This window comes from Acinetobacter sp. SwsAc5 (assembly GCF_013391485.1).
GTDB classification, from domain to species: Bacteria; Pseudomonadota; Gammaproteobacteria; order Pseudomonadales; family Moraxellaceae; genus Acinetobacter; species Acinetobacter towneri.
In genome coordinates this window covers 1-46490 of sequence record NZ_JACAXD010000026.1, presented here as the reverse complement: position 1 = coordinate 46490, position 46490 = coordinate 1, and the positions used below count along the sequence as shown (strand labels likewise).

General features: G+C 40.8%; 51 protein-coding genes and 1 pseudogene. 25 read left to right on the top strand and 27 right to left on the bottom strand.

What is annotated here, in order from left to right; all coding sequences use genetic code 11:
• Positions 1 to 171 precede the first annotated feature (171 nt).
• From HYG89_RS13065 to HYG89_RS13045, 5 genes are all read left to right on the top strand, one after another.
• A complete protein-coding gene (locus tag HYG89_RS13065) occupies positions 172 to 951 on the top strand; it encodes an APH(3')-VI family aminoglycoside O-phosphotransferase (RefSeq protein ID WP_014386410.1) in 780 nt (259 codons plus the stop codon).
• A gap of 208 nt (positions 952 to 1159) precedes the next feature.
• Complete coding sequence (locus HYG89_RS13060) at positions 1160 to 2128, top strand: IS30 family transposase (protein ID WP_012308653.1); 969 nt, start codon at positions 1160 to 1162, stop codon at positions 2126 to 2128.
• A gap of 100 nt (positions 2129 to 2228) precedes the next feature.
• The gene (locus HYG89_RS13055; protein WP_004201164.1) at positions 2229 to 3041 is read left to right on the top strand and encodes a subclass B1 metallo-beta-lactamase NDM-1; all 813 of its coding nucleotides are present in this window, start codon (positions 2229 to 2231) and stop codon (positions 3039 to 3041) included.
• A gap of 3 nt (positions 3042 to 3044) precedes the next feature.
• Positions 3045 to 3410 carry a bleomycin binding protein Ble-MBL gene (gene ble / locus HYG89_RS13050; protein ID WP_004201167.1) on the top strand — a complete coding sequence of 122 codons (366 nt, stop codon included), beginning with the start codon at positions 3045 to 3047 and terminating at the stop codon, positions 3408 to 3410.
• Between the two features lie 4 nt (positions 3411 to 3414).
• Positions 3415 to 4053, top strand: coding sequence for a phosphoribosylanthranilate isomerase (locus tag HYG89_RS13045; RefSeq protein ID WP_004201168.1), 639 nt, complete (start codon positions 3415 to 3417; stop codon positions 4051 to 4053).
• Between the two features lie 10 nt (positions 4054 to 4063).
• Here the strand turns inward: HYG89_RS13045 and HYG89_RS13040 are convergent, their stop codons facing one another.
• Together HYG89_RS13040 and cutA are read right to left on the bottom strand one after the other, a co-directional pair.
• The gene (locus tag HYG89_RS13040) at positions 4064 to 5095 is read right to left on the bottom strand and encodes a protein-disulfide reductase DsbD domain-containing protein (protein WP_004201169.1); all 1032 of its coding nucleotides are present in this window, start codon (positions 5093 to 5095) and stop codon (positions 4064 to 4066) included.
• Between the two features lie 4 nt (positions 5096 to 5099).
• Positions 5100 to 5429, bottom strand: coding sequence for a divalent-cation tolerance protein CutA (cutA, locus tag HYG89_RS13035; RefSeq protein WP_004201171.1), 330 nt, complete (start codon positions 5427 to 5429; stop codon positions 5100 to 5102).
• Between the two features lie 193 nt (positions 5430 to 5622).
• Here cutA and groES point away from each other — a divergent pair, with 193 nt between their 5' ends.
• The 3 genes from groES (at position 5623) to HYG89_RS13020 (ending at position 9327) form a co-directional block, all read left to right on the top strand.
• Entirely contained in the window at positions 5623 to 5913 is a 291-nt protein-coding gene (groES, locus tag HYG89_RS13030; RefSeq protein ID WP_004201172.1) for a co-chaperone GroES, read from the top strand.
• Positions 5914 to 5968: 55 nt separating this feature from the next.
• On the top strand, positions 5969 to 7609 hold the full coding sequence (gene groL / locus HYG89_RS13025; protein ID WP_004201176.1) for a chaperonin GroEL: 1641 nt from the start codon (positions 5969 to 5971) through the stop codon (positions 7607 to 7609).
• A 224-nt stretch (positions 7610 to 7833) separates the two neighbouring features.
• Entirely contained in the window at positions 7834 to 9327 is a 1494-nt protein-coding gene (locus HYG89_RS13020; RefSeq protein WP_043907034.1) for an IS91 family transposase, read from the top strand.
• A gap of 249 nt (positions 9328 to 9576) precedes the next feature.
• Here the strand turns inward: HYG89_RS13020 and HYG89_RS13015 are convergent.
• Positions 9577 to 9822: pseudogene (locus HYG89_RS13015) on the bottom strand (hypothetical protein); the annotation flags it as partial.
• 349 nt (positions 9823 to 10171) lie between these two features.
• On the opposite strand from HYG89_RS13015, the gene HYG89_RS13010 reads away from it, so the two are divergent.
• A complete protein-coding gene (locus tag HYG89_RS13010; RefSeq protein WP_012308653.1) occupies positions 10172 to 11140 on the top strand; it encodes an IS30 family transposase in 969 nt (322 codons plus the stop codon).
• A gap of 614 nt (positions 11141 to 11754) precedes the next feature.
• On the opposite strand, the gene HYG89_RS13005 is transcribed toward HYG89_RS13010, so the two are convergent.
• Positions 11755 to 12402, bottom strand: a complete 648-nt coding sequence (locus HYG89_RS13005; RefSeq protein WP_004993315.1) for a recombinase family protein — start codon at positions 12400 to 12402, stop codon at positions 11755 to 11757.
• A 151-nt stretch (positions 12403 to 12553) separates the two neighbouring features.
• Here HYG89_RS13005 and HYG89_RS13000 point away from each other — a divergent pair, with 151 nt between their 5' ends.
• Positions 12554 to 12778, top strand: a complete 225-nt coding sequence (locus tag HYG89_RS13000; RefSeq protein WP_015056389.1) for a hypothetical protein — start codon at positions 12554 to 12556, stop codon at positions 12776 to 12778.
• 183 nt (positions 12779 to 12961) lie between these two features.
• Positions 12962 to 14674 carry a zeta toxin family protein gene (locus HYG89_RS12995; RefSeq protein ID WP_015060705.1) on the top strand — a complete coding sequence of 571 codons (1713 nt, stop codon included), beginning with the start codon at positions 12962 to 12964 and terminating at the stop codon, positions 14672 to 14674.
• On the opposite strand, the gene HYG89_RS12990 is transcribed toward HYG89_RS12995, so the two are convergent.
• From HYG89_RS12990 to HYG89_RS12900, 19 genes are all read right to left on the bottom strand, one after another.
• A complete protein-coding gene (locus tag HYG89_RS12990; RefSeq protein ID WP_015060706.1) occupies positions 14671 to 15153 on the bottom strand; it encodes a thermonuclease family protein in 483 nt (160 codons plus the stop codon). The genes HYG89_RS12995 and HYG89_RS12990 overlap by 4 nt on opposite strands.
• Before the next feature lie 199 nt (positions 15154 to 15352).
• Positions 15353 to 15526, bottom strand: a complete 174-nt coding sequence (locus tag HYG89_RS12985) for a hypothetical protein (protein ID WP_256734013.1) — start codon at positions 15524 to 15526, stop codon at positions 15353 to 15355.
• 170 nt (positions 15527 to 15696) lie between these two features.
• Positions 15697 to 15936, bottom strand: coding sequence for a hypothetical protein (locus HYG89_RS12980; protein ID WP_256734012.1), 240 nt, complete (start codon positions 15934 to 15936; stop codon positions 15697 to 15699).
• Positions 15937 to 15998: 62 nt separating this feature from the next.
• Positions 15999 to 16640: a type IV secretion system protein gene (locus tag HYG89_RS12975; protein ID WP_004999358.1), complete on the bottom strand. Its 642-nt coding sequence runs from the start codon at positions 16638 to 16640 to the stop codon at positions 15999 to 16001.
• Positions 16637 to 19348, bottom strand: a complete 2712-nt coding sequence (locus HYG89_RS12970) for a VirB4 (protein ID WP_015060708.1) — start codon at positions 19346 to 19348, stop codon at positions 16637 to 16639. The genes HYG89_RS12975 and HYG89_RS12970 overlap by 4 nt, the downstream gene beginning before the upstream one ends.
• 11 nt (positions 19349 to 19359) lie before the next feature.
• Entirely contained in the window at positions 19360 to 19653 is a 294-nt protein-coding gene (locus tag HYG89_RS12965) for a TrbC/VirB2 family protein (protein WP_017480461.1), read from the bottom strand.
• Positions 19654 to 19663: 10 nt separating this feature from the next.
• On the bottom strand, positions 19664 to 20374 hold the full coding sequence (locus HYG89_RS12960) for a lytic transglycosylase domain-containing protein (RefSeq protein ID WP_017480462.1): 711 nt from the start codon (positions 20372 to 20374) through the stop codon (positions 19664 to 19666).
• 44 nt (positions 20375 to 20418) lie between these two features.
• The gene (locus tag HYG89_RS12955; RefSeq protein WP_004999346.1) at positions 20419 to 20619 is read right to left on the bottom strand and encodes a hypothetical protein; all 201 of its coding nucleotides are present in this window, start codon (positions 20617 to 20619) and stop codon (positions 20419 to 20421) included.
• Positions 20620 to 20637: 18 nt separating this feature from the next.
• Positions 20638 to 22155 carry a type IV secretion system DNA-binding domain-containing protein gene (locus tag HYG89_RS12950; protein WP_015060710.1) on the bottom strand — a complete coding sequence of 506 codons (1518 nt, stop codon included), beginning with the start codon at positions 22153 to 22155 and terminating at the stop codon, positions 20638 to 20640.
• The gene (locus HYG89_RS12945) at positions 22152 to 23399 is read right to left on the bottom strand and encodes a lytic transglycosylase domain-containing protein (RefSeq protein WP_017480463.1); all 1248 of its coding nucleotides are present in this window, start codon (positions 23397 to 23399) and stop codon (positions 22152 to 22154) included. The genes HYG89_RS12950 and HYG89_RS12945 overlap by 4 nt, the downstream gene beginning before the upstream one ends.
• A gap of 81 nt (positions 23400 to 23480) precedes the next feature.
• Positions 23481 to 23933, bottom strand: coding sequence for a hypothetical protein (locus HYG89_RS12940; RefSeq protein WP_004999340.1), 453 nt, complete (start codon positions 23931 to 23933; stop codon positions 23481 to 23483).
• A gap of 3 nt (positions 23934 to 23936) precedes the next feature.
• On the bottom strand, positions 23937 to 24266 hold the full coding sequence (locus tag HYG89_RS12935; protein WP_004999338.1) for a hypothetical protein: 330 nt from the start codon (positions 24264 to 24266) through the stop codon (positions 23937 to 23939).
• Positions 24235 to 25272, bottom strand: a complete 1038-nt coding sequence (virB11, locus tag HYG89_RS12930) for a P-type DNA transfer ATPase VirB11 (RefSeq protein ID WP_015060713.1) — start codon at positions 25270 to 25272, stop codon at positions 24235 to 24237. The genes HYG89_RS12935 and virB11 overlap by 32 nt, the downstream gene beginning before the upstream one ends.
• Before the next feature lie 15 nt (positions 25273 to 25287).
• On the bottom strand, positions 25288 to 26667 hold the full coding sequence (locus HYG89_RS12925; protein WP_005000433.1) for a TrbI/VirB10 family protein: 1380 nt from the start codon (positions 26665 to 26667) through the stop codon (positions 25288 to 25290).
• A gap of 1 nt (position 26668) precedes the next feature.
• Entirely contained in the window at positions 26669 to 27406 is a 738-nt protein-coding gene (locus tag HYG89_RS12920; RefSeq protein ID WP_005000435.1) for a TrbG/VirB9 family P-type conjugative transfer protein, read from the bottom strand.
• Positions 27407 to 27420: 14 nt separating this feature from the next.
• Complete coding sequence (locus HYG89_RS12915) at positions 27421 to 28209, bottom strand: VirB8/TrbF family protein (RefSeq protein WP_005000436.1); 789 nt, start codon at positions 28207 to 28209, stop codon at positions 27421 to 27423.
• Positions 28209 to 29294 carry a type IV secretion system protein gene (locus HYG89_RS12910; RefSeq protein WP_005000437.1) on the bottom strand — a complete coding sequence of 362 codons (1086 nt, stop codon included), beginning with the start codon at positions 29292 to 29294 and terminating at the stop codon, positions 28209 to 28211. Before HYG89_RS12910 ends, HYG89_RS12915 begins: the two co-directional genes overlap by 1 nt.
• Before the next feature lie 7 nt (positions 29295 to 29301).
• Positions 29302 to 29721, bottom strand: coding sequence for a hypothetical protein (locus tag HYG89_RS12905; protein ID WP_005000439.1), 420 nt, complete (start codon positions 29719 to 29721; stop codon positions 29302 to 29304).
• Positions 29708 to 30079, bottom strand: coding sequence for a hypothetical protein (locus HYG89_RS12900; protein WP_005000442.1), 372 nt, complete (start codon positions 30077 to 30079; stop codon positions 29708 to 29710). Before HYG89_RS12900 ends, HYG89_RS12905 begins: the two co-directional genes overlap by 14 nt.
• A 1621-nt stretch (positions 30080 to 31700) precedes the next feature.
• Between HYG89_RS12900 and HYG89_RS12895 the strand changes: the two genes are divergently transcribed.
• From HYG89_RS12895 to HYG89_RS12885, 3 genes are read left to right on the top strand one after another with little or no spacing between them, the layout of a single operon-like run.
• Complete coding sequence (locus HYG89_RS12895; protein WP_005000443.1) at positions 31701 to 31940, top strand: hypothetical protein; 240 nt, start codon at positions 31701 to 31703, stop codon at positions 31938 to 31940.
• A gap of 16 nt (positions 31941 to 31956) precedes the next feature.
• Entirely contained in the window at positions 31957 to 32646 is a 690-nt protein-coding gene (gene parA / locus HYG89_RS12890; RefSeq protein ID WP_005000446.1) for a ParA family partition ATPase, read from the top strand.
• Positions 32643 to 33047: a hypothetical protein gene (locus HYG89_RS12885; protein WP_005000449.1), complete on the top strand. Its 405-nt coding sequence runs from the start codon at positions 32643 to 32645 to the stop codon at positions 33045 to 33047. The genes parA and HYG89_RS12885 overlap by 4 nt, the downstream gene beginning before the upstream one ends.
• 640 nt (positions 33048 to 33687) lie before the next feature.
• Here HYG89_RS12885 and HYG89_RS12880 read toward each other — a convergent pair.
• Together HYG89_RS12880 and HYG89_RS12875 are read right to left on the bottom strand one after the other, a co-directional pair.
• A complete protein-coding gene (locus HYG89_RS12880) occupies positions 33688 to 34635 on the bottom strand; it encodes a hypothetical protein (RefSeq protein ID WP_256734011.1) in 948 nt (315 codons plus the stop codon).
• Between the two features lie 26 nt (positions 34636 to 34661).
• Positions 34662 to 34838 (bottom strand): hypothetical protein, encoded by a 177-nt coding sequence (locus HYG89_RS12875; protein WP_178867824.1) that lies wholly within the window; start codon positions 34836 to 34838, stop codon positions 34662 to 34664.
• 387 nt (positions 34839 to 35225) lie between these two features.
• Here HYG89_RS12875 and HYG89_RS12870 point away from each other — a divergent pair, with 387 nt between their 5' ends.
• The 8 genes from HYG89_RS12870 to HYG89_RS12835 all read left to right on the top strand — a co-directional run bounded on the left by HYG89_RS12870 (position 35226) and on the right by HYG89_RS12835 (position 39919).
• On the top strand, positions 35226 to 35531 hold the full coding sequence (locus HYG89_RS12870) for a hypothetical protein (RefSeq protein WP_005000193.1): 306 nt from the start codon (positions 35226 to 35228) through the stop codon (positions 35529 to 35531).
• Positions 35532 to 35756: 225 nt separating this feature from the next.
• Positions 35757 to 36152: a hypothetical protein gene (locus HYG89_RS12865; RefSeq protein WP_005000189.1), complete on the top strand. Its 396-nt coding sequence runs from the start codon at positions 35757 to 35759 to the stop codon at positions 36150 to 36152.
• 310 nt (positions 36153 to 36462) lie between these two features.
• Complete coding sequence (locus HYG89_RS12860; RefSeq protein WP_017480466.1) at positions 36463 to 37056, top strand: hypothetical protein; 594 nt, start codon at positions 36463 to 36465, stop codon at positions 37054 to 37056.
• 230 nt (positions 37057 to 37286) lie between these two features.
• Positions 37287 to 37760, top strand: coding sequence for a hypothetical protein (locus HYG89_RS12855; RefSeq protein ID WP_015060716.1), 474 nt, complete (start codon positions 37287 to 37289; stop codon positions 37758 to 37760).
• A 233-nt stretch (positions 37761 to 37993) separates the two neighbouring features.
• On the top strand, positions 37994 to 38821 hold the full coding sequence (locus HYG89_RS12850) for a DUF3560 domain-containing protein (RefSeq protein WP_015060717.1): 828 nt from the start codon (positions 37994 to 37996) through the stop codon (positions 38819 to 38821).
• Positions 38822 to 38882: 61 nt separating this feature from the next.
• The gene (locus HYG89_RS12845) at positions 38883 to 39119 is read left to right on the top strand and encodes a hypothetical protein (RefSeq protein ID WP_015060718.1); all 237 of its coding nucleotides are present in this window, start codon (positions 38883 to 38885) and stop codon (positions 39117 to 39119) included.
• Positions 39120 to 39279: 160 nt separating this feature from the next.
• Positions 39280 to 39702: a hypothetical protein gene (locus tag HYG89_RS12840; RefSeq protein ID WP_015060719.1), complete on the top strand. Its 423-nt coding sequence runs from the start codon at positions 39280 to 39282 to the stop codon at positions 39700 to 39702.
• Positions 39689 to 39919: a hypothetical protein gene (locus tag HYG89_RS12835; RefSeq protein WP_017480467.1), complete on the top strand. Its 231-nt coding sequence runs from the start codon at positions 39689 to 39691 to the stop codon at positions 39917 to 39919. Before HYG89_RS12840 ends, HYG89_RS12835 begins: the two co-directional genes overlap by 14 nt.
• 223 nt (positions 39920 to 40142) lie before the next feature.
• Here HYG89_RS12835 and HYG89_RS12830 read toward each other — a convergent pair whose 3' ends face one another.
• Entirely contained in the window at positions 40143 to 40679 is a 537-nt protein-coding gene (locus tag HYG89_RS12830) for a conjugal transfer protein TraD (RefSeq protein WP_015060720.1), read from the bottom strand.
• Between the two features lie 531 nt (positions 40680 to 41210).
• Between HYG89_RS12830 and HYG89_RS12825 the strand changes: the two genes are divergently transcribed.
• Genes HYG89_RS12825 through HYG89_RS12815 form a run of 3 tightly spaced genes read left to right on the top strand, consistent with a single transcriptional unit; the run spans position 41211 to position 45845 of the window.
• Positions 41211 to 44123 carry an AAA family ATPase gene (locus HYG89_RS12825; RefSeq protein WP_017480453.1) on the top strand — a complete coding sequence of 971 codons (2913 nt, stop codon included), beginning with the start codon at positions 41211 to 41213 and terminating at the stop codon, positions 44121 to 44123.
• Between the two features lie 14 nt (positions 44124 to 44137).
• Entirely contained in the window at positions 44138 to 45382 is a 1245-nt protein-coding gene (locus HYG89_RS12820) for a DUF1173 family protein (RefSeq protein ID WP_015060702.1), read from the top strand.
• Positions 45383 to 45392: 10 nt separating this feature from the next.
• Positions 45393 to 45845 carry a hypothetical protein gene (locus HYG89_RS12815; protein WP_004993232.1) on the top strand — a complete coding sequence of 151 codons (453 nt, stop codon included), beginning with the start codon at positions 45393 to 45395 and terminating at the stop codon, positions 45843 to 45845.
• Between the two features lie 61 nt (positions 45846 to 45906).
• On the opposite strand, the gene HYG89_RS12810 is transcribed toward HYG89_RS12815, so the two are convergent.
• Entirely contained in the window at positions 45907 to 46344 is a 438-nt protein-coding gene (locus tag HYG89_RS12810; RefSeq protein WP_017480454.1) for a hypothetical protein, read from the bottom strand.
• Positions 46345 to 46490 lie beyond the last annotated feature (146 nt).

Genomic DNA, 46490 nt, shown 5'->3' with positions numbered 1-46490 from the left:
CTAGACAAAATGACACCAAATGAGTTTTACTATGATCAGCTACCCCAACAAAACAAGGTGGCTTAACTAGAGCGGAATATCACTTATAAATACGCTTTTAGTTGTTCAAACAAGTGGGACCACCTCTCTCGCATTTGCGGGGTTTTTAATGCTGAATAAAAGGAAAACTTGATGGAATTGCCCAATATTATTCAACAATTTATTGGAAACAGCGTTTTAGAGCCAAATAAAATTGGTCAGTCGCCATCGGATGTTTATTCTTTTAATCGAAATAATGAAACTTTTTTTCTTAAGCGATCTAGCACTTTATATACAGAGACCACATACAGTGTCTCTCGCGAAGCGAAAATGTTGAGTTGGCTCTCTGAGAAATTAAAGGTGCCTGAACTCATCATGACTTTTCAGGATGAGCAGTTTGAATTAATGATCACTAAAGCGATCAATGCAAAACCAATTTCAGCGCTTTTTTTAACAGACCAAGAATTGCTTGCTATCTATAAGGAGGCACTCAATCTGTTAAATTCAGTTGCTATTATTGATTGTCCATTTATTTCAAACATTGATCATCGGTTAAAAGAGTCAAAATTTTTTATTGATAACCAACTCCTTGACGATATAGATCAAGATGATTTTGACGCTGAATTATGGGGAGACCATAGAACTTACCTAAGTCTATGGAATGAGTTAACTGAGACTCGTGTTGAAGAAAGATTGGTTTTTTCTCATGGCGATATCACGGATAGTAATATTTTTATAGATAAATTCAATGAAATTTACTTTTTAGATCTTGGCCGTGCTGGGTTAGCTGATGAATTTGTAGATATATCCTTTGTTGAACGTTGCCTAAGAGAGGATGCCTCGGAGGAAACTGCTAAAATATTTTTAAAGCATTTAAAAAATGATAGACCTGACAAAAGGAATTATTTTTTAAAACTTGATGAATTGAATTGATTCTAAGCATTATCTAAAAATACTTAATTGTCTTTTAACGTCGCTAAATTTTAAATAAATAAGTGAAGAGTGTTAGTGGAGCCACTGATTTAAAGTTGGCAGAGTAAAACTTGAAGTGCGACATAAACCACCTAATTAATTTAAAGGGTTTATGGAGTATATAAAATTGTCATACCATCATCTTAACTTTGAAGATCGTACTGCATTAATGCTTGAGTCAAGAAAAGAAGGCTTTTCAGCCAGAAAATTTGCTGAACTCATTAAAAGACATCCTAGTACGATCTATCGTGAGCTTAAAAGAAATAGCATCAATGACGTTTATCAAGCTCAATATGCTTCTGATAACACTTTTGCTAGACGTAGACGTGGTCACAGAAAACTCAAAATCGATTCAATCCTCTGGAAATTTATTGTTGAAGCGATCCGTTGTTTATGGTCTCCTCAGCAAATAGCAAAGCGTTTAAAGACATTTCCTGATTTGGATCAAACAATGAATGTAAGCCATACAACGATTTATTCAACGATACGAGCATTACCCAAGGGTGAGTTGAAAAAAGACTTATTATCCTGTCTACGTCATGAAAATAAAAAGCGAAAAGCTAACGGTGAACCTAAAAAAGATTCTATATTACAGGATATTAAAACTATTCATGAGCGCCCAGCCGAAGTTCAAGAAAGAAAAATACCGGGTCATTGGGAAGCTGATTTAATTAAAGGTAAAGACAATAAAAGTTCGATAGCAACACTTATTGAACGAAATACACGGCTCTGTATCTTGGCAACATTACCTGATGCAAAGGCAGAATCAGTGCGCAAGGCTTTAACTGAAGCTCTGAAATATTTACCTGCAGAACTGCGTAAAACGTTGACCTATGACCGTGGACGTGAGATGTCAGAACATAAAATACTCGAAGAAGATTTAGGCATAGATGTATATTTCTGTGACCCACATTCACCCTGGCAAAAAGGCACATGCGAAAATATGAATGGTTTAATTAGGCAATATTTACCTAAAGGGATTGATTTAAATCAGGCAGATCAGCATTATTTAAATCAAGTTGCCATGTCACTGAATACTCGTCCTAGAAAGGCGTTAGATTGGCTTACACCATTAGAGAAATTTGCTCAGCTTGTTGATTATCATATGGCTTTTGAAACTGTCGCACCTCATGTTTGAATTCGCCCCATATTTTTGCTACAGTGAACCAAATTAAGATCATCTATTTACTAGGCCTCGCATTTGCGGGGTTTTTAATGCTGAATAAAAGGAAAACTTGATGGAATTGCCCAATATTATGCACCCGGTCGCGAAGCTGAGCACCGCATTAGCCGCTGCATTGATGCTGAGCGGGTGCATGCCCGGTGAAATCCGCCCGACGATTGGCCAGCAAATGGAAACTGGCGACCAACGGTTTGGCGATCTGGTTTTCCGCCAGCTCGCACCGAATGTCTGGCAGCACACTTCCTATCTCGACATGCCGGGTTTCGGGGCAGTCGCTTCCAACGGTTTGATCGTCAGGGATGGCGGCCGCGTGCTGGTGGTCGATACCGCCTGGACCGATGACCAGACCGCCCAGATCCTCAACTGGATCAAGCAGGAGATCAACCTGCCGGTCGCGCTGGCGGTGGTGACTCACGCGCATCAGGACAAGATGGGCGGTATGGACGCGCTGCATGCGGCGGGGATTGCGACTTATGCCAATGCGTTGTCGAACCAGCTTGCCCCGCAAGAGGGGATGGTTGCGGCGCAACACAGCCTGACTTTCGCCGCCAATGGCTGGGTCGAACCAGCAACCGCGCCCAACTTTGGCCCGCTCAAGGTATTTTACCCCGGCCCCGGCCACACCAGTGACAATATCACCGTTGGGATCGACGGCACCGACATCGCTTTTGGTGGCTGCCTGATCAAGGACAGCAAGGCCAAGTCGCTCGGCAATCTCGGTGATGCCGACACTGAGCACTACGCCGCGTCAGCGCGCGCGTTTGGTGCGGCGTTCCCCAAGGCCAGCATGATCGTGATGAGCCATTCCGCCCCCGATAGCCGCGCCGCAATCACTCATACGGCCCGCATGGCCGACAAGCTGCGCTGAGCCATGGCTGACCACGTCACCCCCAATCTGCCATCGCGCGATTTCGATGTGACAGAGGCGTTTTATGCGAAGCTGGGCTTTGCGACGAGTTGGAAGGATCGCGGCTGGATGATCCTGCAGCGCGGCGGTTTGCAGCTCGAATTCTTCCCCTATCCTGACCTCGACCCAGCTACGAGCTCGTTCGGCTGTTGCCTGCGGTTGGATGATCTCGATGCCATGGTGGCATTGGTGAACGCGGCGGGAGCCGAGGAAAAAAGCACCGGCTGGCCGCGCTTCAAAGCTCCGCAACTGGAGGCGAGCGGCCTGAGGATCGGCTACCTGATCGATCCCGACTGCACGCTGGTGCGGCTGATCCAGAACCCCGACTGACCGCATGCCCGCGAAAATCAAGATTTGCGGGATCAGCACACCCGAGGCGCTCGATGCGACCATCGCGGCGCGGGCGGACTATGCCGGGTTGGTGTTCTATCCAGCGTCGCCCCGTGCGGTTACGTCGAATGTCGCGGGCGCTTTGACATCGCGCGCAGCTGGCCAGATCGCCATGGTCGGTTTGTTCGTCGATGCGGATGATGCTGTCATCGCCGACGCACTGGTGGCAGCCAAGCTGAACGCGCTGCAGCTGCACGGTTCGGAATCGCCCGAACGCGTGGCCCAGTTGCGCGCGCGGTTTGGCAAGCCGGTGTGGAAGGCGCTGCCCGTCGCCAGCGCCAGCGATGTCGCACGCGCCGCAGCCTATGCCGGGGCGGCGGACTTGATCTTGTTCGACGCCAAGACCCCCAAAGGCGCGCTGCCCGGCGGCATGGGGTTGGCGTTCGACTGGTCGCTGCTGGCCGGATATCGCGGTGCCTTGCCGTGGGGGCTGGCAGGCGGGCTAAATCCGACGAATGTTGCCGAGGCGATTGCGCGCACCGGAGCGCCGCTGGTCGATACCTCCAGCGGCGTCGAAAGCGCGCCGGGCGTCAAGGATACCGACAAGATTACCAATTTCGCCTTTGCGGTGCGCTTGGCCTAAATCGCGTCGATCAATAGGCGTCGTTCAGCGCAAAGATCGGCTTGCGGGTGCGCCACTGCCCTCGGGTGAAGTCGGGAAAATCTAACGTGCGATTGCCCTCAGCAATCGATTGTTCCGACAGAGGCGTGATCGCGCTCCAGGCCAGCGCGTCGTAAATGTCGATTGGCATCGGGGCCTTGGCCTTCAGCGCCTCGACAAAAGCGTGGATCACGAACCAGTCCATCCCGCCATGCCCGGCCCCTGCCGCCAGATCGGCGTAGCGTTTCCATAGCGGGTGATCGTATTTCGCAAACCAGCCCTCGGCAGGCTCCCAGCGGTGCGGCTGTGGGCTCTTGCCCTCCAGATAGATCGACTTGTTGACGTCCATCCACAGCCCCTCGGTGCCTTGCACCCGAAAGCCGAGAGAATAGGGGCGCGGCAGCGAGGTGTCGTGGCACAGCATGATCGTTTCACCATTAGTGCAGCCGATCATGGTGTTGACCACATCACCCAGTGCGAATTTCACCTCGGCGTTGGGATGATCGGCAGAGCCGTTCTTGACGACATAATCATGCAGCCCGCGCGCCTTACAGCCGAAGCCGCCAGCGCCCGCTTCGCCCGGCAACGCGACCTTCAGGGTGCGGGTCTGCGGCGGGTAGCACACGCCGGCATCGGCGCAGCCCTGGTACTTCACGGTCAGGGTGGTCGCGCTCGCGCCGGCCGCGGGCGTGCCGGTGAGGGTGCCGAGCAATTCCTTGCGGTAGGTTTCGACGTCGCCGAAGAATTCGTCGCGGTAGGCCTTGCCCTTCGGCAGCGCCATGGTCGCGCCGGTGAAGGCGGCATCGGCCTTGACCGAGGTGCGGTGCCGGTACAGGTAATAGCCGTCGGCGATCCGCCAGCGCACCTCGATGCGGTCCGGCGCGGTGGCCTGCGCGGACAGGACGAAGACCTCGTCGACCGGCGGCAGTTCGAAGTCCTGGGCGACGGCCGAGGTCGCGGGCAGCGCAAGCAGCAGGGCGAGCCCGGCCAGCCAGCGGCGCAGGCGGATCGTGGATGCGGTCATTGGCTCAGTTTACCGGTCGGCTCTCGGCGGCCAGCCATTGCAGGTATTCGGGCAGGCCGGACGCGGCTTCGACCGCGAGCAGCTCCGGGAGTTCGTAGGGATGCAGTTGGCGCAGGCGTTCCTGCAGGGCGGGGTAGGCCTCGGCACTGGTCTTGACCAGCAGCAGGACCTCGGCCGCGGCCTCGACCTTGCGTTGCCAGCGATAGACCGAACGCAGGCCGGGCAGGAGGTTGACGCAGGCGGCCAGGCGCTCGGCCACCAGCGCGGTGGCGATGCGCTCGGCGCTGTCGGCGTCGGGACAGGTGCAGAAGCAGATCAGGGCGCTCACCGGCATAGGGTAGCGGCTGCCCCGATCCGGCGGGCCTGGCGGACATCCGCGTGCGGCCCTTGAAAGTCGGCGGGCCCGCCCCATCTCGGTGGCATGCCGGGTTCGCCCGGTTCTGTTGTCCGCGGTTTGGCACTCGCTTCGCGCGACTGCTAAAATCGCCGGGTTTTTCCACGTCAATCAACCATTTACCGAGGTTGCCATGTCCAATATCAAGCCGCTGCACGACCGCGTGGTCATCAAGCGCATGGAAGAAGAGAAGCTGTCCGCCGGCGGGATCGTGATCCCGGATTCGGCCACCGAGAAGCCGATCAAGGGCGAAGTCGTCGCCGTCGGCACCGGCAAGGTGCTGGACAACGGCCAGGTCCGCGCGCCGCAGGTCAAGGTCGGCGACAAGGTGCTGTTCGGCAAGTACAGCGGCACCGAAGTGAAGCTGGACGGCGTCGAGCTGCTGGTGGTGAAGGAAGACGACCTGTTCGCGATCCTCGGCTGATCGCGCGTCGCTCCCACACATTTCTCATCCGAATAATTTTTCGAGGTAATTCGCAATGGCTGCCAAGGACATTCGTTTCGGCGAAGACGCGCGCTCCAAGATGGTGCGCGGCGTCAACGTGCTCGCCAACGCCGTGAAGGCGACCCTCGGCCCGAAGGGCCGCAACGTCGTGCTGCAGAAGAGCTACGGCGCGCCGACCATCACCAAGGACGGCGTCTCCGTCGCCAAGGAAATCGAACTGGCTGACGCGTTCGAGAACATGGGCGCGCAGATGGTGAAGGAAGTCGCTTCCAAGACCTCCGACAACGCCGGCGACGGCACCACCACCGCCACCGTGCTGGCGCAGGCGTTCATCCGCGAGGGCATGAAGGCGGTCGCCGCCGGCATGAACCCGATGGACCTGAAGCGCGGCATCGACCAGGCGGTGAAGGCCGCGGTCGGCGAACTGAAGTCGCTGTCCAAGCCGTCGTCGACCAGCAAGGAAATCGCCCAGGTCGGCGCGATCTCCGCGAACTCGGATGCCAACATCGGCGACCTGATCGCGCAGGCGATGGACAAGGTCGGCAAGGAAGGCGTGATCACGGTCGAGGAAGGCAGCGGCCTGGACAACGAACTCGACGTGGTCGAGGGCATGCAGTTCGACCGCGGCTACCTGAGCCCGTACTTCGTCAACAACCAGCAGTCGATGTCGGCCGACCTGGATGATCCCTTCATCCTGCTGTACGACAAGAAGATCTCCAACGTGCGCGACCTGCTGCCCGTCCTCGAGGGCGTGGCCAAGGCCGGCAAGCCGCTGCTGATCGTGGCGGAGGAAGTCGAAGGCGAAGCGCTGGCGACCCTGGTGGTCAACACCATCCGCGGCATCGTCAAGGTCTGCGCGGTGAAGGCCCCGGGCTTCGGCGACCGTCGCAAGGCGATGCTGGAAGACATGGCGATCCTGACCGGCGGCGTGGTGATTTCCGAGGAAGTCGGCCTGTCGCTGGAGAAGGCCACCATCAAGGACCTCGGCCGCGCCAAGAAGATCCAGGTGTCGAAGGAAAACACCACCATCATCGATGGCGCCGGCGAAGGCGCGGGCATCGAGGCGCGCATCAAGCAGATCAAGGCGCAGATCGAGGAGACCTCCTCCGACTACGACCGCGAGAAGCTGCAGGAGCGCGTGGCCAAGCTGGCCGGCGGCGTTGCGGTGATCAAGGTCGGTGCCGCCACCGAAGTCGAGATGAAGGAAAAGAAGGCGCGCGTCGAAGACGCCCTGCACGCGACCCGTGCGGCCGTCGAGGAAGGCATCGTCCCGGGCGGCGGCGTCGCCCTGATCCGTGCCAAGGCGGCGATCGCCGGCATCAAGGGCGTGAACGAAGACCAGAACCACGGCATCCAGATCGCCCTGCGCGCGATGGAAGCCCCGCTGCGCGAGATCGTGACCAATGCCGGCGATGAGCCGTCGGTCATCCTCAACCGCGTGGTCGAAGGTTCGGGTGCGTTCGGCTACAACGCCGCCAACGGCGAGTTCGGCGACATGATCGAGTTCGGCATCCTGGACCCGACCAAGGTCACCCGCACCGCGCTGCAGAACGCCGCGTCGATCGCGGGCCTGATGATCACCACCGAAGCGATGGTGGCCGAGGCCCCGAAGAAGGACGAGCCGGCGATGCCGGCCGGCGGCGGCATGGGCGGCATGGGCGGCATGGATTTCTAAGCCCCGCGATCCATCAAGCAAGACCACAAAGCCCGGCCTCGTGCCGGGCTTTGTGCGTTCTGGCGTCCGAGGCGGGAGACTTCCTACCCGCCCCGCGGCAATGTCTGACGCGAAGATCAGAAAACGCCGATATGAACGCGTGCTCGCGGGCGCAACCCTGAGCAGCCGTCCCTGCAACGGAGCGCTGCGTGCCGCGCCTGACCGCACCCCGGCGGCAGGCCGAGGTGTGCGCGCCACTGCCGGCCGCCCACGCCGCTGCGCGTTACGCGCGCCACCTGCCCGAGCGCACGCTGCTGTACGCGCTAGTGCAGGCGCACTACCCGGACTTCATCGCGCGTCTTGAGGCCGAAGACCGCCCGCTGCCCGAGTATGTGCGCGAGGAGTTCGAGACCTACCTGCGCTGCGGCGTGCTCGAGCACGGCTTCCTGCGCGTGGTCTGCGAGCACTGTCGTGCCGAGAGGCTGGTGGCGTATTCCTGCAAGAAGCGCGGGCTGTGCCCGAGCTGCGGCGCACGGCGCATGGCCGAGTCGGCGCGGCATCTGGTGGACGAGGTGTTCGGCCCGCGGCCGGTGCGGCAATGGGTGCTGAGTTTCCCGTACCCGTTGCGCTTCCTGTTCGCCAGCAAGCCTGAGGCGATCGGCCCGGTGCTGGGCATCGTGCATCGTGTGATCGCCGGTTGGCTTGCCGATCAGGCCGGCGTGCCGCGGGATACGGCGCAATGCGGCGTGGTGACCCTGATCCAGCGCTTCGGCAGCGCGCTGAATCTCAACATCCACTTCCACATGCTGTGGCTCGACGGCGTGTACGAGGACACCACCGAGCGTCCGCAGCGCAAGCCGCGCCTGCACCGCACCCGTGCGCCCACATCGGCGCAACTGACGGAACTGGCCAACACCATCGCGCATCGCGTGTGCCGGCACCTGTCGCGCCGCGGCTGGCTCGAAGGCGAAGACGAATCCGTGTTCCTGTCCGACAGCGCGGGTAGCGACGACGGCATGGATGGGCTGCGGATGAGTTCGATGACCTACCGCATCGCCACCGGTCGCGACGCTGGCCGCAAGGTCGTCACGCTGCAAACGCTGCCTGGCGACGCCGGTCCGCTGGAGGGCGACGCCGGCAAGGTCGGCGGCTTCTCGCTGCATGCCGGCGTGGCCGCGGAAGCACACGAAAGCCACAAGCTCGAAAAGCTGTGCCGCTACATCACGCGCCCGGCGATCAGCGAGCAGCGGCTATCGATCTCGCCACAGGGCAGGGTGCGTTACCAGCTCAAGACGCCGTGGCGCAATGGCACCACGCATGTCGAATGGGATGCGGTGGACTTCATCGCCAAGCTGGCGGCACTGGTCCCGCCGCCACGCGCGCATCTCACCCGCTTCCACGGCGTATTCGCCCCGAATGCAAACCTGCGCGCGCAGCTGACGCCCTCGGGGCGCGGCAGGCGGCCTGCGGGCGATGCGGCGCCAGTGGACGTCAGCGCCCACGACGAGCCGCGCAGCCCCGAGCAGAAGCGCCGTGCGATGAGCTGGGCGCAACGGCTCAAGCGGGTCTTTTCCATCGACATCACCACCTGCGCCCACTGCGGCGGCGCGGTGCGGATCGTCGCCAGCATCGAAGACCCCAAGGCCATTCGCGCCATCCTCGCCCACTTCGAGAAACACGGCGCGCTGGAGCAAGCGCACTACCGGCCCGCAGCGCGCGCCCCGCCGCCCGCCGCGTGATGAGGCGCCGGCCACACAGCCGGCAGCCAAGCCAGAGTCCGATCCGATGCGGCCACGACCCCGCAGGGCTGCGCTCGGCCCTGTGCCGGGATTCGGTGAGAAATGGCTACGCACTGAGCCGCTGCGTGGCCCCGCGATGTCGAAAACCCACGCATGAACCCCCGATCTGTGCCCGATCTGTGCCCAAAGCGGCGCTTGCGCGGCCGCTTCCTACCCGCCAGACTCGCCAAAAAGGGCGGTTGAACTTCCTATACCCATATCCCACTTTAGGTTTGGCAGCACCTTTTCAATCAGGTGGTTGTTTACACCAATCCAGCTATTGGCCAATTGAATATTGGTTTCGTCTACTTTTTTTGATTTTTTAAACAGCTTGGTAAAACCGAGTGCCAAAACAGGGGGACCATGTAAAAACGTGCTTCCTGTAATGACTGAACCAACTGTGAGTCCTTTACTGACTTTTTGCAATAAGGATGCTTTTTTATGAGCAGTAGACATAAATCTAACCTTGAGTGTAGAGATTTAAAAAAATGTTCCAACTATAAACAACGGAAATTGAAATACAATTGTATATTTGAAGATGTTGACATTTTTTATGGATTTACCCATTTTCTGCAATTTTAATCCACTTTATCATAAGTGAAGCATTGGTATTTGGTGTATAAAGTTCTTAAAAACTTTTATTGAAACATATATCTCATGTTTTTAGAAATCCGATAAATTGAAAACAATGGAGGGCAGAGTAAAACTTGAAGTGCGACATAAACCACCTAATTAATTTAAAGGGTTTATGGAGTATATAAAATTGTCATACCATCATCTTAACTTTGAAGATCGTACTGCATTAATGCTTGAGTCAAGAAAAGAAGGCTTTTCAGCCAGAAAATTTGCTGAACTCATTAAAAGACATCCTAGTACGATCTATCGTGAGCTTAAAAGAAATAGCATCAATGACGTTTATCAAGCTCAATATGCTTCTGATAACACTTTTGCTAGACGTAGACGTGGTCACAGAAAACTCAAAATCGATTCAATCCTCTGGAAATTTATTGTTGAAGCGATCCGTTGTTTATGGTCTCCTCAGCAAATAGCAAAGCGTTTAAAGACATTTCCTGATTTGGATCAAACAATGAATGTAAGCCATACAACGATTTATTCAACGATACGAGCATTACCCAAGGGTGAGTTGAAAAAAGACTTATTATCCTGTCTACGTCATGAAAATAAAAAGCGAAAAGCTAACGGTGAACCTAAAAAAGATTCTATATTACAGGATATTAAAACTATTCATGAGCGCCCAGCCGAAGTTCAAGAAAGAAAAATACCGGGTCATTGGGAAGCTGATTTAATTAAAGGTAAAGACAATAAAAGTTCGATAGCAACACTTATTGAACGAAATACACGGCTCTGTATCTTGGCAACATTACCTGATGCAAAGGCAGAATCAGTGCGCAAGGCTTTAACTGAAGCTCTGAAATATTTACCTGCAGAACTGCGTAAAACGTTGACCTATGACCGTGGACGTGAGATGTCAGAACATAAAATACTCGAAGAAGATTTAGGCATAGATGTATATTTCTGTGACCCACATTCACCCTGGCAAAAAGGCACATGCGAAAATATGAATGGTTTAATTAGGCAATATTTACCTAAAGGGATTGATTTAAATCAGGCAGATCAGCATTATTTAAATCAAGTTGCCATGTCACTGAATACTCGTCCTAGAAAGGCGTTAGATTGGCTTACACCATTAGAGAAATTTGCTCAGCTTGTTGATTATCATATGGCTTTTGAAACTGTCGCACCTCATGTTTGAATTCGCCGTTTTATATCACCAATAAATCTAAATTTTGGTTTTTAAAATGAACTTATTTAAAATATCTAAAACTGTTTATTAGCTTAACTTGTGATTTAAGTTTTTATGAATATAAAATTGTTAATTTATTAGCTTTACAAGTTTATTTAAATTTCATCGTGCAACATTTTTAACCGATTTTATTATCGATGGTATTTTTTTGTCTGCTTTTCTTTTCCTAGTCTTTTATCTATCTGTCAGCCATATAGTATTTTATTAAATTCTTATGGGAAATGACGAATGTTAAATTATCTTAAGAGCTTTAATAATATCAATACTTATTTGATTTTATCGATAATTCTGCTGTTAATCATAATATCTCTAGATTATTTCTAAACTGAATGAATGTTTATAATGAGTGATTCATATTGCTATTGAAATCGCCTTCTCACTTTGAAAGAAGGCGAGGATGAGGGACTTTTATGTTGAATTATCATTTTAAAAATGCCTTATAAAAGAAGCTTAATGTGTTTTCTTATATAGGTTTAAACATAATTGTTGTATATCTTAAATCCAATTGATCTTAAAATTTTCCTTTATTTTTTGTTATGAGTGCGAGAAAATTGTCAAAAAGGTCAATCAGACTGGGCGTTAATTTGTTTTGCATACTTTTTCCTATATCGAATTAAAGTCATATAACTAACACCATAATCTTTAGCTATTTGAGTGAAAGGGTATGAATCGTCCTTATTTTTAAGGGTATGAATTAACTCTTTTAGTTTTTCTTCTGTAATCGCAGGCGATCTTCCCTTGTATTTACCTTTCTTTTTTTTAGCTAATTTAATTCCCTCTGCTTGATTCTCACTAATAATACCCCTTTCAAGTTCAGCTACAGCGCCTAATACATGGAGTTGAAACTTATCGAACTTGTCATCTGAATTGGGGGTAAAGTTCAGGTTATTTTTGACAATATGAACAGACACTCCTTTTTTATTTAGCTTTTGAACAATGGTTACAAGGTCAATCAAGCTACGTGCCAATCTAAAAACATCATGAGCGTACACAATGTCCCCACTACGGACATAATCGAACATTTCCTGAAGTGCAGGGCGTTTGGCAGTCTTTCCGCTAAAATGATCAATAAAAGTTTTATCTAGCTCAAAGGGTAGATCATGGAGCTGTCTTTCAGGGTTTTGGTCTTTAGTGGATACACGGATATACCCCACTCTTTGAAAGGGTGTGTTTTTAATTTGATCTTCAATATCTAAATTTTCTTTTTCCATAACCAGTATAACAAAATTAGATAACCTCAATGTTATATCACATTAGATTAACAAAACAACCCTATTGTTATAGGGTTTTTAGGGTGTATTATTATATAACAATAGGGTATACCCTATTGTTATATATCTTCAGGTATAAGGAAAAATAACGATGATTAATTTTAATGATCTAAGCGAATCTGAATTATTAAGGATTGCACAGACTGGCATATCAAACCGTATAGGATTGCGTACTTCAGGACATTTGCCTGAAGATGATAGACAGGCTCTTTCAATGGAGCTTCAGGGCTTGTACGAGCAAGATAGAGAACAGTTGATACAATCAATCAAGAAACATAGTGAAGCCTATAAAAGCGAGCAGAGTAATCAGGAATGAAAATTTTTTGCTGAAGCTAATTATAAGTCTAGTCGTGATTTATGGTTGCTTGGGCGTAGTGTTTGTTTCAGAGAACTTATCAGATAACACTGTAGGCATTATTGGATTTTGTGGACTGATATTACTACCTACAGTTTATAAGTTTGTTGGAACATTCTTTAAGGCACAATGAAAGGGTGATCAATGGACAACCAATACAAACTAAGTGACGAAGAACATAGCCTTGTATTTGAGAAAATTAAAGCTGATTTTCTGAATAACTCACTGTCTATAGTCAGCCCTAAAGTCGTCATTACTGGCGGTCAGCCTGCATCGGGTAAAGGCAAGTTGGCAAGAGATTCTATAGATCAGTTCAAAGATAAAGGCGGGAGTGTAATTATTGACCCCGATCAATTAAGAGCCTATCACCCCAAGTATAATGAACTGCAAAAATTGGATGATAAAACATCTTCAGGATTCACCCACCATGATGCTAAAAAGTGGAGTTTAGAATTAATTGAAGAAGCTATAAGCCATAAGAAAAATATTGTTCTTGACCAAACAAGTGCAGATTTTCAAACCTTAAAAAATACAGTTCAAAATTTCAGAGATAAAGGCTACAAAGACGTTGAATTAAAAATAATGGCTGTGCCTGAAATTACATCACGACAAGGTATATACCATCGTTATGAAATGGAAAAGGCGCTGTATGAAACTGGGCGTTTCGTCAATATTGATATTCATAGTGAAATTTATCACAAGCTAGAAAACACAATAGAACAGTTAAAAGATGAACCCATAGTAGACAAGCTAACCGTTTATGACCGTCACTATAACGCTATTGAACAAAAGGACTTTAAAGCTGAAAGGGAAAGACCATTTTCAGATCAGGAGCGCCAACAGCATGAATATAAATGGTTCAAAGTAATAGAAGCAATGCAAACACGCTTTGCCCCATATACAGAGGTTGAGATTGTAAAGGGGCTTCAGGAAAGTGACAGACTTAAATTGAATAATCAAAAACTGGTTAGTGAAGTGACCCAAGTTGATGAAAGTACAGGTGAGAAAATGGACGTAAAAATAGTCAGTAACTTAACTAGCAACTTACTTGTTGCCAAAGATGATTTTGAAAAACAAGATGGTTATTTATCTAAAAATATCAAAGTTGATGGCGAGGACAATTTAGTTATGTTCCGTCAAAATCGAGATCATCTTGAGTTAATCAATGTTACTAAAAATGAAATGATGCTCGATAAGCCGATCGGTAATCATGATTCAAAACAACCTGAATCTACGGCATTACAGGTTTATATGGAGGTTAAAGAAAAGTTAAATAACCTTGAAAATAAAATTTTAATGAAAGTAGATGAACAGCTATCAAATAAACCTAAAGCGCCTGAAGTGAAAGGAGATAGTAAGGCTGAAGTATCTCAATTTCAAAGCAAAGCCCCAGAGCTAGATAAACACCAAATCATTAAAGAAGTCCGAATACAGCTAAAGCAAGAGGGGAAATTGGGTGCTGATTTTGCTAAGTCAGCTAATGGGCTATCCGTTGCTCATGGTGACTATATCAAGCTCAATGAAGCATACAGTCAAAAAGATGGTTTATTTAAAACCACTAATTTACCTAAAGACGCTGAAATTAAAATCACAGGTCACACAACTAAAAAAGGTGAAACCTATGCAACAGGCGTTCATAACAATTCAAATGTAGAGTTAAAAATCAGAAGTGTTGAAGCCCGCTATGGTGATCAATATGTGAAACGCTATGAAACCAATCCTGAAGTAAAACAGGCTGTAGATCAGAGAGTGATAGCACAGCAAACAACATTTAAATCTTTATCTGCTTCAAGGGTACAGGAGTTAAGCCAGTCAAGCCCAAAGCAGGATAAGCCCACTTCAGGCATGAAATTTTAATATTTCTTTCGCCAGTCATAGGGGTTAATCGGGTTAGGACTTTTCCATAACCCGATTTTTTTTGATCGAGCATTATTCTCTAAATCTATGTATGTTCTATCAGGAAGATTGTAGCGATAAGCCCAAGCGTAGCCACTGGCGACCATTGCTTTATTCACATTTAATTTATTCAAGTACAGCTCACCAAGAAACCTACCATTGTTATCAGTTCCATGCTCTTTAACGAGTACCGTTTTGTTTAAGACCATAGACATTAAATATTGTTTCGATTGTTGACCATAAGGCTGTGTAGGCGAATTTTTAGCATTATTGGCAACTTCAGGGGCATCTATGAATGACAGTCTAACCCGCCATTTAGTGTTGTTTGGTTTTGTGATACTCACAGTATCACCGTCTAAAACGTAAGTGACTTTGCCGTAATAATCAGCGTGACAGTATGCTGAAAACAAAAAAAGGGTAATACAAAAAAGCTTATTCATTTTGGTTCACCATAAAACCGTTTTAGCACGTATGGACTTGCAACTTCATTGCTTGGTCCATACGTGCTAAAACTCTTACTGTGAAAAATCATATCCCGATGCTTGGTCAAAACTGCAAGTATGCAGTCTTAACCAGGCATCTACTTTATTGAATGATTTAAGTGGGTTATGAGTGCGAGGAAATTGTCAAAAAGGTCAATCAGTAGTTTGGATTCTTTTGGCGTAAAATCTTCAATTCTTCTTTGCTAATCGCTTCGTTATTAACGATCTTGCTTTCAATTGAGTTGATTTTATCGTTTGAATTTACAGCCTTGATATAGTCAAGATCGGCTTGACTAAGCTCAGGCATAATTTCACTGGCTTGATAAATCACTACAGGTTCTTTGACTGATTCAGATTGGATCTCTTTTACTACTTTTTTAGCTTCAGGCGCTTTTGAAGTTGTTTGTGTAGTTGTGACTGGCTTTGTTGCACAAAGATTTCATAACTATATGATTTTAAAAGTTTTGATTATTTTTTGATCCAAAATTAAATTTATTTAAATCAGATGCTTACATATTTATGCAACAAAGCCGTTGTGACTGTATTAATTAAAGGGCTTTCAGGTACTTTAGAAACAGATACAGTTTTTCCGTCTTTTTTAACCTCTATTTCGCCTTTTTTAGTGGTCAGTGATGTATGACTAGCCTCTATAGCAACTGGCGTTTCTGTGCCATTCTGTGCTGTTTCAGCGTATGTATTGAAAGCGATTAAGGCTAATACAGGGATTATGATTTTTTTCATAGATAATCCTAAAATTTAGACAAAAAAAAGCTAACAACCTGAATTGTTAGCTTGTGATGAAATTAGTTACCAAACCACGATTTAAAGCTTTGCGTACTGGTCACACCGCTTGAAGCATTGTTAGATGCAAGGTTAGTTTGAACAGCCGACAATTTAGCACCAATCGAGTTGATATAACCTTGTTCAATAGCAATGGCATTTGCTAAGTCTTGGGCTTCTTTAATATTGCGGGTCGAGTTAATTTTGTTCTTCAGTGTGGTTAAGTTTGCTACATGCTCATTTAAAGCATTATAGGAAGCATCACTGAAAGCAAAGCCAGTCTTAACCGTGTTGTAATTTCGCTTGTATTGATCATTGCCTAGCAATTGATTCATACCATCTGAACCAATGGTAGTAAGCACTTTGTCATAAGCCTTTTGAGCATTACCAAATGAGCCAGTCTTTTGATTGGCTACTACGTCTTGCCAAGAGCCTGAAACAACGTCTTGCACATTCTTAACGCCTGAAGTTCCGATACCAGTATTACCAGTCGTACTTTCATATTGTTTCTTCATGATCTCGTATTGCTGTTGCATTTGAACCAATTGCTTGACCATATTTGCAACGGCTGTCGGGTCGAATACAACGTCCCAAGCGTTTGCTGTGTTGGCAGTAAAGGCTAAAGCAAAAGCTACAGCCGACATTTTTATTTTATTCATTTTCATGATTTCACCCTTTCGTTAAATTCGTGTACCCACTGGGAGTAGGTCAAGTTTTCATCTTTACTCAATATTTCCTCAAGAATATTGTGTCTTAACTCATTGCCTGAAAGTATTGGGATAATTTCAGACATATTGCTTAAATCTAATTTGCTAATAACTGAATCATGCGAGTTTTTAATCATAAATTGGCGTAAATAAGGCGGTGTATTCACAACCCAATCAAATTCTGCTTGAGTACAGCCTAAGCCATTATTTTTCTCATTACCCATATATGTAGCGACATTCGCTTTATCATTCGGCAATAGAATTGATGTTTTAAACTGCCCGATCAGATCGTCATCTCTTGTAATGACTTCAGGCGTTGGCGTAACAAAGATCATCATACCGTTACGTCTACGGTACGTGGTTAGCATGATTTTAAGCCATGCTAAGTTAATCGGATTGCTGATATATCTTTGACCTTCTTCGACAACAACAATAAAGGGCTTGCCCTCAGACATGGATATATCAATTTGATGGAAGATATACATAGACATAGCGCCTAACACCACATCATTATCAATGACATTTTTCATTTCATAGCCGAAAATTCGAGCGCCATCAATTGAGAAATTGTCACTTTCATTGTCAAAAATATTGGCATAAACCCCATCATTAACCCATTTTGACATGCGTTCAGCCATGTTGTTATCTTCAGCCATACCAAACAAGCCAATAAAGTTTCTAAGCCGTCTAAGGTGCTTTTCATAGCTATAAACAGCATCTACAACGTCTTTGATCTTGTTTTCTTCAGCAGTGCTTAAAGGCTTTGGATTACCATTATCGTTGTAGTCTTGAGCCATAAAAGAAAATAGATTTCTTAGAAACAAACGGTTTTGTTCCGTGTCATCTAACTGCAATGGATTCCAACCAGTTTTAACCATTTCACTTAAAACAGTATGTCGCCCGCCCATGCTTTTAATCCAAACTGAAGCTGAATATTCAAAATCAAAATGAAAAATATAAGGCTTAAACTTATCTGAAGCAGTCAAAAGCGTATTAATTACAGTAGTCTTACCGCCACCAGTACCAGTCGTGATACGAGTATGACCTACATCATGTTCATGGAAATTGAAGTAGTAAGGCGTATTACTTGTCGTTTTAAGCTGAATGACATTCTCACCCCAATGGTTGCCATCTTTTTTGCCAGTAGAACTATTGTGCATACTGGCAAAGCCCGCAAAGTTAGTCGTGTTAATAGTTGCGGGTCTTTGGAGTAAGTGATAGTTGCCAATCAACATAGAGTAAAAAGTAGGTTCAGAAATTAAATCTTCTTTTTTAGGTATCATGTGATTGCGCTGAAATGCCCCGCTAGTTTTCTGCATTGCTTCTTTAAATTCAGATGGGGTCTTAGAGGTAACTAAAACATTTAATGAATAAATGCCGTTTAAGATACGCCCTGAAGCTAAGTCATCAATGGCAACATTAATCGCTTCAATTTGAGATTCTGACTTGTCTTGAGCATTTTTTAATTGGTTCTGACGAGTTGTACTCATGCTGATAGATTTACGTCTGTCCATCATCATGAAAGTTTGAGAAATAATTAAAGGATGATCAACTTTTAGAAATTCATCTAACATGGTGTGATCGCTACCCTCTGGATAGCTAGGAGTAGGCAAACTATAGATTGCCCCTGCCGTTAATTCACCGCTTGGGTGATAGAATTTAATAGTTCCATCAGGCGCAAAAACTCTACGTGTATAGCCTAAGTAGTTTCTGATTTCAGTTGGATGAAGTGGAATTTCTGCTTTTTCTAAGTTTAATAAATAACCGAGAAAATTCACTGTTTCAGAATACAAAACGCTATCTTTTGAATAAGTGCCTAGCTGTCTTGGGTTCGCATCTTGCAGATACTCTTTAAACATACTTACTGCATTATTTAATTCGGCAATCATTTGTTCTTCATTATCACTTCTGAAAAACAGATTTTTAAGACGAGTTAAAGGCGGGTCACTTGGGTTAGATTTTCGGACAAGCAACGACACATAAATATCATTTTGAAACATGCGTTCATTAGATAGTTTTTCATAATATTTTTGGTTAAAACTATCTGAAAATTCATTGCCATTTGCAGGCGGTATTTCGGTTTTAACTTCGTGACGATCATAATAAACGCTAACAACAAAACGAGAGCCAAGTTGTTTAAACATATCTGCACGATATTTTTTTAAAGTCTTTAATTGAGCATAGCTTTTAGTTTCATACGGAAAGCCAGTAATTTTTAAAACCGTAAAAATATCACCATTAACTAGCTTAATATCATGTTCATTGATTGGGCTTAGATAAGGTAAATTATTGATTTCCATTTGTTCAGCACCCGCTAATTTCTTTTGACTATATTCAATATTTTTATCGTCAGCTTTTGCGTGAGAATCAAAACTATAGCCACCAAAAACTTTAGTTCGCTGAAGTCTACGTTTGATCGAAAACCATAAATATTGAATCCCTCTATCTTCTTGGTAGGTCACTACAACCAACAATAAATAGATTATTCCCGATATTATTAATCCTAATTTTAGGTTGCCAATTAGTGCTAAAAAGCACGTAGCAAAACCACAAATTAGGAAAAAGTAAGTGAAAATATCTACAGGTATATTTGCCACCCTTGCAGTTCGGGCAAGACCCGCAAACAGCAAGTCTTTTTCTTCGTTTTTTTCAGTGGTTTTGCTCATGGCTCACCTATTTAGTTAAAGAAGAAATTACCAAGATCAGGGGCAACGAAAACAAGGATACCTGCAACGATTAAGCCGATACCCCAACGCTTAACTTTCTCACTACCACCGCCAAGCATTGTGATTGCCAAACAAATAACACCAGTCACGAAAGCGACTGCTGCGATAATGACTAATTCATCATTAAATTGGTTAAGCTTTTGAGCAAATTTTTGACCAAACGCAGCATTTGCCAATTGAGCATAAAAAACAGCAAATAAGACAATTGCGTATTGCTTAGGATTGAGTTTATTTAAAAGATTCATGATCTATTCCTTAAAATACTTGGACGTATTGCCCTTTGTTAAGAGTTTGAACAAACGATGCTTGTTGCACGTTTGGTTGATTGCTTGGTTGATTATTTACACGCAGGCGCACAGGTTCAGATTGTGCTGAATAGCTATTGTTTTCTGTACTTTGATTTTGACTTGCGGAGTATTGCGGGTACTGATTTTGTTGCCATGAAGCGAGAACTAGAATGTCACTTTTTCGACTGGCTTCAGTAGGGTTATTATTTGCAGTGTAAGTTTTAAATGAACCACCCCCATTTAGTGTTTGGTATTTACTGGATACAAGGCGTACATAGTTTTGTGTTTCACGGTAAGGGGGAATACCTCCAAACTTTTCAACTGCCCCATGCCCTGCATTGTATCCAGCAATCATTTTTGTAAGATCACCATTAAATCTTTTATTCAGGAAAGCGAGATAACGAGTACCCGCAATAATAGACTGTTCAGGTTCATATAATCGGCTAGGGTCTACACCCATTAAACGAGCTGTAGAGGGAATGACTTGCATCAAACCCCTAGCATCTTTATGTGATCGAGCATTTGGCTTAAAGGCGCTTTCTCTTGCCATAATTGCCGTTACTAAATTAGGGTCTAAACCATTGGCTACAGAATGTTTGTGAATAAGATCATCATAAGGTGACGCATATACAAACAGTGGCGTACTGCAAGCTAAACCGATTATAAGTTTTTTAAACATTGTCATTATTCCTTATAGAGTTATAACAGTATAACTCTACTAGCTTAATCAATAAATGGTCTATTTGAAAATTTATGTTTCTCTTTAAAGAACTGGTCTAAAGCGATAAGATAAATTAAGTTTTTGGTAAGTCTGCGGTTCTTAAATTCTTCAGGAACTTTTAATTCACCACGCTTATATCTCAAAAAGTGTTCGTCCATTTCTGCGAAAAATTCATCACTTACATAAAGTTGTTCACGTTTCATAACTTGTCCCTAAAATTTCTATACAGCCAAAAAAGAATCCGAAACTTTAGCATAGGTGCGGTATTTCATCGTTACTAAAGTTGGCGGGTAATGTCCTGAAAACTTCATATAAAAGTGCAGAGGTTTAAGACTGCTTATTTCTTCAGCTTTAACTACATTTTCTTTTTCTTTTACAAGTTCAGGTCTTGAATCTTTATTTGCAGATTTCATTTTCCTTAATACTTCAATTGCACCGAAAGCTTTTTCATATTCTTGGGGTGTATAAGTGTCTTGAGAGTTGACAGCACAGACACCAAAAGAAGAAAAACAACCACGTAGCGTAATAGAGAATTTTTCTCCATAGATCGTGATTAATTGAGCCAGACTTTGAATGCCTGCTAAAGCAATAAGTCTATGTTTACGTCCTTTAGTTAATACTGCTTCGAGATACGATAAACGGTTCAAAGAGCCGAGTTCATCTAGGCAGAATATAAAATCAGAATAGTTATCAAAGTCAGATAATAAAGAACTACAAATAACGTCAGTCGCACAGCTAACTAATGGTTGCAATGCAGTTAATTGATCTTCACGCCAAGTAATAAAAATATTGCCAGTACCATGCTTTAAATAATCCCTAAACGAAAAATCACCAATTTTAGAATGAGTGTGAGGGCTTAAATATGTAGTAACAATACTGCGTAAAGTACCGACTAATTCAGAGTTGCCAAGTAAGCTGTAAGCTTGAGTACCTACTAAAAACTCTTTGAGTTTATCGTCACTTGAAATTAATAAAATTTCTAAAAATTGTTGTGTCTGCTGTTCTCTAGTAAGTTCATCCATTTCTAAAACTTTGGTCATGGCAGACTTAACAATAGTACGAGCCATCGTATTAAAATTTTCGTGATTTGCGTCTGAAGATTTAGGAATGATTGTCATTGAATATGTTTCAATGTCATAAGAATTTTGTACTTCATTAATCACTGACCAATGGACTGATCGAGCATCGAAAGGGTTGAAAATAACATCACCTTTCTTAGCAAATAAACTTGCGTAAGTTCCGTTAGGGTCAACCACAATTAAGCGGGTTTTACTGCGAGAATCAGCAACACAAGAATCTAAAAAATCACTGATTGAAACTGACTTACCTTGACCAGTACCACCAGTTAAAAGGAAGTGTTTATATTTTAAATCTTTAGGAACAGGCATACCGCAAAAACGGATTTGGTAATCTTTTTCTTTGGTCATTCTTCTTAATTTGAATGGGCTTACTAATTGCAAGCCCCGAAGAACACGAACGTATCTTTCGCCCCCAAAAGGTGTTTTATTGTTTTGAAAATAAAACCAAGCCAAAGCACTACTAATAACCAAAGCCAACAGCAATATTAAAACGTATAAAGGCGTTTTAAACGTCAATGGAATTGCATAAAGAATAGCTTGGACTTTATGATCTTTTGGGATAATAAAAAACTTCGGTAAAAAAATAGCCCATGTTGTAATCACAGTGATTACAACAGCTAAAACAGCGTGACCGAAGATTTTTTGCGATTGATCATTCATTTTACTGTCCCCAAGAATTTTTGAACGGCTTGATGGGAAGCGACCTTATAAGAATCCATGCTTGACTGCATCATGAGCATGTTAGCTTTAAGCTTCGCTTGATTGGCTACCAACATACTGTTTTCAATAGCAAGGGCATTCGCCAAGTCTTTTGATTGCTTTAACGTATTGGTACTTACTTGAGCCAACGACTTTAGGTTTTGCATATTACAATTTACTTGTGTCCAAGCTACTTCAGCGTCTACATAAGCTGTGTTTACACGGCTTGCAGTTATGTTTTGAATCTGTGCCAATTCCTTGCTTGCATATACACCAGTATTGGTCGCAATTTGACGTTGCAATTCGTTGTAGGCGTTTTGCTCTTTAGGTGTATTGAAAATATTAGTCGGTTGAGCATCAAAGCCATTAGGCAATTCAAAGCCTGCAATTTGCATCACATTGGTAAGAAGTCCTAGCCCTGCAAGCCCTTTAGTCACACTGTCATATTGCCCTTTCAAGACTTGAATCTGCTTCATTAATTCTTGAACTTGTAGAACTGCATCGGCATTTTTTGTCGGGTCAAAAACTGTTTTACCTACGCCACCAGTTACAGGGGGAACAGGCGGTAGGTTGATAGGTGAATCAATATCAACTTGTTCTGCTTCAGGTAGCTTTACAGGCTTACATGCGCTTTGTGTTTCTAGCTTGGCTTGTATCTTCTTCTGATTACTGTTTTCTATGCCAGTCGTTGCAGGCTTGCCACCTGAAGTAGTCCCGCCTTTAATTACGTTGCCACCAAAATATGAACCAGTACCGCCATAATTTCTATAAAACTGGGCGATCTTAGGCACATAGTCTTGCGTTTCTTTAGGCATAACTTTTTTATTACCTTTCAGATACGAACGTAAATTACCCATACCCCAGTTATAGGCATAGAGTGCATGGGGCATGTTGCCGAATTGCTGATTTAATTGCTTCAGGTAACGAGTACCCGCATTAACATTTTGTGTGGGGTCATTGGGATTGGTAACGCCCAAAGAACGAGCCGTTGCGGGCATAAGTTGCATTAAACCTTGAGCGCCTACGCCTGACTTAGCAGTATTGTTATGCGAAGATTCTTTTTGAATTACTGCATGAATTAAAAGCGGGTCATATCCATATTTAGCTGAAGCTGAAGTCACAATATCGTTGTAAGGTAAATTTGAAGCAATAGTTGCCCCGCTTAAACCTACCAGTACCAGTAGCGATAGTTTTTTTAATTTCATTTTCATTATTCCTCTACCGCAACGAGGACAGTTTAACCAGGAACTACGTTACCTGTTTAAACTTGGCCCGTTGCTATTTCATCACTTAGCCACAGCCAAACGGTTAGCTAGATCAACTAAGGTTTTATAGTGTGAGCCTTGTTCACCCATTGATAACTCATAGCACCCGCCATTTGCTTGAACTCGCATGAAGTCGTGAGCTTGGCTTGTATTGTCAGAAATGGTCGGAGATACAAACAATGCTTTTGCGTTAGGGATGCTTACTGGCAATTCACCAAATAACCCCACTTCTTGCGGTACACAAGCAGGGTCAATGCTGTAATAAACTTTAAGATCGGCACATGCTTCGTTTTGGCAACTGGCATCACTTGAAAATTTATAAGTGACATAGTTCCCTTGATTGGGAGCTTCAGGCACATAAGTTAATTTATTGCTTTGAGCAAATGACTGAAGAACTTGGGTAAATGTCTGCGGTAACTGTGCTTCAGCAGACAAACTAATTAAGGCGCAAAGAGCAATAGTTGTTTTTTTCATGGCTTAGTCCTTTTTAAATTTGTATGCTTGGCTTGGGTTATCAACATCGGTCAGAGTAATAACACCGCCCTTTTGTTCCATTAAGAAAGCGTCTTGATTGTTATATTGAACAACCATTTTTTTATCTTTCTCTACAGCCGATAATGCAACATCACCCCATGAGTTTTTTAAGGTAACTTGAGTACCTTTATTGGCAACGATAAGCCCGCTACTCATGCCTTGTTCTTTCTCAAATGCTGTTTGATCAATACGATTGTATTGTCCGTCCAAGCCCTTAGATGAGCAGGCAACACTAGCTAAACTAAGCAACGCTAGAAAAATGTGTTTTTTCATTTTTGAAATCCTCATAAGCTTTAAAATAAATAGCTGAACAGCCATAACCGCCTGTTTCTGTTCTTCCAAGTTGAACAATAATGTCTACACTTTGTTTAACAAAAGATTTAACTTGGTCACTGGTTAATGTAGTGCCTGCCATAAGAACCATAAGCGTTAAACGCTCAATAGCATTAAGTGGGTCATTGGCATGTAATGTCGCAATTGAACCGCCATGCCCTGAAGAAATTAGGTTTAAATAAGTGAATGCTTCAGCACCTCGAATCTCACCCAGTAAAATGCGTTTTGGATACAAACGCAGGCAAGCTTCCATTAATGACTGTGCATCGACTTTAGCTTTACCCTGTCCACCTCTTGAATAATAAAGTTGCAACGTATTTTCATGCGGAGGGCGTAACTCCTTAGCATCTTCAATAGTGATTAGTCGTTCGCCCAGTGGTATGCAGTCATGAATAATGGAGTTAAAAAAAGTTGTTTTTCCTGAACCTGTACCCGCAGAAATAATGATATTTTTTTCATAACCCACCGCTTTACGAATGAACTCATGAAAGTTTCGGGCTTCGTATAAATCGAATAGCTCTTGATCTTTTGCAGTGATTTTTGCAAATGGTTCAACAGAATTTAAAACTTCCTCATAAGCTGAAAATGGCAGACTTAAAATACTTGGTTTACGAATAGATAAGCCGATCGACCCGCCAGTTACGGCAGGGTCACGGACAAATTGAATACGGAAAAATAAACCCTCATGTTGCGGTGATGCAATTTGAGCAGAAAGCAAAGGCTGTGCTTCTGAAATTGTTTGATTGGTTTCAGTTGCAATGCCTTCGGCTAATCGCTTCAAAAGCGCATAGGTAAGGTTAGGATTCTCTTTTTTAATCATGTCCCTTGTACCTTTCATAGCAATGAAATATTCCAAAGGCTTATTAACTGAAATTTCAGTAATTTGATCATTATCAAGATCATCACCAAAAGCTTTTTTCAAATCTTCAAGTACAAGGATTGACATAATTAAGCGCCTTTCTTATTGGTTTAAAATAGTTGAAAAGTCCAAGTCTTTAGCAACTAGAACTTTAATGCGTGTGCCGTGAGCGACTGTAATAGTCGGAGGAATTGACAAGTTACGTTGTAGAACACGGTCAGCTTGATTGCCGAATGAGTTTGCAACTTCAGTACGATAAGTCTGTGAAGCATTGTTTTGGTCGCTACTGCTAACACCTGCATTACTTACACCCGCACCAATAATGCTAAGTAAAGTAGCTGTTCCGAATATGCGCCCATAATGGTTGTTCACTTTACCGCCTAAGCCTGCGATACCAAGACTGTTAGTGCTTGGGCTATCGAGCATAATTTCTACGCCATTAGGTGTGATTGCACGATTCCAAACCGCCCCGATTTCTGCTTGTCCGTCATTAACAATTGATGAGTATTGACCGAATAAACGAGTACCCGCAGGCAGTAAACGATTACGTCCTTGTTCGCTATAAACATCATTAGTTACACGAGCAATAATGTTGCTTGGTAAATCGCTTTTAACAGCAGTTTCTAAAACTGCATCTACGATCTTGCCTTGTTGTATAAGCATTCTACGATCAGCGTTATAACTTGCATGAGCAATAGGCGCTTTTTGATTAGAAGTGCTTGAATCAAAACGACCACCCATAGAACCCGCAGTGCTATTTGCAATGCGTGGATTTACATTGCTTGCACCCGCTTGGTTGCCATTGGCATTAGATTGTTGTGAAGCTTGCATACCCATAAATAACGGTGCAAGTTCAGGCGGTATGCCTGCCATTGCACTAGCATCACCATTAGGGCTAACACCGCCACCTTTACCGCCATTCTCATTAACCATGATTCCAGACTTGTAGCGGGCGTTTAAAAGGGCTTGTTCTTTAGCCATAGCATCTTGTCTAGCCTGCTCTTGTTGCATTGCTAGTTGTTGTTGCTGTTCAGCTAATTGACGCTCCATTTCGAGCTGTTCAGGGCTTTTTTCAGTAGGGTTTACAGGGTCAGGGGTAGTCGCAGTTGGGATTGGTTGCGGATTTCCGAATCCGAATCTATCCATGCCATTAAAATTACTGCCGTCCATCCCTGTTACTGGTTTAGCAACAGCACTTTCTACACCGCTTTCTACACGGCTTTCTTTGTTCTTTTGCAATTTCAGATAAACGCCAAAAATTACCAAGCCAATAATGAGGGCTAGTAAGCCACCGAACTTAACCAATTTGCCTATGTCTATATTTTTAACAGACGTTTTAGGCTTATTCTCAAAAGCATCTTGACGTTCAAAATCATCTTTACCATGTTCTTTTTTTTCATCATGGAAAACATGATTTTCAGTGCTGAAGTTATCTTGGGTTTTAAAGTCATCGTTACCCAAATTTTTATTTTCATTTGTCATTTTATTTTCCTCCAATCACTTCAGGTTTACGGAGAATACAAACGTATTCTTTGCCAAGTCGCAGAGTGAAAGCATCGTTTACTTTCTCAATCACGATTACATCCCCCTCTTGTCTTGAGTTGGTAAGTTCTTCGTATCCCTCACCATTAACCGCATAAACTGCGGGACGAGGTGAATTTTTCGCAATACGAATAAATGTGAATTGGTCATCATCACTTACGCCAAGAACTTTAATAGATTTGCTTTTAGTGGCATCCATTCCCCATTTTTGGCTTGTCATAGGCAGTTCACCTAAAGCGGGACGAGGTGCATTTTGTTGTGCCAATAAACGATTAGTTCTATTGGCATCTGCATAGTTAAAGCGCAGTACATAAACTGGTTGTGAACTATTGAATAGATTGAAGTAATAATTTCGCTTATCAGTGATTACGGTTAAGTTTGTACGGTTCATGCCTGCTTGTGGTTTTTCCGCAGGCTTGATGAATAGACGATTACCTTGTGGGATTATTTGCCATCCAATCGTGTCACCTGAAGCAACAGTTTGGATAGTTTCATTTCCAAACTCGACAGTAGTTGAAATACCAAAAGTCGTTGATAGTTCAACAACGTGGCTTTCAGAATACGGAACAACTTTAATGCGGTTATCCGTTTTCAAACCAACAGGAATTTGACGAGCAAAAGTTGGCGCTGAAGCAATGCACGTTGCTGTAAGTAAAATGCTTATAAGGGTCTTTTTCATATCCGATTACCTTATTAATTATTAGAAGTCTGTGCCACAGGCTCAGAAGCAGTGCTTGCTTCAGGTTTAGGCAATGGTTGAGTAACTGGGTTTTGAGTAACTAACGCATCATTTGATGAGTTTTGCGTTAAGTTCCAGTTCTTAAACTTCACGCCAAATGGGTTAATCCAACGATCTTTTACGTTGAGATCGTCAAAGTTGTCAGTGATATAGTCAGCCGTCACTGTGTAGCTGTACTGGCGAATTTCAGCACCTTTAATAACGGTTGTTTTAAAGTTGGCTTGAACTTTATTGTTGCCAAGAAAGTTGACAGCAATAACTTTAGGAGTGATTGAGCCAGTTTCACCTAGTTGGTTGTAAGGTGAGTTTTGATTCATTCCGCTAACTTCATTTTCAAAGTCGGTACGATCTTGGCTATCTAAGAAAATAGAAGCTTTGCTGTACTGTGCAGAAAGTTGGTCTTTACCAACTTTGCCGTAATAGCCATAGCGATTGCTGATAGTGTCCCAAAAGTAGGAGGTCACTAATTTTTCAATAAGTTTAGGGTCAGTAGTTGAATCAAACTTTTCTACACTGGTCATAATTCCAGTTTCAGAATCAATTACAGCAATCATAGGAACTGGTTGTTTTAAAGGTGTTAATCCTTTAATTGCGATACCTTGAGCAACATTACCTATACCTAGAACGGTCGCCAAACCAAGAACCCAAATAGTGATTTTACCGTTACGATTTTCAGACTTTTTAGTATTGTCTTGAATCTCTTTAATTTGAGCGTCTAACTGCGCTTTTTCTTGTGGTGTCATTAGCGTTTACCTCCACGACCAAAACTTTTAACCATATTGGTGCCTGAACTGGTGATACTTGAAGTCGCACTGGTTGAAGCTTCAAAGCCACTGCCGACCAAAGAAATTGCAATTTTTGGAACAAGCCAAAACAGCCCAATAACAACGATCAAAACAATTACCATGATGAAAGCCCCAGTAAACGTACTGCCGTTTTCATTAAGGTTTTGAATGCCTGCGACAACTGAAGTAAGCACTAAGTCACAGCTCACAATCAGCAAAAGAAGAACAACAAGAGGGGTTAAAATTGCTTGTAGCCAGTTTGTGGCATATCTGCGAGTTGCAGGGAACATTGCACATGCAAGAAAAATCGGTGCAACTGCGATTAGAATGCCAATAATGACTTTACAGATAATCCAAATTAAGAAGAATAAACCGCAGACAATGCAGGCTAAACCAAAAATCAAGCTATAGATCAGGACAAAGAAGAAGCCCGAAACGACATTGGTAATACCTGTATCAATGTTATTAAAAGCTAATGCGATAGATTCAAAGATAATAGATACAAAAGACTGCAATGTTGTTTTTGAATCTGTACCTGTCATTTCAGTAATCAGGTTCGGTACATCATCGAGGAATACTTCAGCAACGTATGGAAAGAAAGCATCCCATGAAAATACGATTGACCAAATCAACAGCATAATAACGAAAGTGGCTATCACACCCTGAATTTCTACAGCCATGCCTAACATCATTTTAATAGCTTGGAACGAAATCCAAATAATGATAAAGCCTGCAAAAACTGGAATGATTGGAGCTGTGACTTTCTGATAGTAACCTTGCAAATTGTCTTTAATGTTTTTATCAACACCAGTAATCAGACTATCAACAACCTTGTCTAATTCAGACATACCATTTTTGGTAACTTCAGATACATTCTGCGATATTTGATTAGAGTTATACGCACCGTTAGAACCGCCAGTCGTCCCAGTAGGTGTACTGCCATTGCCTAAATCTTGTGGATTGGTAAAGTTATCGACCGCATAAGCCGAGCTAAAGCTAAAAAAACTAAACAGAAGCAAGAAAGCATAGATAATCTTTTTCATAGTGACCTCAGCGAATTACTGGAATTTCGGGCGGGTTTTTTGAAGTCTTTAAGAAAAAGTTTTGTGTATCTGATTTTCTTAATTTTCCGTCTGAATAGACAAAACAATCACTAGCCAAAGAGCCTTCATAGCAATATGTATCGTCTTTAACGAATGTTAAGACCCCGCTTGATTCACCAGTAAATTTAGGCAACTTTGCAGGGTTATATTGGTTCATGTTTTGGATTTGATAATTGACTTTCTTTACTGGGAAATTGCCCTGTTTATCAGCTTCAGAAATCACATAGTACGAATAAAAAAATTCAGATTTTGGAGTGTGTTCGGGAACCCATACGCCTGAAATGTCAGGCTTAGAAGTGAAACAGCCAGTTAGACCTAAAGCGACAACCGCAGAAGCTAGACCGAGTTTAATTTTATTGATTTCCATTTTGCTGTTCTCTCTCATAAGTTAGAACACCGCTTTCACTACCAAGCTTTAGCTTTCCATCTACAAGCTGAAAACAAGCATCGTTAGGCGCACAAAGCAAACCGTTATCAGGTTTAAACTTCATGTCTGTAAAAACGCCTTTAGCTAAAATAGTGACGGTGTAAACGTCTTTAGTTGTGCTTTTATCAATAATGATTCGATCATTGATAATTACGTCATTTGCTGATTGCGATTGTTGCCCTATTGGGTTCATCCAAACGCCTACATAGTCATCCCCTTTCACTTCAGGCGCTTTAGGCTCGTCAGAACAAGCCGTCAAAACTAAAGCCGTAGCGATCGGAAGTAATAGTTTTTTCATACGACATTACCCCCAGTTTTTACCGTTTTAGTTACTTGAGCGAATGGGTCAGAGATTTGATTTTCAGCGCTTGGGATTGGTTGATATACGCAAGCGCATGGTGATTTTTTTAATCCCTTTTGTGATGATGTATTTGTGGCACAGGCTGTAAGTGCTGTTAGGCTCAAAATGCCCATTGTGACGAAGATTTTTTTCATAGTTCTAGCCTTATCGGTTATAGAGTTATAACAGTATAACTCTATAAGTTTAAAAATAGAACAAGTTTACTAAAATCTAACCATTTCAACTGTTTTAAATGGTAAACAAAAAGATAACACTCTTATTATTAAGTATTCATATTCAATCACTTAATTGTAATTTTTTACTATTGAGTATAAAGGCTCGAAAGTTTATGCACGTATTGGGAATGCTTCAGCATACCCAATGCTAAGTAAAGCTTTGAGCAATCAACCGACTGTAGGTAAGGGCTACCGTTCCCGCAGGCACAGAGGGCGATAGTTAATTTATTTTGATTTTATGAATAATAATTAAGCGTGTGGTGATACCCTTTATTTAGGGTGATTTAGAGTTATAACTCTATGATATTTCAATAAATAGCAAAAAAAAGTTTTTGATTGTTATAGGGAAATTGTGAAATAGCGCACAAAGAAAAAGCCCCGATAGTCTTGCAACTATCGGGGCTATGTTCTATATTCTTCGGTACACAGTTATTTGATGCGGTAAACATCATCTAACGAAGATCATAAGGTTTGGCGACCGTTATGATTTCACCTGAAAGGCTTGTACCTGAACTCTATTATTGCATTTATATTAGATTTTGCAAGTCATACAATGAAAAAACTTCGTTAATTTAGTGTCTATTCGTGTATCAAATAAGCGCATTGTTTATTTGCCGAGCTTCGTCTACTCCTGTGTTTTATAAAACTTTATGTTTGTAAGTGCATTGCCTTAAATGGGTCAACAATGGCATAGAGTTTTAAAGACGGTTGGTGTAGCAGGAGGATACAAGTGACGGCAGTATCACCAACGCAAGAGTTAAGCACCTAGCCAGTGTAAAACGCCCGCTTGCTGATGAACGCACAATAGGCGGGGACGCAGGGAATACGCTAGGAACTGGCATAAATAAGACGTTGGGGAAACCCTCCTTGAGATTGCCGACCTAGTGAGTGAGCTAATGCGTGTGCAGGGGAGCTGTAAGGCTCTAAATACTCACTTGCTGTTATGCCCTTACATTGGCATACAGTGTCGATTGAAAGCGATGTCGGCTCCGACAGCAATGCTACAACGGCAATATTCAAGATAGCCATTTTAAGCAATTTTTTTTGCTTAGGCTATCTAGGGTGAATATTGCCGAAATCTGCTCAATCTCACCAACCGCAAGGCGGTTGAAGCGAAGCGAAAACGACTAAGGTTGTGAGGTTGAAGCAGATAAGCGCCTTATTGTAATAGCGCCTATTCCCAGTACATATATAAGTATTGCTTATATATAGTTTTACTTATAAAGACTTTAAATAACAAACTATTAGAACAATAGAGAACAATTACAAAAGTATCTAAAATACCCCTTGATTGTTTTGTGAGTACAAATTAATATATGTATAAATAGTTAGGGAATATACCTATGATTAAATCTACTAAAGGTAAGACAAGATCAACAATGATTGGTAATCAAAACAGTGTTAAAGAAGTTGTCAAAGAAGATAGATTTCAAACACGTATGAACCATGAAGATAAGTTGAAACTTATTAAATTCTGCAAAGATAACAATTTAAGCCAAACAGATTTTTTAATTAATTCAATGGTCGATAAAGGCATTCTTCCTGAAAGCAGACGATCAGTAAAAACAACAGACAATACTTAATTTAAAGGAAAAGAACATGAGCAATAACACTGAAAAATTATCTAAAGTAATAGCATTGGTTAATCAGAAAGGCGGTGTATCTAAAACAACGACTTCAATTAATTTAGCTATGGGCTTATCTCTACGTGGGTATGACGTACTGTTAGTTGATGGTGACCCGCAAGCTAGTTCACTTGACTGGGCTACTGTACGTGAAGAAGCAGATATTGATTTAGGCTTTACTGTTATTGGTGTACCAAAAACCAACTTAGCCAAAGAGATTGCTAAAATTAAATCAAAATATGACTTTGTAATCACTGACAGCGCAGGCAGACAGTCAGAATTAACACGCCTTGCTATTGTAGCTTGTGACGTTGCGATCGTTCCAAATACGACAAGTCCATTGGATGCTTGGGCTACTAAAGAAACCTTAAAATCAATCAATGAAATTAAGGGCTATCGTGATTTTTCAGCTTACTTTTTATTGAGTGGCGTAAACCCACAAACTAAGGTCTTTAATGAGGTTAAAGAGTGGTTAGCTGAAAGTTACCCTTTACCAATTTTGGACACTAAGATTGCGTTACGAACTGCTTTTTCACGTTCATTGGGCGAGGGCTTGTCTATCTATGAATATAAAGATGATCATGGGAAACAGGATAAGAAAGCAATTGCCGAAGTCGATGCTTTAATTGATGAAATTTTACAACGTGAGGGAATGACTGAATGAAAGCACCTAAAGGCAATGCTACTGTGACCAGTAGCAATGCCCATATTGCAAATGAAAAGGCTCACATTGTTAATTCTTTGAACTTTGACAAAATTCAAAAAATTAAGATCAATCCCGATCTATACAAAAAGATCGAGAAAGTAGCGGATAAAAGAAAAGTCGTACTAGCAGATATTGCTAGATCGGCTTTGGACTTCTATTTAAACAATCCAAGTGCGCCATACAGTGAAGAATTAAGTAAGGGTAATTCTAAGCAATTAATCTACACCATTAATCACTTGTATGATGTGAAGATAAACAGCTTTAAGGCTGTTCATGGTATCAACCGAAGTGACCAAATTAGACAGGCATTATCGGCTTGGCTTATCAATGAAAACTTATTAAAGCTTGATGAAAATTAAGGGCTTGATATGAACCTAAATGATCTAAAAAATAAGGTGATCATAAATAATGAAATTGATCAAAAAAACTTTGATTACCTAATTACACAGGTAGATCAGGTTGCAATTGAGTACGCTATAAATGAATTGGAGAGCCAAAATAAGCGACCCTATCTATCTAATATTTTTAAGTTGCTAGAAATACCGCCCCGCCAATAAGTGGGGCTTATTTGTCTTTGGAGGGACTGACATGCAGAAAATTATAATCAGGGTACTTATCATCACTGGCTTTTTAATGCCTGCAATTATTATGTTCTTTTTCCCTAGCTTAACTGGGACTAAGTTTTTTTGGTTAAGTATGCTTGTATTCTGTTTTCTAATTTTGCGAATACGTGGAATTTTGCTACTTTTGGGCATTACTTATGCCAGTCTATCTTCTATGTTTTCCCGCCATTAAAACCGCCCTACCCTATTAATTAAAACCGTTTTAGCACGTATGGACTTGCAATTTCATTGCTTGGTCCATACTTGGCCAAAACTCTTACTGTGAAAAATCATATTCCGATGCTTGGTCAAAACTGCAAGTATGCAGTCTTGACCAGGCATCTACTTTATTGAATGATTTAAGTGGGTTATGAGTGCGGGGGAAATGTCAAAAAGGTCAGTCCATATTTTTTATAGTACCGCCAACTAAAGTTATAGGTATCCATTTAAAATCGTATCGTTCATAACTACCTTTTGCCCCATACCAATACAAGTGATAGTGCGCCCGCCTTAAATGTGGTCTGCGGTGTACTTTTGATGATTGTTTAGAATATTCAGTTAATTGATCATTTACGGCTTTAATCTGCTTAGACATTTCCTTGCCTGCAATAAAAGGCTTGTACTTTTGGGCTTCAAATAATCTAGGCACACGCTTTACGGTCTGAACGCCTACCCTTTCCTTATGGTTGTCAGGAAGCAATGGGACATAATCAGGCTTAGATAAACTGAACCAAAGCAAAATATTGATAAGTTGCTTTTGTAGGGATTGGTATTGATCTATTTCATTTTCATCTAATATTGAACGGTCATCATGAAATTCATCTATGAAATCTGATAAACAATCTTCTATAGCTTTTTCTTCATTGACTAATAAGACGATTGTTCGAGTTAAACCAGTATCAAGAAAAATCGTAGATACTAAAACTTTTTGATAGCAAAGTTCAGTTAAGGTAAATATCACTCCATAAATTTTAGATTGCTGAAAGTGCAAATCAAAATTATCAGTTTGAACGTAAATGCACAGCTCAGGAACATTGATCAAAAAGTTTGGCAAATTGCCCTCAAATTTACTTTTTGTTAGTTCAGTTGCTACCTCATTTTCAAATCTATAAATATTCTTTGTCAGCATCCAAGAACCGAGCGTGACCAGTTCACCAGTAGGACAAGGCAAATTATTGATTAGATGATCGGGAATTGCATCACCAACATTTAAACCTTTCTGCCAGTCTGGAGCATAGCAGTCTAAGCCTGCATATATCCAATCATCCCAAGTGACCAAAGAACTAATTTTTTTATCATCGTTTTTATACTTGATAGCGGCTTTGTTGCATAAATATGTAAGCATCTGATTTAAATAAATTTAATTTTGGATCAAAAAATAATCAAAACTTTTAAAATCATATAGTTATGAAATCTTTGTGCAACAAAGCCCTTGATAGCCTTTGATTCAATCTTATTAAAGATACCCTTAAAACTTGCTTTCAAGTGTTGGCAACGTGCAGTAACGACCTTTAAAGGTATTGCAAATTCATTAGATAAGTTCGCCATGAAGCCCTGCCCTGCTTTTAATTAAGTAATTCTATAACACTATATCTAGTGCGGATCTCATACCTACTAGCCACTATATATAGTGTTTCTACTATCGCCCTCTATGCCTGCGAGAACGGTAGCCCTTGCCTACAGTCGGTTGATTGCTCAAAGCTTTACTTAGCATTGGGTATGCTGAAGCATTCCCAATACGTGCGTAAACTTTCGAGCTAATATTATACCTAAGTTGTATTGTACTCACAAATCATATTATGCGTATTAATGTTAATTAGTATAGCAGTAATAATAATTTCAAAAGTTTACATATATTGTTTTGTACTCACAAATCATTATATGTATAATGTATTTATTAAGTCGATTGGCGACTTAAATAATAGGTGATTAATTATGAACAATATTTTCACAAAGTTGGATACTAAAAAAATAGTTATTGAACTACTAAATGCTTTTGAAAAAGCAAACTTCGATTACTACTCAAGAGCCTATCTTGAAAGTCCAAAAGGTACATTTTGCGTGTCCTTTGGAAACTGTCAAATGCAAGATGCAAACATTATTACTATCTACATAGATAAAGCACCACATGAGTTTTATTTCACCCATGAACATTCCAATATTGCTGAAGCACATCACGAAGCAATTAATCTATTTAAACAAATTTTAGACTTTTACTTTACCTATCTAAAGCAAACATAAGTAAGCCCCGCAAGGGGCTTTTTTAATGCCTGCGGGCTTGGTTCAGATCGGGAGTGACCAAAACCACAGGAAAGGGAAACAACCCACTACAGCGAAAAATAAGAGCAATCAGGGCGCATAACGCTATTACATTAATTTACCTATATTGTTTTGTACTCACAAATCAATATAGGTATAATATATTTGTCAGGTCGATTGGCGATCTAATAAAAAAGGCTTTGAGTTATGACCAGTAAAGAACAACTTTCGTTAGAGTTGCCTATAGTTGAAACAGCTCAATCATACAAAGATATGAAAGGGCTATATAGCGTTGATATTTCCCATATATACCGCTTTTATATTCTCCTTAATTGGTATGGGGTACTAGAAAAAAGCAAAGTGATTAAAGCGGGCAGTGATGCAATTTTTGAATGTGATAATGAAATGATTGCAGATGAAATTTTAAATTGCATTCCGAGCTGTAAAAAAAGAAAGGTTTATCGAGTACCAAATTTTAACCCTATTTATTTTTCAGGAATAGATAAGCCATCGGTAAACCGTTGGAAGTTTTCAGTAGAAAGAAAACTAGGCTATGAAAAATCAATTTACTTTAGATCAGTTGCAAGCCGTTGGGATTATTAACCCCCTGCCCTAGTCGCAACCCTGCGGGATTGCTTTGTAAGTCCCGCTTAGGGGCAAAGGGGAGTAGTTGCGGTTCTGCGGTCAGCTCGACAAAATCACAGATTTTGTCGGCTTCGCTTGAACCTTGCAACGGTAATCAGGGAGGGAAGAATTTTTATATTTCTTCAGTTCGCAAAGTAGACACTTTGCTCTATTGATACCGCCTAGAGTTTTACACTTGTTTACATATATTGTTTTGTACTCACAAATCAATTTAGGTATAATGTATTTATCAGGTCGATTGGCGACCTCATACAAAAGGTACTCGAAAATGAAAAATTTTACTCAAAATGAAAAAGGTCAAATGTTCTATGAGGGCAGTTTGGTTTTAACTGCTAAAGACGGTTCGGTTTTTTTTGTATCAACTGAAATGCTTGTATGTAAGGCGTATCGAGCAAAAGCAAAAAAACCATTTATCAATACTCACTACAGAACAATTGAGCGTTTAAAACAAGCCGTTGGGGAAAGTATCCAATCATGTAATGCAAGATATGAGCAAAAATTACAGAACAAAGAAAAAACCGCAGAGCGTTTAAAAAAATTCCGTGAAGAACTACAGGTAGGCGATATTTTATCTACATGCTGGGGCTATGAACAAACCAACGTAGAATTTTATCAAGTGGTATCTAAGAAAGGCGCATTTTGTGAAGTTCGGGAAATTGCTAAACGCTCACATGATACGGCTTTTATGCAAAGTGAAGTATCACCAAAGCAAAACGAATTTATTGGAGAACCAATTAAAAAGAAAATTTTAGACGGCTATATCATGATCACAAGCTATATCAGAGCGACACCGCACGAATACGAAACACTAGCAACAGGCACAAAGGTTTATAAGCGCAGTTATGTTTCATCATACGCATAATTAAAAGAAGCCCCGCAAGGGGCTTTTTTAATGCCTGCGGGCTTGGTTCAGATCGGGAGTGACCAAAACCACAGGAAAGAGAAACAACCCGCTACAGCGCAAATCTGAAGCATTCAAGACACACAATAATAATTACACTTGTTTACATATATTGTTTTGTACTCACAAATCAATTTAGGTATAATGTATTTATCAGGTCGATTGGCGACCTCATACAAAGGAATTAAAAAATGACTGATTTAGTTTTGTTGACTGATGAAGAAATCGCAGACATGAGCTATGACAGCTTTAATAAAACCGACCTAGTTGCTATGCAGTCAATGCAAGAAAGCGAATTTCCACGCTATACAGTTGCAATGGCTCATACAATTTATGTATGGGAAAATATCTTATATCAAGAAGCAAGCCGATTATGTGAAAGCTATGACGGGGGAGTATGGGAAACTAAAAACGGCTTTTGGACTTTGCAATCTGATTCAATTTTTTATATGGAAAATGGATGGGACGAAGCGTTTAACCTGAATGCCCTAGAATTTTCAATTGTGGTAAATTTATTTGCATTGTCTAAAATTGCAATGATGACATACAGCTCAAAACCTGCAATCAATCGCAGAGCCGTTTTTTTTAGTGATTACATAAAAGACGTTATACATAAAAATAGGAATGTTTTAGATACTACAGCAATTTATAAATTGATTTATTAAAAGAAAAGAAGCCCCGCAAGGGGCTTTTTTAATGCCTGCGGGCTTGGTTCAGATCGGGAGTGACCAAAACCACAGGAAAGAGAAACAACCCGCTACAGCGCAAATCTGAAGCATTCAAGACACACAATAAAAATTACACTTGTTTACATATATTGTTTTGTACTAACAAATCAATTTAGGTATAATGTTTTTATTAAGTCGATTGGCGACTTAAATTAAAAAGGTATTGAATTATGAACGACCAAAATAACAATGATGCAATCAAAGCAGAACGCTTAAACCGTTATGAAGAACGCCAACAAAACCGCTTAGATCGTTATGAAGCTTTAGCTGATAAAGCAACAGTAAAAAGCACAGTATTGGCGACACGTTCAAATCAAATGGTTGAATGTATACCGTTTGGACAGCCAGTTTTAGTTGGTCATCATAGTGAAAAACGAGATAGAAACTTTCGTTCTAAAATTCACTCTATTATGGGTAAATCAGTTCAGGAAATGAAGAAAGCCGAATACTATCAAAATAAAGCTGATAGCGTAGGCAAGGGCGGTATTTCAAGTGACGACCCTAATGCAATAGAAAAACTTAAAAGCAAGCTTGAGAAGTTACAGCAGGCGCAAGAGTTAATGAAAAAGGCTAACAAGTTAATTAAAAAATTTCCCGAACACAATGCACGTTTAGAGGGATTAATTGAACTTGGATTCTCTGAAGAAAAAGCTATAGACGTATTAAATCCTAAATATGGCTCAATTGGTTTTGCAAGCTATTCACTTCAGAATAATAATGCTGAAATTAACCGCTTGAAAAAGCGTATTGCAGAATTGCAAACACTTGAAAATAGAACTTCAAATGAAGTTGAGAACGATCTTTATAAATATACAGAATGCAAAATAGAAAACCGTTGCATGTTTATATTTGATGGTAAACCTACGGAAGAAATACGCCAAATTTTAAAAAGTAATGGTTTTAAATGGTCGCCAAGTCGGGGCGCTTGGGTACGCCAGTTAAATGCAAATGGGATATACGCATCTAAACGAGTAATAAGCCTTATAGATCAAATATAATAAAGTAAGCCCTGCGGGGCTTTCTTTACTAATCAATGAAGCAATTTAAGGAAAGGTTAAAATGATTGAAAAATTATCTTTTGTTGGGCTAAAGGTGATCGAGTGTTTTAAAGATGCTGGGTTAGATCAAGTTTACATTGATGATAAAATAGAGGAGTTTTCTACATTAAATAATTATGCATCATTACACAAAGCGCTAAGAATACTTGATGATAAAAACATGCACAGACTAGCCCAAAAACTAGGTGTACATATTGAAGATTTAGAATCAACATTACTGGTTTTAAATCAAATATAGAAACCAAAAAAGTGGTGATAAAGTCGCCCGCAATTTTTTTGCGGGTGATATTCCAATGAAGCAAAAAAATTGCGGTTCATTGCGAATCAAATTTATGGATATGCAAAAAAGCATAGTCTTAACAGGTAAGAGCTAACATAAAGTTATTGAGGTCACTAATATGAATAATGCACAGTTCAAAATAGAATGCTTTAAGAATGGCTTATACAGTCGGGAACAGGTTATAGATTTTTATAATGTAGTCTATGAAGAAAATACAAAGTTCAATAAGCGTGATGCTCAATTATGGATGAATGGCAAAACTTCATATATCTATACAATAGATCAAACAGCTATAGATATGATCAATATGTTAAATAAAATTAGAGCCGAACTAATTGCAGAAGAAAGCGAAAGAATCCAAAAAGGCAAACCAAGATACACTAAGCTTTTTAAATCTGAAGTTGATTTATGGGCGGTACACAATGAACTTTTGAATCTACCATTAAACTTTTATCACTCAATATTGTTAGAGTTGAAAGTAACTGAATTAGATTACTATGAGAACATAGAGCAAATGGAAAATTTTAATGAAAAACACTAAGTATAAATCTAAAATTCTGATGATAATTATTTATACACTTGTAGGAATGTTGGCAGGGTATAACATTGGGAATTTTATAAGTAGCCACTGGTACAATGATCTTGGACAACCAAATCAAGATTTTTACGAAATGATTAAAATATTTTTTAATCTAGCTACAACTTTGCTATTTGGTACTGCCTGCTTATATATTTTTAAAGATGATATTAAAAACTAAACTCTAGGCGGTATCAATAGAGCAAAGTGTCTACTTTGCGAACTGAAGAAATATAAAAATTCTTCCCTCCCTGATTACCGTTGCAAGGTTCAAGCGAAGCCGACAAAATCTGTGATTTTGTCGAGCTGACCGCAGAACCGCAACTACTCCCCTTTGCCCCTAAGCGGGACTTACAAAGCAATCCCGCAGGGTTGCGACAAAATATAAGATATTTCAATTTTAGTCATTCAGCAGTAACACTTCCTGAATTATCAACTAAAGTGCTTTTTGATTTTTTTGCTTGTTCACGATCATTAATAAATTTGTCACCTGAAGCTTTCAAACTATCAAAATAACTTGGGTTATTTTTTGCATTTTCAATAGCACTTAAAAGCATCCCAGTGATAATGCCTTTATCTTCAGATGGGAAGTCTACCATTTCAAAAAGAGCGCCAATTGTAATAAGCTTGTGTTCACGTTTTTTTCGATCTTTAGCTTGTGCAACTTGGACTTCTTTTTTTAAACCTGCAAGAAGTTTTTTTTCATCCTCCTTGATTTTTTCCAGTTCTAAACGAGCTTTATATTTTTTAAACTCATTTTTCATAATCCGTTCAAAAGAACTAATTTGCTGTTTCGTTGGCGTACCTGATTCAATGTTAGAAACTAAAGTTAAGATAATTTCTTCAGTTTGACTTTTGTTCTCAAGTTTTTTTAAACGATCAATTTCTTCAGTGACGAATTTTTTTTGATCTTCAGTAAATTTAAAATCCTCAATATTCATTTTCTTAATCCAAAAGTTATAAGGTGATCAAATAATATCACAATGAAAAATTAAAAAATCCCAAAAAAATACAAAGCAACAAAAAACTATAAGAGTTCGCAAAGGCAATAGCACTGTCAATATTTTTCAGACTGAACGGAAGCCATAGGCTCACGGCTCATCTGAAAACATATTGATCAGCAAAAATCAAAAAAACACACTAATCCTAAAGGGGGTGTAAACGAAGTGTCTACCCCCGATGACCCACTGGCGAAGTGTAGGGATTCATAAGGGAATTATTCCCTTATGTGGGGCTTGGGGTGAAACCCCATATCTATATAAAAATAAATTACAAAAAAAGCCAAAAATCAGCCCCAAAAACCGCTTTTAAAATCAATGCCTTGCATTGCTTCAAAATCGGACAAATGCAAGCATTTGTTTTGTCACTTGTAGCGAATATATAGAGAGGTTATCATGACTATAGCAGTAGGAATGCACGCTTCCGCGTTTCTCTCCGAGAAACAGAAAAAGCAAAAGCAAAAAAGGCATAAAATGGCGATCTATCACTTATCAGTTAAGACAGGCAGGCAATACGGTTCTACAGGAACTCGTGGCGCAAATCATTACGCCTACATTAACCGTGATGGAAAGTATAAAAGAGATGATTTAGAAAATATTAAATCTGGAAATTTACCGTCATGGGCTACTGATGCAAAACACTTTTGGAAGTCAGCAGATAAGAATGAGCGTATTAATGGGCGTGTTTATACTGAATTAGAAATTTCATTACCTAGAGAACTTAATAAAGAACAAAGAGAAGAATTAGTAGAGAAATTTGTTGAAAAAACTTTAGGTGAAAACTTCACTTATTCTTATGCAATTCATAGTCCTCTAGCTAGTGATGGTCAGCAAAACCCGCATGTTCACCTTATGTTTTCTGAAAGAAAATTAGACGGTATAGAGCGTGACGAAGTAAAGCATTTTAAGCGTTATAATCCAGTAAACCCTGAAAAGGGCGGTGCGGGTAAAGATCGTTATTTTTCTTCTAAAATGTTTGTGGTTGATACCCGCCTAGAATGGGCTAACCATGTAAATGATTTTTGTGAAAACTTAGGTATTGATGCACGTATTGATCATAGAAGTTTTAAAGAGCAAGGTATTGAATTGTCTAGCCAAAACTTTAGAGCTGATTACGTTAGCAGTCACAAATACCATATCAATGAAAATATTAAGCAAGTACGTCATCAAAATGGTGAAATAATAATTGAGCGCCCAAGCGAAGCAATTAAAGCATTAACTTCTAATCAATCTGTTTTTTCAGTGCGTGAGCTAGAGCGTTTTTTAATGGCTCATACAGATGGTGAAGAACAATATTTAAAAGCTTATGAATCGGTAATAACTTGCCCTGATATGGCTACTTTATATGGTAAAGATAAAGTCGTATTTTCTTCTAAAGAGCTTGTAGGTATTGAGGAATCAATCTCAACATTTATCTATAATGCTAATGAGGAAAGCCGTATTCAAAAACCATTTAATCTAGTTGAGAAATTACCTTTAAATGCGGTACGTGTTGCTGAAACAAGAACATTTAATAGTGAGCAAGAAAAAGCATTCTATACCTTAACTTCTACCGATCGGATTACATTGTTGAATGGTTCTGCGGGCACAGGTAAATCATACGTTCTAAGTGCCGTTTCTGAAGCCTATAAAGAATCTGATTATCAAGTATATGGAATCGCATTACAGGCAATTACAGCTAAGGCTATAGCGAATGATTGTGATATTCCAAGTAGTACAATTGCTTCTTTCTTGTCTAAGTATGATAGCGGTAATTTAGAAATAAATAATAAAACTGTATTGATCTTGGATGAAGCAGGCATGGTCGGTTCAAGAGATATGCAACGCTTGCTTATGCTTGTAGAAAAACACGATGCACAAATAAAATTAGTTGGTGATAGTTACCAGTTAAGTGCAGTAAGTGCGGGTCATGTATTTGCAAATATTCAAGAAAACTTAGATAAGAAAAATATTGCTTCACTAGAGGATATTCAACGTCAGAAACATGCCAAAGAATCTGACAAGATGATTCAAGCATCTAAATATCTTTCTAAGCATGAAGTAGGTAAAGCAATAGATATTTATAAATCTATTAATATGGTTAATGAATACGAATCTCATGATCTAGCTTTAGCTAAAACTGTTAAGTCATGGAGTGAAGATTCTAGCGAAAGTAAATTAATGCTTGCTCATTCAAATAGTGATGTGAATGAACTAAATCGAATGGCTAGAGCATTGCTTATCAAACAAGGTAAGCTTAATCCTGAAAGTGTTTCTGTGAAAAACTATCAAGGTGATTTAGATATTTCCATCGGTGAGAAAATTGTATTCAAACAAAATAATTCACAGATGAAAGTTAGTAATGGTGAACTGGCTAAAGTAATAGGTTTTGAAAAGGATAAATTCAATAATCCTAAAGCTATGATGGTTCAAATGGAAAGTGATAGCAGAATTGTTAGAGTTGATTTAAAGGAATATGACCAGTTCAAACATGGCTATGCAAATACTATTCACTCATCACAAGGTATGACTGTAGATAGTGCTTATATTGTAGCTAGTGAAAATATGAATGCTAATTTAACTTATGTTGCTTTAACTCGACATAAGCAAAATATTCAAATCAATTATAGTGCTTTAACTTTTGCAACTAATGAAAAAGAAACTGTTAAGACCCCTGACGGTAAAGTTTCTTATGACCATAATTACAAACCAGTAGAAAGAGAAGTAACGGCTTTTGAAAACTTCAAAAAGGTACTTGGACGTTCAGAAACTAAAGAGTTCTCTACAGACTTCACACTTGTAGAATCTAAAGATAATTTAATGAAGTCTTATTTAAATGATCATAGATTGCATTTAGAGAATAAGCGTGAATTGTTTGGAATAAATAGCAAGCTGTATTCATTGACCAGTGAAAATAAAACATTCACTAAAGAAGAAATCGTTTCTGAAGTTAGAGCAAGTTTGAAATCTAAAGCCTTACTTGGTGACGAGATCGTTAAGTTTAACGGCAATATGAATATAGCAAAAGGTGAGCTTGTAAAACTTACTAATGATCTTGAGATTAAAACAGGACTATTTAAAAAGGTAACTTTTGAAAAAGGTACTGAATTAAAAGTTATTGATGCTTATAAAGTTAAAGATAAGCCAGTAATGAAAGCACGAATTAAAAATGAAGAATACGAGATTCCTTTCAATAAATTGAATCTTGAATATTCAGATAAATACTTTAATGAGTTTAAAGACCAGTCAAAAGCTAGATTCGATTCACGGCATAAAACTGAAGTCTATACAGAGTTTAGAGAACAGCTTTTAAAGCAAAAAGCGAATGCACCAAAAGACAATTTGAATGCACCTAATCAGCGTATTAAAAACCCAAATACGCCTAATCGAAACACACCTAAATATTAAATGAGGGCGGTTTTATGAATAATTTTATACATAATGGAAAAATTGTTAGTCCTGATGATGAAGTATTAACACAGGCAATTTTGCAAGAGTGTTATCAAAAAGGGATTAGACCTATTTGCGCTTGTCTGCCACAAAAAAACATTGAAATGTATATCGCTAAAATTGGCGAAAACTTTGTTTTAAAGCGTATGCCTAACAGCGCAGATCAGCACGACTTTAGTTGCCTAAGCTATGAGCCACCTACTGAAATTTCAGGACTAGGCGAGGTTATTGGGGAAGCTATCAAGACAGATGAAACAGGGGCAAGTGTTTTAAAGTTTGAGTTCAGTTTGTCAAAAAGCAATGTATCCAAACAAGCGCCTACGCCAAGTGATACACCTAAAGATACTGTAAAAGCTGAAACAACAAAATTGACCTTAAAAGGGACGTTAGATTACTTGCTTGAAGAAGCTTTGTTAAACCGCCACCAACCGAACATGAAGCATAATTGGTTTCAATTTCGCAAGGCATTAAAAGTAGCTTTGAATGATAAAAAGAATAAAAAAGATGATTTAAGTGGATTGGTTTATATCCCTGAATATTACGACCAAACCAAACACAATGAGATTGAAGCCCGAAGAAAAGCAGAGTTGGCAGACCTGAAAGTTAAAGGCAATAAACGCCCATTAAAAATATTTATTGGTGTGATTAAGTCTATTGAAGATGCACGTTTTGATGGGGGCAGAATCATTCTAAAACATGCCCCAACCTTGCATTTATTTATGGATGCAAAAATGTATAGCCGAGTTAATAAACGCTTTGAAGCCGAGCTTGAGCAGGCGCATTATCAAGACGATGTAAACCTATTAGCAATTGGGACTTTTGGATTTGCGGATAGTGGTATCGCAAAGATTGAAGAAATTGCTCTAGTGCCTTTAAATCAAACTTGGCTACCATTTGAGAGCTTGGGTGAAAAAGAACTCTTAGACACGCTTACAATGCAGAATAGGTCATTCATTAAGTGCTTGCGATATAATCTAAGCCCTAAAAGTCCAATTGCAAACGTATTGCTTACAGACACCAACCCACCAACGGCATTTTACTTAATCAATGATCAGACTGAAGATTCTTATATTACTGAAGCAAAGGAATTGATTGCTTCAAGTGAGTTCACATCAATTCTGGTCAATGTCGATCGGGACGTTGTAGACATTCCACCACCTGAAAATAAACCGTTGTTAGGCTATAACAATCATACTGACACCGCAGTTAATAGTTAAGGATTCATATATGGATTACCAAGAACAGGAACAATTTAAAATTTTTGCGGGCTTTGTCGCTTTTCTGATAGCTGTTTTTTGCTTTCTAGTATGGAAAGGCTCAAGTGCCGTAGGTTTAGATTTTGCCACTGGAATGAAGTCTAGTGTTGGCTTAATTGCTTTGGTAGTGGCGCTGTACTTTGCTATCAAATGGGATATACCTAAAGCTATGCTTTACCCTACGGTAGCTGTTTTATTGGTTGTCTGCTTATTCCCTGCATTAAATTATTATGCGCTTGAAGCTTCAGAAAAATCATTTAATCAAACAACTAATTTTCTTGGTCAGCCAGTACAAGAATTTTCAGCGACCACAATTACCGTTATGTGGGGCATGTGGTATATGAAAGCGGTTTACATGCTTGTAGCGGGCTTAATTGGAGTTGTTCTACAAAGAATTAGGTATCCTGAAGAAAATTATTTTTAAGCGTACTAAGCAAAAAAAGCCAGTTCTATACTGGCTTTTTTATTTTTCTAAAAGGTTGTTTTTAGTCTAAGTTTCTTTTAATGATGATTTTGTATTTATTATGGTCACGCTTTCCACGTTGCCCTGAAAAATATATTCCTGAAGTAGATACATTGTCTGAATTAATCAAAACAAATGGTAAATTTTGTTTCGCTAGAGTGATATAAGCTTCAACACAATCTTTTAACTCATTGTTTTTTTGATCTTTTGGCAAGTCAGCTACGATAAAGCCAACATTAAGTTGATGCTTTTCAAATGTTTCAATAGCTTCACGTTGATCTGCGTCATAGTGAATTTTATTAATTAGTCTAGATATACAAATTGAAATAATTTCATAAACAAGAATTGCGAGTGCTAAAAACATCCCCGCAAAAACTGTAATTTCTTTGCTAAAAATTACACCTAAGTATTCACTTATAATGAATTTAATAAAAATAACTAAAGCTACAACGAAAATCAAAATTTTCAGTATGTTTAGAAGAGATGGATCCGTAAATTTGAACAACTCCTATAAGTGATATTCTGCTCCTCAAATGATGTTATAAACATCAATATATGGAGTATTTTATGGCACGTAGACCAAGAAGAAATCATTCAAATGATTTT

Bases quoted from the DNA above. Each gene is read 5' to 3' on its own strand.
- HYG89_RS13065 (WP_014386410.1), top strand. From the start codon at position 172: ATGGAATTGCCCAATATTATTCAACAATTTATTGGAAACAGCGTTTTA.
- HYG89_RS13060 (WP_012308653.1), top strand. From the start codon at position 1,160: ATGCTTGAGTCAAGAAAAGAAGGCTTTTCAGCCAGAAAATTTGCTGAA.
- HYG89_RS13055 (WP_004201164.1), top strand. From the start codon at position 2,229: ATGGAATTGCCCAATATTATGCACCCGGTCGCGAAGCTGAGCACCGCA.
- ble (WP_004201167.1), top strand. From the start codon at position 3,045: ATGGCTGACCACGTCACCCCCAATCTGCCATCGCGCGATTTCGATGTG.
- HYG89_RS13045 (WP_004201168.1), top strand. From the start codon at position 3,415: ATGCCCGCGAAAATCAAGATTTGCGGGATCAGCACACCCGAGGCGCTC.
- HYG89_RS13040 (WP_004201169.1), bottom strand. From the start codon at position 5,095: ATGACCGCATCCACGATCCGCCTGCGCCGCTGGCTGGCCGGGCTCGCC.
- cutA (WP_004201171.1), bottom strand. From the start codon at position 5,429: ATGCCGGTGAGCGCCCTGATCTGCTTCTGCACCTGTCCCGACGCCGAC.
- groES (WP_004201172.1), top strand. From the start codon at position 5,623: ATGTCCAATATCAAGCCGCTGCACGACCGCGTGGTCATCAAGCGCATG.
- groL (WP_004201176.1), top strand. From the start codon at position 5,969: ATGGCTGCCAAGGACATTCGTTTCGGCGAAGACGCGCGCTCCAAGATG.
- HYG89_RS13010 (WP_012308653.1), top strand. From the start codon at position 10,172: ATGCTTGAGTCAAGAAAAGAAGGCTTTTCAGCCAGAAAATTTGCTGAA.
- HYG89_RS13005 (WP_004993315.1), bottom strand. From the start codon at position 12,402: ATGGAAAAAGAAAATTTAGATATTGAAGATCAAATTAAAAACACACCC.
- HYG89_RS13000 (WP_015056389.1), top strand. From the start codon at position 12,554: ATGATTAATTTTAATGATCTAAGCGAATCTGAATTATTAAGGATTGCA.
- HYG89_RS12995 (WP_015060705.1), top strand. From the start codon at position 12,962: ATGGACAACCAATACAAACTAAGTGACGAAGAACATAGCCTTGTATTT.
- HYG89_RS12990 (WP_015060706.1), bottom strand. From the start codon at position 15,153: ATGAATAAGCTTTTTTGTATTACCCTTTTTTTGTTTTCAGCATACTGT.
- HYG89_RS12980 (WP_256734012.1), bottom strand. From the start codon at position 15,936: ATGAAAAAAATCATAATCCCTGTATTAGCCTTAATCGCTTTCAATACA.
- HYG89_RS12975 (WP_004999358.1), bottom strand. From the start codon at position 16,640: ATGAAAATGAATAAAATAAAAATGTCGGCTGTAGCTTTTGCTTTAGCC.
- HYG89_RS12970 (WP_015060708.1), bottom strand. From the start codon at position 19,348: ATGAGCAAAACCACTGAAAAAAACGAAGAAAAAGACTTGCTGTTTGCG.
- HYG89_RS12965 (WP_017480461.1), bottom strand. From the start codon at position 19,653: ATGAATCTTTTAAATAAACTCAATCCTAAGCAATACGCAATTGTCTTA.
- HYG89_RS12960 (WP_017480462.1), bottom strand. From the start codon at position 20,374: ATGTTTAAAAAACTTATAATCGGTTTAGCTTGCAGTACGCCACTGTTT.
- HYG89_RS12955 (WP_004999346.1), bottom strand. From the start codon at position 20,619: ATGAAACGTGAACAACTTTATGTAAGTGATGAATTTTTCGCAGAAATG.
- HYG89_RS12950 (WP_015060710.1), bottom strand. From the start codon at position 22,155: ATGAATGATCAATCGCAAAAAATCTTCGGTCACGCTGTTTTAGCTGTT.
- HYG89_RS12945 (WP_017480463.1), bottom strand. From the start codon at position 23,399: ATGAAATTAAAAAAACTATCGCTACTGGTACTGGTAGGTTTAAGCGGG.
- HYG89_RS12940 (WP_004999340.1), bottom strand. From the start codon at position 23,933: ATGAAAAAAACAACTATTGCTCTTTGCGCCTTAATTAGTTTGTCTGCT.
- HYG89_RS12935 (WP_004999338.1), bottom strand. From the start codon at position 24,266: ATGAAAAAACACATTTTTCTAGCGTTGCTTAGTTTAGCTAGTGTTGCC.
- virB11 (WP_015060713.1), bottom strand. From the start codon at position 25,272: ATGTCAATCCTTGTACTTGAAGATTTGAAAAAAGCTTTTGGTGATGAT.
- HYG89_RS12925 (WP_005000433.1), bottom strand. From the start codon at position 26,667: ATGACAAATGAAAATAAAAATTTGGGTAACGATGACTTTAAAACCCAA.
- HYG89_RS12920 (WP_005000435.1), bottom strand. From the start codon at position 27,406: ATGAAAAAGACCCTTATAAGCATTTTACTTACAGCAACGTGCATTGCT.
- HYG89_RS12915 (WP_005000436.1), bottom strand. From the start codon at position 28,209: ATGACACCACAAGAAAAAGCGCAGTTAGACGCTCAAATTAAAGAGATT.
- HYG89_RS12910 (WP_005000437.1), bottom strand. From the start codon at position 29,294: ATGAAAAAGATTATCTATGCTTTCTTGCTTCTGTTTAGTTTTTTTAGC.
- HYG89_RS12905 (WP_005000439.1), bottom strand. From the start codon at position 29,721: ATGGAAATCAATAAAATTAAACTCGGTCTAGCTTCTGCGGTTGTCGCT.
- HYG89_RS12900 (WP_005000442.1), bottom strand. From the start codon at position 30,079: ATGAAAAAACTATTACTTCCGATCGCTACGGCTTTAGTTTTGACGGCT.
- HYG89_RS12895 (WP_005000443.1), top strand. From the start codon at position 31,701: ATGATTAAATCTACTAAAGGTAAGACAAGATCAACAATGATTGGTAAT.
- parA (WP_005000446.1), top strand. From the start codon at position 31,957: ATGAGCAATAACACTGAAAAATTATCTAAAGTAATAGCATTGGTTAAT.
- HYG89_RS12885 (WP_005000449.1), top strand. From the start codon at position 32,643: ATGAAAGCACCTAAAGGCAATGCTACTGTGACCAGTAGCAATGCCCAT.
- HYG89_RS12880 (WP_256734011.1), bottom strand. From the start codon at position 34,635: ATGCTTACATATTTATGCAACAAAGCCGCTATCAAGTATAAAAACGAT.
- HYG89_RS12875 (WP_178867824.1), bottom strand. From the start codon at position 34,838: ATGGCGAACTTATCTAATGAATTTGCAATACCTTTAAAGGTCGTTACT.
- HYG89_RS12870 (WP_005000193.1), top strand. From the start codon at position 35,226: ATGAACAATATTTTCACAAAGTTGGATACTAAAAAAATAGTTATTGAA.
- HYG89_RS12865 (WP_005000189.1), top strand. From the start codon at position 35,757: ATGACCAGTAAAGAACAACTTTCGTTAGAGTTGCCTATAGTTGAAACA.
- HYG89_RS12860 (WP_017480466.1), top strand. From the start codon at position 36,463: ATGAAAAATTTTACTCAAAATGAAAAAGGTCAAATGTTCTATGAGGGC.
- HYG89_RS12855 (WP_015060716.1), top strand. From the start codon at position 37,287: ATGACTGATTTAGTTTTGTTGACTGATGAAGAAATCGCAGACATGAGC.
- HYG89_RS12850 (WP_015060717.1), top strand. From the start codon at position 37,994: ATGAACGACCAAAATAACAATGATGCAATCAAAGCAGAACGCTTAAAC.
- HYG89_RS12845 (WP_015060718.1), top strand. From the start codon at position 38,883: ATGATTGAAAAATTATCTTTTGTTGGGCTAAAGGTGATCGAGTGTTTT.
- HYG89_RS12840 (WP_015060719.1), top strand. From the start codon at position 39,280: ATGAATAATGCACAGTTCAAAATAGAATGCTTTAAGAATGGCTTATAC.
- HYG89_RS12835 (WP_017480467.1), top strand. From the start codon at position 39,689: ATGAAAAACACTAAGTATAAATCTAAAATTCTGATGATAATTATTTAT.
- HYG89_RS12830 (WP_015060720.1), bottom strand. From the start codon at position 40,679: ATGAATATTGAGGATTTTAAATTTACTGAAGATCAAAAAAAATTCGTC.
- HYG89_RS12825 (WP_017480453.1), top strand. From the start codon at position 41,211: ATGGCGATCTATCACTTATCAGTTAAGACAGGCAGGCAATACGGTTCT.
- HYG89_RS12820 (WP_015060702.1), top strand. From the start codon at position 44,138: ATGAATAATTTTATACATAATGGAAAAATTGTTAGTCCTGATGATGAA.
- HYG89_RS12815 (WP_004993232.1), top strand. From the start codon at position 45,393: ATGGATTACCAAGAACAGGAACAATTTAAAATTTTTGCGGGCTTTGTC.